The sequence below is a fragment of the Yersinia alsatica genome (assembly GCF_025133195.1).
In the GTDB taxonomy this organism is placed as follows: Bacteria; Pseudomonadota; Gammaproteobacteria; order Enterobacterales; family Enterobacteriaceae; genus Yersinia; species Yersinia alsatica.
In genome coordinates this window covers 2,249,187-2,306,857 of the sequence record NZ_CP104006.1, presented here as the reverse complement: position 1 = coordinate 2,306,857, position 57,671 = coordinate 2,249,187, and the positions used below count along the sequence as shown (strand labels likewise).

The window sequence follows — 57,671 nt, the reverse complement described above, 5'->3', positions numbered from 1 at the left end:
CAAGGCGGCAAAACCGGCCAATACCAAGGTGACTGCCCCGATAATCCCCACCAGATGCAGAACTTCCGGTGCCATCAGGAACAGACCGTGAGTACGGGCAATCAGATAGACCCCAGCGGTAACCATGGTTGCCGCATGGATCAGAGCGGAAACCGGTGTCGGGCCCGCCATCGCATCAGCCAACCACGTTTGTAACGGCAACTGCGCCGATTTACCGACCGCGCCACCCAACAGCATCAGCGTCGCCCAAGTAATGGCGGTGGAGCCCATTTCCAGTTTCTGCGGTGCCAATACCATCAGCTCGCGAATGTTCAGTGTGCCCAGTTCTTGATAGAGAATGAACAAAGCGATGGCCAGGAACACGTCACCCACACGGGTCACGATAAAGGCTTTCATCGCCGCAGCGCCATTGGCAGGATTGGTGTAGTAGAAACCAATCAGCAAGTAGCTGCACAGGCCCACGCCTTCCCAACCCAGATACATCAGCATCAGGTTATCCGCCAGCACCAAGGTCACCATACTGGCGATAAACAGGTTGGTGTAAGCGAAGAAGCGGGAGTAGCCCTCTTCCCCACGCATATACCAAGAGGCATACATGTGGATCAGGAAGCCCACCCCGGTGACCACAGACAACATGGTCAGCGACAGGCCGTCCAGTGTCAGAGTCAGCGGAATGTTGAACGCGCCGACAGACATCCAGTTCCACAGGGTTTGGTTAAACACCTGTACCCCGGTGGCTTTTTGACTGAGGAAATCCACTGCAACATACAGTGTTACCAGCGCAGTTAGGCCAATAGAGCCAACCCCGACAGTGGCGGAGGTGTTTTCAGACCAACGCCCACGGGAGAATGCCAACAGCAAGAAGCCCAGCAGTGGCAGCAGAATTGTTAAATATAATAGGTTCATCCGCGCATCTCACTGACTGTATCGATATTCAGAGTATGACGGCGACGATACAGCTGTAGCAGCAATGCCAGGCCAATACTGGCCTCCGCTGCCGCTAGCGTAATCGCCAGGATATACATCACCTGACCGTCAGCCTGACCCCAATAACTGCCCGCCACCACAAAGGCGAGCGCCGCTGCGTTGATCATCACTTCAAGGCTTATCAGCATAAACAGCAGGTTGCGACGAATCAGCAACCCCGTCAGCCCCAGCACAAACAGAATGGCCGCCAGAATCAGGCCATGTTGTAGAGGGATCATGCTTGTTCCTCCGTTTTTCTTTTCGCTGAATCGCTGGCGCCCAGCACTTCACCCGGCTTATGTTCACGCCCGATATGGAAGGCAACCACCAGACCTGCCAGCAGTAGCATTGAAGCCAGTTCAACTGCCAGCACATAAGGGCCGAACAAGCTAATACCGACGGCTTTGGCATCCACCATTTCACCGCTGATACCTGAATCGGTGACTGAGCTAATGGCATAGATCAGTACCGACAACAGCACCAGTGCCAATAAGCCGGGGCCAATCCACAAACTTGGTTTCAGCCAGTCGCGCTCTTGTTGTTCAACATTGCCAAGGTTCAGCATCATCACCACGAACACGAACAGCACCATAATGGCACCGGCGTATACGATGATTTCCAACGCACCGGCAAAGTAAGCCCCCAGCGAGAAGAACACGGCTGAAATAGCCAGCAAAGAGATAATCAGGTACAGCAACGCATGTACCGGGTTGGTATGAGTGATAACGCGAATAGTCGCCACCACTGCCACCAATGCTGCAATATAAAATGCAAATTCCATGGAAGCTGGCTCCTAAGGCATCAGACCTTTAACGTCGATCGGTTTGGCTTCATTTTCGGCTTCGCCTTTCTGCTTGCCGTCAATTGCCATACCGGACATCCGGTAGAAGTTATATTCCGGATATTTACCCGGCCCCGAGATCAACAGATCTTCTTTCTCATACACCAGATCCTGGCGTTTGAATTCACCCATTTCGAAATCCGGCGTCAGCTGGATAGCGGTGGTCGGGCAAGCTTCTTCACACAGACCACAGAAAATGCAGCGCGAGAAGTTGATACGGAAGAACTCCGGATACCAGCGACCATCTTTCTGCTCAGCTTTCTGCAATGAGATACAGCCAACCGGGCAAGCAACGGCACATAAGTTACAGGCAACGCAGCGCTCTTCACCGTCGGGATCGCGCGTCAGCACAATCCGGCCACGGTAGCGCGGCGGCAGGTAAACCGGCTCTTCCGGATACATTTGGGTTTCGCGCTTGTGGAAGGCATGAAGGCCTATCATCCACAGGCTGCGCACTTGGGTGCCGAAACCAACCACTAACTCTTTCAACGTCATGGTTCATTCACCCCTTATTGAGCGTTGTACAAAATGACCGCGGCAGTCGCCAGCAGATTCAGCAGGGTCAACGGCAGGCAAACTTTCCAGCCGAATGACATCACTTGGTCATAACGTGGGCGCGGCAAGGATGCACGGATCAGAATGAACATCACCATGAAGAAAGCCGTTTTCAGCGCAAACCAGATAAATGGCGGCAAGAACGGACCTTGCCAACCTCCGAAGAACAAGGTGACTATCAGTGCAGAGACGGTCACGATACCGATGTATTCACCGACGAAGAACAAACCGAATTTCATGCCGGAATATTCAATGTGGTAACCATCGGCCAGTTCTTGTTCAGCTTCTGGCTGGTCAAAGGGATGACGGTGACAGACTGCAACACCCGCAATAGCAAAGGTCACAAAACCAAAGAATTGCGGGATGACATTCCAGACGTGCTCCTGAGAGTTAACAATATCCTGCATGTTGAACGAGCCTGCCTGTGCTACCACGCCCATCAGCGACAAGCCGAGGAACACTTCGTAGCTCAGGGTTTGCGCAGATGCACGCATCGCCCCTAACAGAGAATATTTGTTATTACTGGACCAACCGGCGAACAGCACGGCGTACACCGCCAGCCCCGCCATCATCAGGAAGAACAAAATACCGATATTGAGGTCTGCAACCGCCCAGGTCGGGCTGACCGGGACAATGGCAAAAGAGAGCAACAGTGAGGTAAAGGCGATAACCGGTGCCAGAGTAAAGATAGCCCGGTCGGAGAAGCGCGGTACCCAGTCCTCTTTGAAGAACATTTTGATCATGTCAGCAACCAGCTGCAATGATCCGCCCCAACCGACACGGTTTGGTCCGTAACGGTTTTGGAACAGACCCAGCAGGCGGCGCTCACCAAAGCTCATAAATGCGCCGCAGGTCACGACCACCAACAGAATCACTACCGCTTTCAGGACAGAGATTAAAATCTCAATCAATTCAGGGGTAAACCAGCTCATAGTACTGCCTCCCGCAGATTCTCAACACGCGCACCCACCATAATCGGTGGAATGCCCGGTAAGCCAAGCGGCAAGCCGACCTGACCCTGAGCCAAGGTTTCACTCAAACGTACTGGCAGGCGCAAAGTCTGACCCGCGCAGTTGAACTCCACCAGCGTACCGAGGTTGACCCCAAGCGTGGCGGCATCAGCCGGGTTGACCATCACGTAAGGTGCAGGCATCCGTTGCTGAATCACATCTGAGCGCTGAGACATCTCTTCACTACCAAACAGGTGATAGTAAGGTGCGATCTGCCAGCTGTCGGTGTTAGCGGTAAAGGCTGCAGGTACCGAATCAAAGTAACCGAGAGTTCCCTCCCCTGCTTCAATCAGACGGACACCCGGATCGCCGAAGCGCAAATTGCCACCCACTTCTGCCTGGAATTTGTTCCATGCTTGCGGTGAGTTCCAGCCTGGTGCCCAGGCAAATGGAATCTGCTGACGATCAGCCAGTGGGCTGTTGTTCCCTTCCATTGAGAAGGCAAACGGCGTGTCGATATCTTGCGGCTGACGCGGTTCATGCACACTAATATCTGCGCGCATGGCAGTACGGCCACTGTAACGAATCGGCGAACGCGCCAGTTTCTGACCACGGATACGGAATGTCGCATCCGGCGCGGCTTCAACAATGCCTTCTAACTGCGGCAATGCAGCCACACAAGCTTGAATCACGTGATCAAGCTGAGTCCAGTCAACGTGGCGGCTGGTGTAAGTTGAGTGCAGGGAATGCAACCAACGCCAGCTCTCCAGCATAATGCTGCGGCTTTCAGGTTTTTTCGGATCATCGTAGTAAGTCGGGTCATACACTTGGAAGAAGCGCTGAGCGCGGCCTTCCTGATTGACCAAGGTACCGTCGCTTTCCGCGAAACTGGCAGCAGACAGAATCAAATCCGCTTTATCCATAATCGCTGTGCGCTGGTGATCGACCACGATCAGATTTGCTGTTTTCTCCAATGCGGCATCGACTTTGTCTTTTGCAGCATGGCGATACAGGTCGTTTTCCATCACGATAACACTATCCGCGTCACCTTGGGTCAACAACTCCAGTGCTTGATCCAGTGAACCACCGCCGATCATTGACAGACCAATACTGTTGGCGGCACTGGCAACAAAGGTAATGCCGACATCAGAGCCACGGCCTTTCAACGCTTTTGCTACGTTGGCTGCCGCTTCAATGATGGCGTCGCTGCCCGCACTGCTGCCGGTAATAATCAGTGGTTTTTTCGCACCGGCCAGCGCCTGTACGATGATATCCACTTTACCTTTCAGTTTACTGTCCAGATCAGAGACTGCCGGGGCCGACTCATCCAACGCGTGAGCAATGGCGAAACCTAAACGAGCCTGATCATCCACCGGAGCACGGTAATTCCATGCCGCGATATCATCCATGCGGGTGTTATCAACGTTAGTGATAAACAGCGGATGTTTGGCATGTTGACCAATGTTCATAATGGCGGCAATTTGCCAGTCAGCCACTTTTTGTGCGGCGGCCATTTCGCGGGCTTTACCTTTCACTGCCTGACGAACTGACAGCGCAATACGTGCGCCAGTCTGAGTCAAATCTTCACCCAGAATCAGCACGGCGTCGTAGCTTTCAATTTCGCGTAATGCTGGCGTGTAAATACCGCCCTCACGCAGCACTTTCAGCATCAATTGCAAGCGTTGTTGCTCACTTGCGGCGATACCGGTGTAGAAGTTTTCAGCACCAACCAACTCACGCAGCGCGAAGTTACTTTCCAGGCTGGCACGCGGTGAACCGATACCGATGGTTTTCTTCGCCTGACGCAGAATATCCGCCGCACCTTGCATCGCTTGTTCAGCGTTCAGGTGGATCCAGTCATTACCACGCAGTTGCTGTGGTTGACGTGGGCGATCTTTGCGGTTGACGTAGCCATAACCAAAGCGGCCACGGTCACACATAAAGTAGTGGTTTACCGTGCCGTTGTAGCGGTTTTCGATGCGACGCAATTCACCATAACGTTCGCCCGGGCTGGTATTACAGCCCACGCTGCACTGCTGGCAGATACTTGGCGCGAACTGCATATCCCATTTACGGTTATAACGCTCGGAATGGGTTTTGTCGGTGAATACACCGGTCGGGCACACTTCTACTAGGTTACCGGAGAACTCGCTTTCCAGCGTGCCGCTCTCAGTACGACCAAAGTAGACGTTATCGTGCGCGCCGTAGACACCAAAGTCAGTGCCATCCGCGTAATCTTTGTAGTAACGCACACAGCGGTAACAGGCGATACAGCGGTTCATTTCATGGGAGATGAACGGGCCGAGGTCCTGATTTTGGTGAGTCCGTTTGCTGAAGCGATAGCGGCGGAAACTGTGACCGGTCATCACTGTCATATCTTGCAGATGACAGTTACCCCCCTCTTCACAGACCGGGCAATCGTGTGGGTGGTTAGTCATCAACCATTCAACCACACTCTCACGGAACGCTTTGGCTTCGCCGTCATCAATGGAAATAAAGGTTCCATCAGTGGCCGGGGTCATACAGGACATCACCAAACGCCCACGAGTGTCGTCCGCGTTTTGGTATTGCTTTACCGCACATTGGCGGCAAGCGCCGACGCTTCCCAGCGCCGGATGCCAGCAAAAATAAGGAATATCGAGTCCCAGGGAGAGACAAGCTTGTAACAGGTTGTCGGCCCCGTTTACGTCGTATTCTTTGCCGTCTACATGAATCGTAGCCATATGCATGCTTCCAAGTGACCTGTGCGTGAACACATTTAATGTCTGTTGCGCTCGGTGATACTTCGTCAAAAATCAGCCCAAAATGCTCATTCTGATTTTTTCCTCGTCTGACCGTCGCTCACGACGACTTTAAACGGTTCGTTTACAAGCGTTAATCAAAAAATCTGACCCTTGCTGAAAATAGCAAGGGCGTCAATACTGCTACCAACGCGCTTTTAATAGGTTCGGTTGAATACCGGCTATGGCTCGGGTATTGCCATAATCCTTAGCTGCGATCCCGGCTTCGAATTCTTCCCGGAAATATTTGATCGCGCTTTGTAGTGGTTCAACCGCGCCCGGCGCGTGAGCACAGAAGGTTTTGCCCGGCCCCAAGAAGCGGCACAGTTGCTCCAGCGTCTCGATGTCGCCCGGCTGACCTTCGCCGCGCTCCAGTGCACGCAGGATCTTCACGCTCCATGGCAAACCATCGCGGCAAGGTGTACACCAGCCACAAGATTCACGGGCAAAAAACTCTTCCAGATTACGCACCAGCGGAACCATACCAATCTCATGGTCTACCGCCATGGCCAGTGCAGTCCCTAAACGGCTGCCTGCTTTGGCGATATTCTCGAAGTCCATCGGCAAATCCAAATGGTCGGCGGTCAGGAAGTCAGTACCCGCCCCACCCGGCTGCCACGCTTTGAATTTCAAGCCATCGCGCATGCCACCGGCATAATCTTCCAGAATTTCACGGGCGGTGATACCAAACGGCAGTTCCCACAGACCCGGATTTTTCACCCGACCAGAGAAGCCCATTAACTTGGTACCGGCATCGTTACTTTTACCGGCAGTGATCCCCTGATACCACTCCACACCATGCTCAAGAATGGCTGGAACGTTACACAGCGTCTCAACGTTATTCACGCAAGTCGGCTTGCCCCAAACACCTGAAGATGCAGGGAAAGGTGGCTTGGAACGCGGGTTGGCACGGCGGCCTTCGAGCGAGTTAATCAATGCGGTTTCTTCACCGCAGATATAACGGCCAGCACCGGTATGCACAATCAGCTCAAAATCAAAGCCGCTGCCCATGATATTCTTGCCCAGCAAACCGGCTTCGTTAGCCTCGGCAATCGCACGGCGCAAGTTAGCGGCAGCTTCGATATATTCGCCACGTAAGAAGATATAACCACGGTAGGCTTTCAACGCGAAGGCACTGATCAGCATCCCTTCCACCAGCAAATGAGGCAATTGCTCCATCAGCAAACGGTCTTTATAGGTGCCCGGTTCCATCTCATCGGCATTACACAGCAAATACCGGATATTCATGCTTTCGTCTTTTGGCATCAGACTCCACTTCAAACCGGTGGAGAAGCCAGCGCCGCCACGCCCTTTCAGGCCCGCGTCTTTGACCAAGCTAACAACATCAGGTGGTGCCATGCCTTTTAACGCTTTTTCAGCACCTTGGTACCCGGTTTTGCTGCGATATTCATCCAGCCATACCGGCTGTTTGTCATCACGCAAACGCCAGGTCAGCGGGTGCATTTCCGGTGTACGGACGATCTCTTTGGTAAAACCTGAAGTTGTTGTCATGGATATTGCTCCAGTAACTTCTCAATATCTTCAGGTTTCAGATAGCTGTGAGTATCGTCGTCGATCATCATGGTCGGGCCACGATCACAGTTACCCAAACAGCAGGTTGGCAGCAGTGTAAAGCGGCCATCAAAAGTCGTCTGACCTGGCTGAATACTGAGTTTTTTCGAAATCGCAGCCTGGATCCCCTGATAACCGGTGATGTGGCACACCACACTGTCACAGTAACGGATCACATGACGCCCGACAGGTTGGCGGAAGATCTGGCTGTAGAATGTCGCCACACCTTCAACGTCGGAAGCTGGAATGCCCAGCACATCAGCAATGGCATGAATCGCGCCATCCGGTACCCAGCCCCGTTTCTTCTGCACGATTTTCAGTGCTTCGATTGACGCGGCGCGAGCATCTTCGTAATGGTGTTTCTCATGTTCGATAGCATCACGTTCTTCAGCACTCAATTCGAAAACGTCGGTCGTGGTCGCCGGTTCAGCCGCATTGACTGCCAGGTTCGCCACATCTTGGCTTTCGTTACTTACCTGAGTCTCTTTTTGATCACTCATAATTAGCGGTCCACATCAGACATTACAAAATCGATACTGCCCAGATAGACGATCAAGTCAGATACCAGGCTGCCACGGATAACCGATGGGATCTGCTGCAAATGGGCATAGCTTGGAGTACGTATCCGGGTGCGATAGCTCATAGTGCTGGCGTCACTGGTCAGATAGTAGCTGTTGATCCCTTTGGTCGCTTCAACCATCTGGAATGATTCGTTAGCTGGCATCACTGGGCCCCATGAAACTTGCAGGAAGTGAGTAATCAGCGTTTCGATATGTTGCAGCGTACGTTCTTTCGGTGGCGGTGTAGTCAGTGGATGGTCAGCCTTGAATGGCCCTTCTGGCATGTTTTTATAACATTGCTCCAGAATGCGCAGGCTTTGACGCAACTCTTCCACTTTCAGCATCACACGGTCATAGCAGTCGCCGTTGTTACCGATTGGCACTTCGAATTCAAAGTTTTCATAACCGGAATAAGGGCGCCATTTCCGCACATCAAACTCAACGCCTGTAGCACGCAGACCTGCACCGGTCACCCCCCACTCCAATGCTTCTTTGGAGTTATAGGCGGCCACACCGACCGAACGTCCTTTCAGGATACTGTTCTGTAACGCCGCTTTGACGTAGGAATCCAGACGTTTTGGCATCCAGTCAAGGAAGTCGCGCAGCAGACGTTCCCAGCCGCGTGGCAAGTCGTGCGCCACACCACCAATACGGAACCAGGCCGGGTGCATACGGAAACCGGTGATAGCTTCAACCAAATCGTATACTTTTTGCCGGTCGGTAAAGGCGAAGAACACCGGTGTCATGGCACCAACGTCTTGGATGAAAGTACTGATGTACAGCAAGTGGCTGTTGATACGGAACAGCTCAGACAGCATCACACGAATGGTTTTAACGCGATCCGGTACCTCAATACCGGCCAGTTTTTCAACTGCCAGCACGTAAGGCATTTCATTCACGCAACCACCGAGGTACTCAATACGGTCGGTATAAGGAATGTAGCTATGCCAAGACTGGCGTTCGCCCATTTTCTCCGCACCACGGTGGTGGTAACCCACATCTGGCACACAGTCGACAATCTCTTCACCATCAAGCTGCAACACGATACGGAACGCACCGTGTGAAGAGGGGTGGTTCGGGCCGAGGTTCAAGAACATAAAGTCCTCGTTTTCGGTCCCGCGCTTCATTCCCCAATCTTCTGGTTTGAAGGTCAGTGATTCCATTTCCAGATCCTCTTTCTGCTTGGTCAGCACAAAGGGATCGAACTCGGTGGCACGCGCTGGGTAATCTTTACGCAGTGGGTGACCTTCCCAACTCTGCGGCATCATAATGCGCGTCAGATGCGGGTGGCCATCGAAGGTGATACCGAACATTTCCCAAGTTTCACGTTCATACCAGTTGGCATTAGGGAAAATCTTGGTGGCTGTGGACACGTGCATGTCTTTTTCAGACAGTGCCACTTTCAGCATAATGTCGCGGTTGCGTTCGATGGAAAGCAGATGATAGAAAACAGAAAAATCCGCAGCAGGGAGACCCTGGCGGTGAGTTCGAAGGCGTTCATCTACACCATGCAAGTCAAACAGCATGACATACGGCTTCGGTTGTTTTCTCAGGAACGTCATTACTTCCAGTAATTGTTCACGCTTGATCCATACCACGGGCATTCCGGTACGGGTAGCCTGAACAACAAAGGCCTCAGGCCCAAAACGGTTCGACAGTTCACCAATCACCGGATCATCGAGATGATCCCGGGTCTGCCATGCAGGCTGGGTGCCGTCGGACGTCGTTAAATCGGTCATTATTTATTCACCACACTGTTTTTTCACCACACTGAATGTGTCATTTTGTGGTCATTTGCCGCACACATGTTTTGGAAGAAAAACGGTTCCCTCCAAAAACAAATCACTTACGCACCAAGGTCTTAGCTGCTATTTTTACAAAAATAGCAAACTTAGATCTCGTCAGGTGTACGCAGGTTAGTTACTGCAATTCGTTCAGCATGCTTACGTTCTCTTTCTGGTTGCATGTTGGCGCGGTAAACACCTTGATCACCAACAACCCAAGAGAGAGGACGGCGCTCTTTACCGATAGATTCCTGAAGCAGTAGCAGTGCTTGCATATAAGCTTCTGGGCGCGGTGGGCAGCCAGGAATATACACATCTACTGGCAAGAATTTATCCACGCCTTGTACTACAGAATAGATATCGTACATGCCGCCAGAGTTGGCGCAGGCACCCATGGAAATAACCCATTTAGGTTCCAGCATTTGTTCATACAAACGCTGAATAACCGGGGCCATTTTGGTAAAGCAGGTACCGGCTACGACCATGAAATCGGCCTGACGTGGGGAAGCACGCAATACTTCTGCACCAAAGCGTGCCACGTCATGTACGGCGGTGAATGAGGTCACCATCTCCACATAACAGCAGGAAAGGCCGAAGTTATACGGCCAAAGAGAGTTCTTACGCCCCCAGTTCACCATGTCATGCATGGCGTTCTCAAGTTTACCCATGTAAACACTACGGTGGACATGTTGCTCGAGAGGATCGCCGCTGACGGTTTCCTGAGTTTGCAGGGGGTAACGGTCGTTCTCACCGTTAGGGTCTATGCGGGTGAGCGTATAGTCCATGTTAATGCCTCGCTATATTATTGGCGATTATCTTGTGCTTGCGGATGACTGCTGGCGTATTTGACTATGCTCGGTTTGCTCACGCGACGATTAGAACGCGCAGGAGTCCAATCCAGAGCGCCGATGCGCACCAGATAAACCAAACCAGCCAAGAGCACCAAAATGAAAATGGTTGCTTCGATAAAGCCTACCCAGCCACTCTCACGGATAGAGATTGACCACGCGTACAGGTACAGGGCTTCAACATCGAAAATAACGAAGAACATGGCGACCAGGTAGAACTTAGCAGACAGGCGCATACGCGCGGAGCCTACTGAGTCAATACCAGACTCATAGGGGACGTTTTTGGCACGGGCCCGAGCTCTCCCGCCCAGAAAGAACGCACCTAGCAGCATCAAACCGCACAGCCCGATAGCGCCGATCAGGAATACAGCGAACGCCCAATGATGAGCGATAACTTCAGTGGTTGTTGACATACTCATTGCTTACTCATCAAAAGTGGCGTCGGACATCCTGCTCTTGTGTTGGCAGTTAGTGCACCACATCGATTCAAAGGGAAGGATAAAAACCACACAAAACACACTGTCTTTACAACTGTTTAGCCAGTGTTTTACTGTGGGATTTTTACTCCTTTCAGTAACCTTTTGTCAACTTTGACAAAAGTAACTACAGATTAATTTACAAACGCACGATCATACTTAACATTTGGTGCGACTTGATAAGCTAAATCGAGTCAGTAATTTGTTAAGTCAGAACATACACATATAAACCAACATGGATAGTTCTCTTTAACTATACCATTGTCTCAGGAATAACCTGTTCTTCCACTCACTAGCTAGGGGTATTTTTTTGATCCAGAACACGTTTTGAGTGTTATTTCATAAATATTCGGCATGAAAAGTTGCTATTAAATATTTAAAAATAATGAAACGTCGTTTTGATAAAAAATAAATAGCTAATAATAAAAACAGATATTAACCATTACATTATCAGGCTTATTCGTCATCATCTGATACGGATAAAGGGCAATAAGTGAAATAAAACGACAGTTTTCAGCAGAAATTAATCTGAAGCGAGTGAAAAAGAGTATTTAGAAAAAAATGATAAAAAAAAAGCCCCTAGAATAAGGGGCTTATGATGATTACTTAGAGTAAATGCTTAATTTTGATCATCGATTAAATAATCAGAATCCAGCATCAAATCCGATCCAGACTGTAGGCCGTGTTGATGGCCGGTCTGCATAGCATCGAAGATAGCTAATGCCAGCTCGTTGCCACACTGACTGTCTTTACATAGTGAGTAATTGGTCTCAGGCAGGCGAGGTAGCCCTTCTGTTTCACCCAATACACGTAAATCAGGACTCATCATCTCTATTGGCCTGGCGGTCACACCTAACCCTGCCCTCACCGCCGCTCGAATGGCAGAAAGAGAAGAGGCTACATAGGCGATACGCCAGGCTATACCCGCTCGAGTCAGATGCTCTATTGCCATATCACGAAATGGACTTGGCTCATCCATCACCACTAAAGGTACTGATTCGCCGGGCTGGAACTGATAATCGGCGGAGCAATACCACAGTGTCGGTGATGTTCTTAAGATCACATGAGGATGAGTGTCAATCTTGGCGGTAGTAATAGCCAGATCCACTTCGCCTTGACTCAGCATGTCAACGATGAGTGGGCTACGTTTCACCCGCACATCGATTGCCAGCCGAGGATACAGCGTTGCCACTCGGTTTAATAAGAAAGGCAGCAGCGTATCGGCAGTATCATCAGATGCGCCGATAATGAGTGACCCTTCTATATTACTGTACATAAGTGACGTACAAGCTTCATCGTTGAAACGCAAAATTTTTCTGGCATAGCCAAGTAACTGGAGACCATGTTCAGTGAGTAATTTGTTACGCCCATGACGGGCAAATAACTCCTTACCTACCAACTGTTCTAACCGTTGCATTTGTTGGCTAACTGCTGACTGAGTTCGACAAACCGCTGCCGCGGCAGAGGCGAAAGTATTCAAGTCAGCAACAGCTACAAAGGTTCTAAGCAGATCGAGGTCGAGATTAATTATCGGACGATTTGCATTTGTCATAGTGTATTCTTCACTTTTTTGAATTCTAATTACAAACTACCCTGGTGTTTAAGTATTAGCGCTATCAATAAGGAACAACGCTAAGTATGACAGTACCCCACTCATTAGAGTAGGGCAAAAAATTTACTTATATTTCGTTACCGCTATCTCTTTTTAAAAAAAACTATTGGCACAACTCTGTATTTGTTTGTGAATTCGGTCATAAAAAACCGCTAAATCTTCGATAAATGAAGATTTTTTCCTTTAGCAACTCTGAATTTTTGTGATGCTTATATGGCAACTCATCTCTATTTTAATTAAATCATCAGAGCTAACCAGTTAAGAAATATTAAAAAATATCAATGTATCTTTGTGTGGTTTTTTTATTGAATTGAGTAAATTCAACTATTAAGATTTGATAGCCAGTGAGATCTCGCAACGATAACATTAATCATTCTTAATAGTTTTCCTATTTACAATTACGTCTTTTTTTGCATTTTTAAATATGTATGATGATATAAACTGTTGAATTGAGATCTTTATAGCGACAGCAGCACACAATGGAGGGCGAGGGTTGTTTTACCACGCGGCCTTTATGTAAACGAAAATGAGCCTTATCTTGGCGAAAACATTTTTTTTGTTAACGATTGTGAATCTCAAGATCCGTCAGGATAAAACTTCAGACAAACTCATCAATCGGACATAACCAAGAGGGTTAAACAGCAAAAAGCCCCGCGCAATCCCCTACTTTTTTCACTCAACAGGCATTTGCACTAAAGATATGCATATAACTTCAAAAATCGGCGGCGGCGGAGTACATTGGATGCCTTGCAGTGTTCCACGCTGAGGACACGCTTTTACCAGCAAAAGGCTCAATTTTTTATGTCCCCCATTGAGAAATCCAGCAAACTGGACAACGTCTGTTATGACATTCGTGGCCCAGTGCTAAAAGAAGCTAAGCGTCTTGAAGAAGAAGGTAACAAGGTCCTGAAACTGAATATCGGCAACCCTGCGCCGTTTGGTTTCGATGCACCGGATGAAATTCTGGTGGATGTGATCCGTAATTTGCCGACTGCACAGGGCTATTGCGACTCCAAAGGCCTGTTTTCGGCGCGCAAAGCCATTATGCAGCACTATCAGGCACGCGAGATGCGCGACCTGACGGTAGAGGATATCTACATTGGGAATGGCGTTTCCGAGTTGATCGTGCAATCCATGCAAGCATTGCTCAATCTTGGCGATGAAATGCTGGTACCCGCTCCCGACTACCCGTTATGGACGGCAGCAGTGTCGCTTTCAAGCGGTAAAGCCGTGCACTATATGTGTGATGAAGAGTCCGGTTGGTTCCCTGATTTGGATGATATCCGCAGTAAAATCACTCCACGGACTCGCGGGATAGTCATTATCAACCCAAATAACCCGACTGGCGCGGTATACAGCAAAGAGCTGTTGCTGGAAATTGTCGAAATCGCCCGTCAGAATGACCTGATTATTTTCGCCGATGAGATCTACGATAAGATTTTGTATGACGAAGCCCAGCATCATTCTATTGCCGCTCTGGCGCCTGACTTGCTGACAGTGACGTTCAATGGTTTGTCCAAGACTTATCGCGTTGCCGGTTTCCGTCAGGGCTGGATGGTACTGAATGGGCCGAAAAAACACGCCAAAGGTTATATCGAAGGCTTGGAAATGCTGGCATCCATGCGATTGTGCGCCAACGTGCCAATGCAGCATGCGATTCAAACAGCACTGGGTGGCTATCAGAGCATCAGTGAATTTATCCAACCCGGTGGGCGTTTATACGAACAACGTGACCGTGCCTGGGAACTCATCAACCAAATCCCGGGGGTTTCTTGTGTGAAACCTCAAGGCGCGCTGTATATGTTCCCGCGTATTGATGCCAAGAAATTTAATCTGCATGACGACCAGAAGCTGGTGCTGGACTTGCTGTTGCAAGAGAAAGTATTGCTGGTGCAAGGCAGTGCATTTAACTGGCCGTATCCGGATCATGTGCGGATTGTGACATTGCCGCGTGTCGATGAGTTAGAGATGGCCGTTAGGAAGTTGGGGCGTTTCTTAGAGACATACCACCAATAGTGAAACAGGGCTTGTTTGACAAGCCCTGTTTTTCATACCGCGATTATCCTGCACAGCCTAGTATTTCTTTTTCTTGGCGATCCACTAAAATCTTTGCCGCATCATTAAGACTAAGTGATCGCGCTGAGCGTTGTTTTGCTTTCAACTTATTACATCGCTGCTTTTGTTCGGCTGCGATATGCCGGGCACAAAACTCCTTCCCGAACGGCTCCACATTTCCCCCCTCACAAATCTTAACTTGAGCTGGCGCGGCGACGCTGAATAATAAAATGGATACGGACATAAATAATAATTTCATCTGAACATCCCTAGTTTTATAATATAAATAAATTCATATACTTATTTAATTCCCAGTCAGATGGGCAAAAGAACAATAATTGCTTCGCGTATCATACTCAATAGAGTTAATGTTAAATAATTTATATTATAATTAATGAGATAGATGAATATAATAAGGATGAAATACCAGGTAAAAATGAGGGTTTAATAAGAGTTTGAAGCATTGTGAGAGTATTTAATTAACTCATTGTCTAATCGAGAGAATCGATTTGGTGTTATCCTCGTTGCCTGAAGGTTGTTTCCATCATTTGCATGGTTCTGATATTAAAAAGAGAGAACACTATGAGTCACTTCTTCGCTCACCTATCCCGCCTGAAACTGATCAACCGCTGGCCGCTGATGCGCAATGTCCGCACTGAGAATGTTTCGGAGCACAGTCTGCAGGTGGCGTTTGTCGCTCATGCATTGGCTATCATTAAAAACCGTAAATTTAATGGCAATCTTAATGCCGACCGTATCGCACTGCTGGCGATGTATCACGATGCCAGTGAAGTCATAACCGGTGATTTACCCACCCCTATCAAGTATTACAATCCTCAGATTGCTCATGAATATAAAAAGATAGAAAAAGTCGCACAGCAAAAGCTCATCGAAATGTTGCCGAAAGAGTTGCAGCACGATTTTCGTTGTCTGCTGGATGAGCATTATTACAGTGAAGAGGAAAAAGCACTGGTTAAACAGGCGGATGCCCTGTGCGCTTATCTAAAATGTCTGGAGGAGTTATCTGCGGGGAATAATGAATTTATCCAAGCTAAGGCTCGATTAGAGAAAACCCTCGCCATGCGCCAAAGCCCGGAGATGGATTACTTTATGGAAGTATTTGTTCCCAGTTTCAGCCTGTCTCTGGATGAAATCAGCCTCGATTCACTGGATTGATCACCATAAGAAAAAATCTATAAAATAGTGGATTATCCAAAGTCATTGGCGCTACAAGTAGGCGGCCAATGAATGAATCCCGATGAGCTGGCTCACGCCAGTGATTCGGGTAAGTGAATGCAGCCAACACCCTTGTAGCCCCAAGGACACGGGATAATTAGAATGGGAATAGTAGCGGCACCACCATCACACTCACAATCATCACCAGAAAAGTAAATGGCACCCCCATTCGGACAAAATCACCAAACTTATAGCCCCCGGGGCCTAACACCAGCGTATTGACTGGGGATGACACCGGCGTCATAAAGGCCGCTGAGGCTGCAATACCAATGATCATCGCGAAGGGATAGGGGGAAACTGACATTTCACGGGCAGCCGCAATTGCAATCGGCGCCATCAAGACCGCCGTGGCCGTATTAGAAATAAACAGCCCAATAGTGGCGCACAGGATAAATAAGCACAGCAACATCACCCGTGGCCCCATCCCGCCAGCGACATCCATTAACCCACGGACGATTAAATCAACCCCACCGGTTTTCTGTAATGCTTGGGCAAAGGGCATCATCCCGATAATCAAAATCAAACTTGGCCAATGGATTGAGCGATAAGCACTTTCCATATCAATACAACGGAACTGCCCCATCAACAAACAAGCCACCAATGCCGCAATCACATTTGGCACCTCATCGGTCAACATCATTGCCACCATCAGCGCCAAACAGAATAAAGCGTGAGGCGCTTGGGAGATAGCCGGGGCCACTTCGTCAACTTCAGCAGGTAGATTCAGCACGATAAAGTCGCGAGTTTTTTGCTGTAATTGACGGATCAATTTCCAGTCGCCGATCACCAGCAAGATATCGCCAAACTGTAATTTGTCATCGACCAGTTTGCCTTCCAACACCTTACCGTTGCGGCGGATACCGACTACATTTAAGCCATAGCGGGTGCGGAAAGTAGCTTCACGCAAACTCTTCCCCAGCAAAGCAGAGTCAGGAATCAGAGAAACTTCGGCCATCCCGACGTTGCGCGCCTGTTCAGAGAAATATTCACCGCGCAGCACCATCGGTTCTAACTTTTGCTCGGTGCAGAATTCGCGTAAATCCATGTCACAATCAGACATGTCAATCAGCAACACGTCATTCTCATGCAGTTCAGAGGAACCCGTCGCGCTCACCATCACTCGCCGAAAACGCTTCCAGCGCTCAATCCCCACCACATTCGCACCATAGCGGACACGCAGATGCAGTTCATCAAGAGAACGGCCAATTAGCGGAGAATCATGGCGGATAGCCAAACGACGAGCGCGGCCAGTCAGTTTGTAATCGCGGATAAGATCACGAAAAGTACGGCGTTTCCACTGCTGTTCTTTCTCTGAGCTTTCCTGTTTACCCCCCAGCCAGCGCCGGGCAACTAACATGTAACCCACACCCATCAGCAAAATAATAAGGCCAATTGGCGTCACACCGAAGAAACCAAATCCTTTGATGCCTTCACGTAATAATTCACTGTTAACCACCATGTTGGGTGGGGTCGCGACCAGTGTCATCATGCCGCTGATAAGCCCGGCAAAACTCAGGGGCATCATCAAGCGCCCAGGGGAGATTTTCATTCGGCTGGCCACACTCAGTACCACCGGGATAAAAATCGCCACCACACCGGTTGAGCTCATAAAGGCCCCTAGCCCCGCCACAGTCACCATCAGCAGTGCCAGCATTTTGGTTTCACTGTGACCGGCCACTTTTACCAGCCAGTCCCCGACCTGATAGGCCACGCCGGTTCTCACTAACCCTTCACCAATCACAAACAGTGCCGCGATCAAAATCACATTGGGATCGCTAAATCCGCTGGTGGCCTCGCCTAATGACAGCGTGCCACTCATCACAAAGGCAATAATCACCAACAATGCCACGACATCCATCCGCAGTTTATTGGTAGTAAACAGCACAATAGCTATCAGAAGTAGCGTCAACACCCACAATAGTTCGCTGTTCAAAATGGCCTCGTTGGCAAAAAGTGAAAGGGAATATCCGGCTATGGTAGTAAAACATCAAATTAAATCGATACCGCTGTTTGAGATCAATAATGACTGTAAATTTATGTGCTTACCATCCCACCACAGCATTAATTGCATTTTTTTTCTGAAAAAAAATTCGTCAATATGTGATGAAGGATTCGTCAGTTGAAAAAACATTGCTCAAATATTCGGATATTCACGCGTATTTAACCATCTGACTATACTGGTAATAGTGGACAGCAGGCACTCATTAGAATTATCTGGATTGGAGCACTGAATGAGCAATATTACGGATTATCCGATTGTCCTTTTTCTGCTGTCCTTGGCCCTGCTATATAGCTCAGCTTATGTGGGTCAGGCCTTTTTCCGCCGAGGACGAGATCTGGATGACAATATTCGTGAGAATTTCACCGTTATCCAAGGGGCGACACTGACCTTACTCGGCCTGATTATTGGTTTTAGTTTTTCAATGGCTATCAATCGCTATGACCTCCGTAAAAATTACGAAGAGGCAGAAGCCAATGCCATTGGTACTGAATATCTGCGCACTGATTATCTGCCAACTGCCTCCAGCACCGCCACCAAAGCGCTGTTAATACAGTATCTTAATCAACGAGTCCTTTTTTATACTACCCGCGATGAAGACCACCTAATTGAAATTAATAACCGGACCAATCAACTGGAAAATGCACTTTGGCTCGCGTTGCAAGAACCGGTAAATCAGCACCCTGACCCGATAAGAGCATTGGTCGTTGCCGGGATGAATGATGTTTTAAACTCTGCGAGTTACACACAAGCGGCGTGGTGGAACAGAATCCCGCATGCCGCTTGGTTATTGATGCTGATTATCGCGGTTTGCAGTTGTACTTTGGTAGGTTATGGTTCGAAACAGGGTAGAAATGGCAAGATTATGACATTGATATTGCCATTGGTGATTTCATTCTCTTTTATGCTCATCGCCGACATTGATAGCCCGCGAGGTGGGATTATTCGGGTCGTACCGCAAAACTTGCATAGTCTGGAAGATAGTTTGCTCCCTGCCCCCACACAATCCAACGCGGCTCAGCACTGAGTCGCCAGCCCCCGATAACAAAAGAGCGCCATCAGGCGCTCTTCTTCAATAGATTCACATAATTAGCCGACAACACGAACCACTGCACCCTGTGCAGTGGCTTCGACTGCAATGTGCTCAAGTGAACTGAGAACCAAGTCCACTTGGTCTAACTTTGGCGTGTCAGCAGGGGCGTTCACAGCAATCACTTGGCAACCGGCGGCCAGACCGGACAAAATCCCAGCCGGAGCATCTTCCACCACAATGCAATCAGCCGGTGCCAACCCTAAACGCTCAGCCCCCAGCAAATAAGCATCTGGCTTAGGTTTGCCATGCTTGACCTGTTCGGCGGTCACGAACACTTTAGGCTCCGGTAAATGACCCGCAGCACGGCGAGCTGAAGCCACAGGAACAGAACCGGATGTGACGATGGCCCACGGAATAGACAGGCTGTTGAGCCGCTCCAGCAGCGATACCGCTCCCGGCAATGCCGTCACGCCATCGGTATCATTGGCTTCAATGTGCTCCAATGCCAAAAACTCGGCCTGGAGTTCCGCATCACTGGCACCTGGCATAAAATGACGAAGAGAGGTAATTGCTTGTTTGCCATGGATAAATTCGAGTACTTCCGATGGATCAATGCCGCGACCTTGCGCCCAGCCAATCCAAGCTCGTTCAACAGCAGGTAATGAATCAACCAGAGTCCCGTCCAAATCAAAAAGAAAACCTTTACACTCCACAAGCACATCCTCATCAATAAACCAATATATTCAATAGCCTAACTAGCTCATTAGGCATTGATAATTTGCGAAATTTCTACGGCACTCAAGTGATATTGGCGCGGGCATGATTGCCAGATAGCCAACATACGTTGGTATTTGTCCCACATTGGCGTTTGGGAATTAAAACCATGAGTCCCAGAGTCAAAATGGGTATAGCGCCCTTCGGTATTCACCATAAAGCGCACATAACTCAGGTAACGGGATTCAGTGGCAGCATCAAAACCGAGGAATGCAATGCGACGTTCATCCAAGTCTTGCTTGTCTTTAAGATTGCCGCAGGAGACTTGCAGAGCATGATGCATCTCCATGATATTAATGATGGTACGGCAAGTCTCTTCGCTCATCTCACCAAAGTCGCGGTCCAGTTCACGCATCTGCAAACCAAAGCCACGTTCGACAATAGTTTGCTGGCGACGATAGCGCTCAGCGTTTTCCGGGTCCAGCATGGTCATCATTTTGTACTGATTCGAGAGAATCAGTCGTTGGGCGTTTGTCATATCCATCACTAAACTCCTAAGACATAAATAATGAGGAAATCATCGCATACAGAGTTGGGTCATACTTTGATTTGACAGGGGATTTTGCGCTGCTGTTAACAGATGCATAAAAAACCCCGGTGGCATACTAAGCCCCGGTATCTGTTCTTCTACCATGCCACTGCGGTCAATCAAAAACAGCTGTAACCCTCAACGAGGGCTACAGGTCATCAAGAAACGTTTTATCCAACTGTTTAAAGGCGCGTTTTAGCACATCGGCCAGCGACTGGTAAGTTGGCGTCTGTTCAATTGGAGCAACCGCCTGCCCGGCTTCCGCCAGCTTGTTACGCACCTCGTGGAACCACTGTAATAATGTTGGCGGTAACGGCGTAATTGCGCGCTTACCCAACCACCATAATCCTTGCAGTGGCAAGCCGCAGGCGAACAGTGCAGTGGCTATCGCTGGGCCTAATTGACCACCCAGTGCTATCTGCCAAGTCAGCGTAAAAATGGCCAACGGGGGCATAAAGCGAATACCAAAACGAGTGGCTGTTGACACGCGATTCTCCGGAAACACCGGTGCCAGGCGTTTATCAGCAGGCCAGGTCTTCATATAGTGCTGACCGCGCTGGAGTACCTGAAACCAGCTTACGGTGTCAGAAGGTTTTGTTGTCATGGCTCACCTCAACTTCACAAGCAAAAATTAAAATTATTTTTGTAATTCACAAACTAAAAATTAGTCTGTTAAATATATTTTGTTTTTAGCCGGCGCTATCGGTATCCTAGTCCGGCCTTTAGGCCGCTAGAAGATGACGCTAAATATGTCAACTTTTCGCAGCATTTAAATCATTTTTGTTAAATCGCGCAGGTTTTTACCACCAGGCATTAACGTTTTATCAGCGATTTTTTCATCATCATGCCTTTTTCGCTATCGCATGATGTTAATCATTAATGTCGACGCCAATATGCGCTACGCTTTTGGACAGATTGACGTTTTATTAACCACGTGTTTTTCGCTGTTTTTGTACTCCCGATGCACTGTTTGTATCGTTGATGCCAAAACAAATGTCGAACACGATTATAAATAGGTACTTCCATGTCGAGTAAGCTAGTACTGGTTCTTAACTGCGGTAGCTCTTCCCTGAAATTCGCAATCATCGACGCAACCAACGGTGAAGAACACCTCTCTGGTTTAGCCGAATGCTTCCACCTGCCAGAGGCACGCCTCAAATGGAAAATGGAGGGTGGTAAACACGAAGCCGCATTGGGTGCTGGTGCAGCACACAGCGAAGCACTAAATTTCATTGTTAATACTATTCTGGCACAAAAACCAGAGCTTTCCGCTCAACTGACTGCCATCGGTCACCGCATTGTTCATGGCGGCGAGAAATTCACTGCATCAGCTATCGTTACCGAAGAAGTTATTCAGGGTATCAAAGATTCCATCCCGTTTGCACCACTGCATAACCCTGCTCACCTGATCGGTATCGCTGAAGCATTGAAATCCTTCCCAAATCTGGCTGATAAAAATGTTGCAGTTTTTGATACTGCCTTCCATCAGACCATGCCGGAAGAGTCTTATCTCTACGCCCTGCCGTACAGCTTATACAAAGATCACGGTATCCGTCGCTATGGCGCACACGGCACCAGCCACTTCTATGTGAGCCAGGAAGCCGCTAAGACCCTGAACAAACCACTGGAAGAACTGAACGTAATCACTTGCCATTTGGGCAATGGTGGCTCAGTCACTGCGGTTCGTAACGGTAAATGTGTTGATACTTCTATGGGCCTGACGCCACTGGAAGGTTTGGTCATGGGTACCCGTAGTGGTGATATTGACCCGGCAATCATTTTCCACCTGCATGATTCAATGGGGATGAGCGTTGATCAAATCAACAAGCTGCTGACCAAAGAATCTGGCTTGCTGGGCCTGACTGAAGTGACCAGTGACTGCCGCTATGTTGAAGATAACTATGAAACCAAAGCAGATGCACGCCGCGCAATGGATGTGTTCTGCCACCGTCTGGCTAAATATATCGGTGCCTACACTGCACTGATGGATGGCCGTCTGGATGCTGTCGTCTTCACTGGCGGTATCGGTGAAAATGCCGCGATGGTGCGTGAACTGACGTTGGACAAACTGGCTCTGCTGGGCTTTGAGATTGACCACGAACGCAATATGGCAGCTCGCTTCGGCAAGTCTGGCACCATCACCAAAGATGGCAGCCGTCTGGCTCTGGTTATCCCAACCAACGAAGAGCTGGTTATCGCGCAAGACGCCTCTCGTCTGACCGCGTAAGTATTCTTTATACTTATATATATCCAAAGAATTTGGTGTTGCAGGCAGGTAGCAAACGAACTTATCCCGATGAGCTTACTCTAGTAAGTGATTCGGGTTATTGAGCGTAGCCAACCCACATGCAGCTTGAAGTATGACTGGTATATATACCCAATAGATTTCGAGTTACAGGTAGGCGGCAACTGAATGAGCTCAATTAGTTGAGATAACTCAATGACTTGGGTGAATTATGGTAGCCAACAACTCTGCAGTTTGGAAGATGACGGGTATAAAACCGTAAAGAGGTTTAGCCGTGTCCCGTACAATAATGTTGATCCCTACCGGCACCAGCGTTGGTTTAACCAGCGTCAGCTTGGGTGTCATCCGCTCCATGGAACAAAAAGGTGTGCGCCTGAGCGTATTCAAGCCAATCGCACAGCCACGTGCTGGTAACGATGCACCTGACCAAACCACCACCATCATTCGTGCGAACTCCAGCATTACTGCTGCTGAGCCGCTGAATATGAACCATGTGGAAACCTTGCTGAGTTCTAACCAGCAAGACGTGTTGATGGAAGAAATTGTTGCCCGTTATCATGAAAACACCAAAGACGCCGAAGTGGTTCTGGTTGAAGGTTTAGTGCCAACCCGCAAACATCAGTTTGCCAATGCACTGAACTATGAAATCGCTAAAACCCTGAATGCTGAAATCGTGTTTGTGATTTCACTGGGTAATGATTCACCGGATCAATTGAAAGAGCGTATCGAACTGGCTCGTTCCAGCTTCGGTGGCAGCAAAAACAAAAACATCACCGGCGTTATCATTAACAAACTGAATGCCCCGGTTGATGAGCAAGGCCGTACCCGCCCTGACCTGTCTGAAATCTTTGATGATTCAACCAAGGCCAGCGTTGCTAAAATCGATCCAAAACAGCTGTTTGCCAACAGCCCGCTGCCGGTTCTGGGCTGTGTGCCTTGGAGCTTCGAGCTGATTGCCACCCGTGCAATCGACATGTGTAAGCACCTGAATGCGCGCATTATTAACGAAGGTGACATCAACACTCGCCGCGTTAAATCGGTGACTTTCTGTGCCCGTAGTATCCCACACATGCTGGAACACTTCCGTCCGGGTTCTCTGTTAGTGACTTCTGCTGACCGCCCAGATGTGTTGGTTTCTGCTTGTCTGGCAGCCATGAATGGTGTTGAAATCGGCGCTATCCTGCTGACCGGCGGCTATGCCATCGATGAGCCAATCAAACGTCTGTGTGAACGCGCCTTCCAAACTGGCCTGCCCGTCTTTATGGTTGATACCAACACTTGGCAGACCTCTCTGAGCCTGCAAAGCTTCAACCTGGAAGTCCCGGCAGATGACCACGAACGTGTTGAGAAGCTGCAAAACTACGTTGCCAGCCATATCAGCAGCGAGTGGATTGATTCTCTGACTGCAACATCTGAGCGCTCACGCCGCCTGTCTCCACCAGCATTCCGTTATGAGCTGACTGAGCTGGCACGTAAAGCGGGCAAACGTATCGTGCTGCCAGAAGGCGACGAGCCACGTACCGTGAAAGCCGCCTCTATCTGTGCTGAACGCGGCATCGCGACTTGTGTGCTGTTAGGTAACCCAGAAGAGATCCAACGTGTTGCTGCGGCTCAAGGTGTTGAGCTGGGTAAAGGCGTTGAAATCATTGACCCGGTTGCTGTGCGCGAACAATATGTTCCGCGTCTGGTTGAGCTGCGTAAGAGCAAAGGCATGACCGAAGTGGTTGCGCGTGAGCAGTTGGAAGATAACGTGGTTCTCGGCACTTTGATGCTGGAGAAAGGCGAAGTTGACGGTCTGGTCTCTGGTGCCGTTCATACCACCGCCAACACTATCCGCCCACCGTTGCAGTTGATCAAAACCGCACCGGGCAGTTCACTGGTTTCTTCGGTGTTCTTCATGCTGCTGCCTGACCAGGTTCTGGTTTATGGTGACTGCGCGATTAACCCAGATCCAACGGCTGAACAACTGTCAGAAATTGCTATCCAGTCTGCTGATTCTGCTGCGGCATTCGGTATTGAACCGCGTGTGGCGATGATCTCTTACTCCACCGGTAATTCTGGTGCTGGTAGCGATGTAGAAAAAGTTCGCGAAGCAACTCGTTTGGCTCAGGAAAAACGCCCAGATCTGATCATCGATGGTCCATTGCAGTATGATGCGGCAATCATGGCTGATGTAGCGAAATCCAAAGCGCCTAACTCGCCAGTGGCCGGTAAAGCGACCGTGTTCATCTTCCCTGACTTGAACACCGGTAACACCACCTATAAAGCGGTACAGCGTTCTGCCGACCTGATCTCTATCGGGCCGATGCTGCAAGGCATGCGCAAGCCAGTTAACGACTTGTCCCGTGGTGCGCTGGTTGACGATATCGTCTATACCGTAGCACTGACAGCAATTCAGTCAGCACAAGCTGACGCGTCTTAATCTTCCGGTTAAGCCGTATACAAACGCCAGCCTCGTGCTGGCGTTTTTGTTGGGTTATTTATACCCTTGACTGATGCTGTCAGGTACTTTGTCTTGGTTCGAACTTATAGCTAAAACTCTGACTAAGAGGTTCATCTTCCTCGTCGTCGTCATTATCTAGCATATTAATCAGCATCTTACCGGCTTCTTTCCCCATTTTTTTATAATCAATGCGCATTGATGTCAGGGTGGGATAGGTTTGGTCGCAACTGTCAGAACCGTCTAAACAGGCCACTGCAATTCCGCCAGGTATTTTCAACAGCCGCCGTTGGCACTCAAATAACACACCAAGAGCAATATCTTCATGGCTACATATCACTGCATCCAATTCAGGTTGGCGCTGGAGTATTTCTGTCAGGGCATAACGACCAAACTGTAAACTGGCACTCTCCGGCGTAGTGACGGTTTGATCGCCATTCTTGTAATGCTCTAACATCGCTTTATGCCAGCCATTCAGTTGCTGGCGCTGCAAGCGGTTATCCATATGAGCGCCGATAAAGCCAATATTATGGTAACCCCGCTCCAACAAATGACGGCTCAATTCATAGGCTGACTCAAAGAAAGCCGCCTCAAGGGTAATCTTCGCCGCTTTGAAATAAGACCCAACCACGTTAACTGTTGGAATATTCGCCCGCTCAAGCAGCTGATAAGTTTTATCCGCTAATTGTGAGCCAAATATCACCACGGCGGCCGGATTGCTCTGTAACAAGGTCATCAGTATTTCAGCTTCTTTGCGCTGATTATATTCATGGCAACCAAGTAATAACTGAAACTCATTTTTATTCAGAATCTGTTGCAGCGCCTGCATAAATCGGGAGCTGGCTTTATCCGTCAATGACGGTATTAAAACGGCGATGGTATCACTGTGGCCGGATGCTAATGCCCCAGCCGCACGGTTAGGAATATAGCCCAGTGTTTCAACCGCTTGTTCTATTTTCTCACGTAACTTATCTGAAACCTGCTCCGGCGTTCGCAGCGCTCTGGAAACAGTCATCGACCCTACCCCGGCGTAATTCGCCACATCCGATAGAGTGACCCGCCCGGTATTACGGCGCTTGCGCGTTTTTTCCATGCTGATTTCCTGCCTGATTAAAATTTCTTGCCTTATAGCAACCAGCCATTCCGCATTGGCCCCGACAATACATTGCATTGTATATGGCTTATTCCTAGATAGCCAAAGCCCAGGGCGCGGCAAATGATAGCGCTATCACAAATTTTGATAGCGCTATCAGGTAGCGCTATCATTTGAGATATTCATCACATTAATAGCAGTGATAACTATCTACTCTCCTGTTAACAGTCATTGGGAGTCATAAATATCATGTTAAAAACACTGTTAACGCCAGACGTCATTCAGGTGGTCAGCCACGCAAAAGATTGGCGCGATGCCATCGCGATTTCATGCCAGCCATTAATTGATAATGGCTCAATTGAACCTCGTTATGTCGAGGCGATTTATCGCTCCCATGAGGCCATTGGCCCTTACTACGTGGTCGGACCGGGGATTGCTATGCCGCATGCCCGCCCGGAAGAAGGGGCGAATAAACTCTCTTTGGCATTAACCGTCATCACCGAGGGCGTCACTTTCAATGCTGAAGGTAATGACCCGGTAAAACTGCTCATAGTGTTAAGCGCGACAGACAGCACTAGCCATATCGAGGCTATTTCTCAACTCGCTCAGTTGTTCGATAACGATAACGATGTGACCACCTTACTTAATGCCAAAACGCAGCAGGATATTTTGTCAGTCATTGCGCGTTATTAAGCACCACATTAGGTTCGGATAATAATTCTATACCCAAAATAATTCGAGTTGCAGGAAGGCGGCAAACGAGATAATCCCGATGAGCTTACTGTGGTAAGTGATTCGGGTTATTGAGCATAGCCAACGCACGTGCAGCTTGAAAGATGGCGGGAATAAGGGGAAAGAAAATGAAAATTACAGTGGTTTGCGGTAACGGTTTAGGTACCAGCCTGATGATGGAAATCAGCATCAAAAACATTCTGAAAGAATTGGCGGTCAGCGCTGAAGTTGATCATGTTGACTTGGGCTCTGCCAAAGGGACACCCAGTGACATTTTCATCGGCACCAAAGACATTGCCGAGCAGTTAGTTGCTCAAGCTGTCGGCGGTAAGATCGTTGCTCTGGATAACATGATCGATAAGAAAGCCATGAAAGAACGTTTGTCTGTGGCTTTAACCGAATTAGGCGCTTTGTAACCGGAGGCTGGCATGGATTTCTTTCGCTTTTTAATGAGTGATGTTCTCTCCGAACCGGCGGTGTTGGTAGGTCTGATTGCTTTAATCGGCCTGATTGCACAGAAAAAACCGGTCACGGAATGTATCAAAGGCACCGTCAAAACCATCATGGGTTTTGTGATTTTGGGTGCCGGTGCTGGCTTGGTAGTGTCATCTCTGGGTGATTTCGCCAATATTTTCCAACATGCTTTCGGTATTCAGGGCGTCGTGCCCAATAACGAAGCCATTGTGTCAGTAGCACAAAAGAGTTTTGGTAAAGAAATGGCGATGATTATGTTCTTCGCGATGGTTATCAATATTCTGATTGCTCGCTTTACACCTTGGAAGTTTATCTTCCTGACCGGGCACCACACGCTGTTTATGTCGATGATGGTGGCCGTTATTCTGGCAACTGCCGGGATCAGTGGGGTAACACTGATTGTTATCGGTTCGCTGGTAGTTGGGGTTGCCATGGTCTTCTTCCCCGCTATCGCTCACCCTTACATGAAAAAGGTGACGGGCTCTGATGACGTGGCAATTGGCCACTTCTCTACTCTGTCTTATGTCTTAGCTGGTTTTATCGGCAGCAAATTTGGTAATAAAGAACATTCGACTGAAGACATGAATGTGCCAAAAAGCCTGCTGTTCTTGCGTGATACACCGGTCGCTATCTCCTTTACCATGTGTATTATTTTCATCGTCACCTGCCTGTTTGCCGGGCCGGAAGTGGTGAAAAGCCTGAGTGGCGGCAAAAACTGGTTCATGTTCTCACTGATGCAATCCATTACTTTCGCCGCAGGTGTGTACATCATCTTGCAAGGTGTGCGTATGGTTATTGCTGAGATAGTGCCCGCGTTTAAAGGGATTTCAGACAAGTTAGTCCCTAATGCTAAACCTGCGCTGGATTGCCCGGTCGTCTTCCCTTACGCGCCAAATGCCGTATTGGTTGGCTTCTTGAGCAGCTTTGCTGCAGGTCTTATCGGGATGTTCGCGCTGTATTTGATGAACATGACGGTAATTATCCCAGGTGTCGTGCCTCACTTCTTCGTCGGTGCTGCTGCCGGGGTGTTTGGTAATGCAACTGGCGGACGCCGCGGTGCCATTCTGGGGGCATTCGCACAAGGCTTATTAATTACCTTCCTGCCAGTGTTCTTGCTGCCAGTGTTGGGCGATATCGGTTTTGCCAACACCACATTCAGCGATGCTGACTTCGGTGCTCTGGGTATTTTGCTGGGTATTATTGTTCGATAATCAGTAAGAGAAAGGCAATATAACGCGAAAAGCCCCTGCTAAGGGGCTTTTTTATGGCTGATGTAGATTAATCTTCTCGCGGGGTGATTTTTCCGTAATCCTGTTCATTATTGCGTGTTAGCCACAGCGACAGGGCTTTTAGGGAGTCTGGCGTGAACTCGTCGCAGCGGGCGGTAATTTCTTCCGGCAGCATCCAACGAACTTCATCTATCTCTTCTGCCTGCAATGCAAATGGCCCATGGGAGACACAGCTGAACAAGGCCCCCCACACGCGGCAGCACTCTTCTTCAAAGTAAAACTGACCATGCTCAGCGAAAGGCACCCCTGCAATCCCTAACTCTTCTTCCGCTTCGCGACGGGCTGATTCAAGGTAGTTTTCACCACTTTGCACCACTCCACCGGCGGTTGCGTCCAGTTTTCCGGGATAGAAATCTTTGTTCTCAGTACGACGTTGTACCAGAATTTTGCCCATTCCATCGTGCACCACAATATAGGTAGCACGGTGGCGTAGTCGTTGAGCTCGCATTTGTTGACGACTGGATTGAGCAATAACTTCATTTTGCTCATCAACAATATCAACCCACTCGATGACTGCTGCTGGATTTTGCTCCACCATCCTCTGAAACCTTCTATCTGGGCGCGTATCCGCGCAATTGTTAATCAAGAGGTATATATATTTATTTAGTTTTTAATGCCAACTGGGCGACAGGTTCATCATTTTGTAGGGTCAGAACCTGTAAAACACCGCCATCCAACATGCCATAACTCGCCGGGTATCCTCCTTTTGGGATACTGACCGAGCCAGGATTAAAGCATATCACCTCATCCTGCCACTGTGCCTGAGGCAGATGAGTATGACCATAAACTAAGACGTCCCCATGACGCAACGGAGGAAGAGCAGCGGGATGATAAAGGTGACCATGCGTCAAAAATAGGCGCGTTTCTGGCATAATAATCTGCTGCCAACCTGCCATCATCGGGAACTGCAATAACATTTGATCGACTTCACTGTCGCAGTTGCCACGCACCGCGATAATGTTGTTTTTATAGGGATTAAGGCATTCTGCTACCGCCGCTGGCTGATAGCCTGCCGGTAATGCATTGCGAGGTCCATGATTGAGCAAGTCACCCAATAGCACCAACCATTGCGCCTGACTACGTTCAAAAATTTCCAGAACTTTTTCTGTAGCCGGTAGCGACCCATGCAAATCAGAAGCAAACATTAACTTCATGGTGTCGTCGTCTCTTAGGTTTAATCTCATTAAATCAGGCTATGCATACAACCAAGGTAGATAATGAGAACTCAATGTGGCTTTATTCTATCATCCAATCCGTCGGATTAATCCGATAAAAGCCATTATCCGCCATAAGAAAATTTTATCGTAAAAGACACCGCCGACATTACAGAATAATGTCAGCATTGTGTGAAGAGAAATCGTTATAGTGAAGGTTGCGATACCAGTTCATCCAGTGTGAGCTGATTGAATAAATACCCTTGCATAGCATCAATATTACTGCCCTTGAGCTGTTCTGACTCATCCTGATTTTCTACGCCAACGACAATAACCCCGAGACAATATTTCTTAATATTATTTATTAAGATAGGGAAAGTGTGCTTGTTATGCTGCCAGAAGAAATGCTTATCAATTTTTACATACTCAAAAATATTGGCAGTGACTGCATTCAAAGTGGAATCACCTCTACCCAAATCATCGAGCCATAGTGGATACAACTCAGCCAATTCACGTAGCAATGGATTATTCATTCCATCGGATAAATTGGAAAATGTCTCCATGATTTCCAGCCTTAAGAAAGGCATTTGATCTAGCATTTGGCGAGTCGAATCATCAGTAACAATCACACTGGCCAAGTCAAAATCGATATTAATCGAAAGCAAAACATTGTTAGTGATAAACCAATCGCTATGGGCTTTCACCGCACGTAATTGGTCTTGGAATAAATCAGTCTTTCCACCCACATCCAATTCTTTAATAAAATGTTCGACATCAATGGGGGTATCGACCGATTTAGCTGAAAATCGGCTTAATAGCTCAACCGCTAATAAGCTACCGTCTTGCTTATGTATAGGCTCACACACATAAGAACAATTAACTTCGATGTTTAGCTTCATGCGCACCTGAAAAAGTGTATGAACAACAATGAGATCACAACCAGATCTCAGCCGGAGGATTTATAAGCCACCGTGAGTTTTTATAAAACACCCAACATTTTTTATAAAACATCCAACTTCACTAGGGGAAAGGGCTGGCAGCCTCTTTTCTATTCAAATTAGTATGTTTACTCTAGCAGAAAATCACCAATTCAGTGTTTTAAAAGTCGTCGCGTATGCCTTAAAACCATTGTCAGCGCTCAGAAGTAATAAAGTACTTAGGCCACAACTGCACCTGCAAACTGGTAATACCTGAACGCACAATACTGTATTAATCGGACAGAATGCGGGATTTATTTAGTTATTATTTTTTTATTTTCTCAAATGATGCCGCTGACAACATATGGACATTCTTCTTACCCGCGATTGGCCTGCTAGCGACATACTCTCTGGATGAAAAAATTAATCCAGGATGTGCTCAGCATCGTAGGAGAAGCACCCAGAATCACCTATGCTAAAAGAGAAGCCGATAAGCAGACATTACCGCTACCACACAAAAGCAATAAGGGATAAACGGAGATTGGCTATGCGTATTTTAATCACTGGAGCTACAGGACTGATCGGGCGTAGTCTGAGTGCTTTTCTTTTGTCGCAAGCCCATCAAATAACGGCCTTAACCCGTGACCCACAGCGAGCAAATAAGGTACTCGGTTCGCAAGTCACCTGTTGGTCAACCTTGAATGATAAGCATGACCTCAACGATTTTGATGCGGTGATTAATCTGGCGGGTGAGCCTATTGCTGAGAAACGTTGGACTTCACAGCAGAAAGAAATTTTATGCCAAAGCCGCTGGCAGATAACCGAGAAACTGACAGCATTAATTAAAGCCAGCAGTCAGCCGCCGGCAGTGTTTATTTCAGGGTCTGCGGTTGGGTTTTATGGCGATCAGGGGCAAGCATTGGTCACCGAAGATGAGGCGCCACATGATGAGTTTACTCATCAGTTATGCGCACGCTGGGAAAGCCTGGCATTGGCAGCCCACAGCAACCATACCCGGGTTTGCTTGCTACGTACCGGTATTGTATTAGCGCCTCATGGTGGTGCATTAGCCAAAATGGTACCGCTGTTGCGCCTTGGTCTGGGTGGCCCAATCGGCGATGGCCGCCAATACCTGCCGTGGATACATATTGATGATATGGTTCATGGTATCCATTATTTACTGACCACCGATGGATTGAATGGCCCATTCAATATGGTTTCCCCTTATCCGGTCCATAACGAACAATTTATTGCCACACTGGCAGAAGTACTTGATCGCCCAGCCGTAATTCGCACCCCCGCAGCAGCCATTCGCTTATTACTGGGGGAGTCGGCGGCATTAGTATTGGGGGGACAGCGGGCAGTACCCAAACGGCTGGAAGAAGCTGGCTTCGCATTCCGCTATTTCGAACTGGAAGAAGCTTTGCGCAATGTGCTGAGAAAGCCAGCGGAATAGATTTGTAAGCTATCCCCCCCTTCCTGATAGATTTTGAGTTGCAGCTAGGTGGCAATAGAATGCACCCAAGGAGTTGAGATAACTCAATGACTTGGGTGTATGATGGCGGCCAACACCACTGCAGCTTGCAAGATGATGGGTATAAATTGTTACTTCAGTGCGCCAGACAGGAACTGCTGCAGGCGGGTACTCTTGGGGTTGCCAAAAAGCTCGGCGGGCGGCCCCTCTTCTTCAATAACGCCTTTATGCAAGAAGATGACGTGGCTGGAGACATGGCGCGCGAACTCCATTTCATGGGTGACAACCACCATGGTTTTCCCCTCTTCTGCCAGCTTTTGCATAATGCGCAATACTTCCCCCACCAGCTCAGGGTCCAGAGCCGAAGTCGGTTCATCAAACAGTAATACATCTGGCTCCATAGCCAGTGCCCGGGCAATAGAAACACGCTGCTGTTGACCACCAGAAAGATGTACTGGATATTTAGCCCGCGCACGCTCATCAATCCCAACTTTATCCAAATAACGAATAGCACGCTCTTTGGCCACCGCCTTACTCAATCCCAATACTTGAACCGGTGCTTCCATGACATTTTCCAGCACAGTCATGTGGCTCCACAAGTTGAAATGCTGGAATACCATCGTTAGCCGGGTACGCAGTAATTGCAGCTCTTTTTTATCAAAAACTTTTAATTGCCCGTCTTTATCACGAACCAGGCGGATATCTTGATTATTGACGCTAATCGACCCTTCGCTGGGTTTTTCAAGGAAATTGATGCAACGTAAGAAGGTACTTTTCCCTGAGCCAGAAGAGCCAATAATAGAAATCACATCCCCTGCTTTGGCGGAAAGTGAAACGCCTTTTAAAACCTCATGCTCACCATAGTGTTTATGCAGCTCCGTCACAGACAGTTTGGTTTCAGCTATTTTAGTTTCTAATGTGTCAGTCATAGTTTTTAATGTATCAGTCATGGTCTCTCCGTACTTAATGCGATGCCTGAGGTTTTATATGTGCCAGCCAACGTTTCTCTGCCTGGCGGAACAGGCTAATTAGCGTAAAGGAGATAATCAGATAAAGTACGGCAGCAATACCAAATGCATAAAACGGCTGATAAGTCGCAGCGTTAATATCACGAGCTATCTTCAGAATATCTGGCACCGTGGCCGTAAAGGCCAACGCGGTGGAATGCAGCATTAAAATAACTTCATTACTGTAGGCCGGTAAAGCAATACGCAGTGCAGAAGGCAAAATAATGCAGCGATACATTTTAAAACGTGAGAAACCATAAGCGCGAGCTGCCTCTATTTCACCATGAGGAACCGAACGAATAGCACCGGCGAAAATCTCGGTGGTATAAGCACAAGTATTCAGTGTCAGCGCTAAAATAGTGCAATTTAATCCGCTACGGAAAAATGCATTCAGCAGATCGTTACCTCGGATAATCTCCAAACTGTACACGCCGGAATAGAACACCAATAATTGCACATAGAGCGGCGTACCACGGAAAATATAGGTAAAGACCCAGACGGGTAAACGAATCCAGCGCTTTTCAGCCACTCGTGCCACGGCCAGAGGAATAGCTAACAATCCGCCCATCACCACGGAGGATATTAATAGCCACAGCGTAACGGACAGCCCGGTAAACCGGTAGCCATCACTCCAAAGCAGGGCTTGCCAATATTGATGCAGAATATCAATCATAGTTCAGCCCTCTTCACCCCATGGGAATAGCGCCGTTCCAACCAGAGCAAAACACCATTCGAGACCGTGGTGAAGACCAGATAAACCACACCGGCCACCAATGCAAAGAAGAAGGGTTGATAAGTGCCCTTTCCCGCCAATTGTGTGGCTTTGACCACATCATTCAGTCCCAAAATAGAGACCAATGCCGTTGCTTTGAGGATGACTTGCCAGTTATTACCAATACCCGGCAAGGCATAGCGCATCATGGCAGGGAACATGATTCTGCGGAAAATCTGGCTGGAATTAAAACCAAATGCCCTTGCGGCTTCAATTTGTCCAGCCGGAACGGCCATATAAGCACCACGGAAAGTTTCGGTGAAATAGGCACCATAGATAAAACCGAGGGTGATAATCCCAGCAGAGAGAGGGTCAATATTAATTTGTTCAAAGCCAAGTGATTCAGTAATGGTGTTTAAGGTGATCTGCAAACCGTAAAAAATAAGCAGCATCAAAACTAAATCAGGTACACCGCGAATCAGCGTGGTGTAGCACTCAAACAAGCCAGATAACAACCGGTTTGATGATAACTTTCCACCGGCACCAATCAAGCCGATAATCACTGATAGCAACACTGAGCACAGTGCCAACTCCAGCGTCACCAGCGCACCTTCAAATATCAGTTTCGAATATCCATCCAGCATCTGGGTTATCCTGTTTTACTGAGTAAGGAGTCTGGTTAATTGCTCTGTGTTGGCCCCAGCCGGAATAGGCTGAGGCCATAGCGGCAAATAGGATTAACCGCCGTAAACATCAAAGTCGAAATATTTTTTCGCGAGCTTGTCGTAAGTGCCATCTTTGCGTATTTCAGCAAAGGCTTTATCCAGCGCGGCTTTCAGTTCGACATCATCTTTACGCAAGCCCATACCGGTACCTACACCAAAGAATTGATCATTTTTCACTGATGGACCGGCGAAGGCATAACCTTTACCTACTTCTTGTTTCAAGAAACCTTCACTACCGGCAACTTCATCCTGGAAAGCCGCATCAATGCGACCAGAGGCTAAGTCGGCATAGATTAAATCCTGATTTTGGTAAGCAACGACATCAATACCTTTTGGTTGCCACTCAGCATTGGCAAAAGCTTCCTGAGTCGAGCCTTGCAATACCCCGACACGTTTGCCTTTCAAGGCGACTAAAGTCGGCTCAATGGTACTGCCTTTAGTGGCGATTAAACGGGCATTGGCGGCGTAGAGTTTGTCGGTGAAGGCAATCTCTTTTTGGCGTTTTTCAGTAATTGAGAGCGAGGAGATAATGGCATCAATTTTCTTAGCTTTCAGCGACGGGATTAATGCATCAAAGTCACTCTCAACAAAAGTGCACTTGGTATCAATCCGATTGCATAATTCTTTTGCTATATCGATATCAAAACCGACCAACTCACCACTGGCATTTTTTGATTCGAAAGGAGCATAAGTTGGATCTGTACCAATTTTGATATCTTTAGGAATGGCGGCAAAAGCACTGCTGGCAGCAGCCAATGCTAATACTAAAGGCAGAACCAAAATCTTCTTATTCATACATAACCCTCAAATTGATTTTCGATGCCACAAAGCGCGTTAGTTTTCTGTACAGCCCAGAGCGTTCATAAATCAATTTGCAGTAATCGTGCCAGTAATCATTGGGAGGGAAAGCAAATTCCATCACCGATTTCTTAGCATAATCACTACTAAATGCGGGCATCGGGCCATGAACAGAAACTGAATGCGAATGCCATGCACCAGCATGCGTCCTAACACAGCATCATTGTGGTGCATAATTCGCCCTATTTCAGTGCGATGTTGCACAAATGTATCAATTAAGGGAAATAATGTTAATTTGAACCTTGCCAGCGAATAAACAGATCTTTAGGCAGCTCAATATCAAATTGATCGATAATTCGGTTAACCGTCTGATCGACAATATCTTGAATACTTTGTGGCCGATGATAAAACGCTGGCATTGGCGGCATAATGACCGCTCCCAGCTCGGCAGCTTGCACCATCAGGCGTAAGTGACCTAAATGCAGCGGAGTTTCGCGCACACATAACACCAAGGGGCGGCGCTCTTTCAATATCACATCCGCCGCACGGGTCAGTAAGCCATCGGTATAGCTATGGACAATGCCAGATAATGTTTTGATTGAACAAGGTAAAATGACCATGCCGCTGGTTTTGAATGAGCCAGATGATATGCAAGCGGCGATGTCACGAGAATCGTGCACAACATCCGCTAACGCCTGCACATCTTTCACACTGAACTCGGTTTCAAGTGCTAAGGTCTGACGGGCCGCATTACTGAGAATAAGATGGGTTTCCACGCCCTCGACATGTTGCAGCACCTGTAACAGCCGAACACCATAAATGGCACCGCTGGCACCACTGATGCCGATAATAAGTCGTTTCATGGGAACTGCCTCAAGCAAATGATGGATAAAGAATTATCCACAGTATAACCAGAAATCAGGCCGATTTACTGTCTTAGGTGGTGAGCAATCCAGAATAGCGACCCGAGTCAATAACAAAAAAGGTGCACCGCGTCTGAACGTCGGTTGCACCTTTTTGATTCATTGATACTCTTCGGGCTTCACGCGGCAAGGTTGTTAGCAACGAGGACGCAGCCAACACACCTGCAGCTTGAGAGATGAAGGAGATATTAACCCTCGTTATGCATCTCTAAATTTTCTGCTTCGTTATGATTACGTAATGCTTGAGCATCATCGTTACGTAACGACTCCAGATACTCCAGATAGCTCTGATCTACATCTTTAGTGACGTAAACGCCGTTAAAGACGGAGCACTCAAACTGAGTGATATCAGGGTTATCTTCACGTACAGCCTCAATCAAATCAGTCAGATCTTGGAAAATCAGCGCATCTGCACCGATCAACTGACGAATCTCATCGACTTCACGACCATGAGCAATCAATTCATTGACGCTTGGCATATCAATACCGTACACATTCGGGAAGCGAATTTCAGGAGCAGCTGACGCGAAATAGACTTTCTTCGCCCCTGCATCACGCGCCATCTCAACGATCTGTTCCGACGTCGTGCCTCGCACAATAGAGTCATCCACCAATAACACATTCTTATCGCGGAATTCTGCACGGTTGGCATTGAGTTTACGGCGTACTGATTTACGGCGTTCCTGCTGGCCCGGCATGATGAAAGTACGGCCAACATAGCGGTTTTTCACAAACCCTTGGCGATAGGGTTTATCCAGAATTCGGGCGATTTCCAGTGCGATATCGCAAGAGGTTTCCGGGATAGGAATAACCACATCAATATCCATGTCTTCCCACTGTTTGGCAATTTTTGCCCCTAATTTCTGGCCCATACGCACGCGCGCACTGTAAACCGAAATTTTGTCCATAAAGGAGTCTGGACGAGCAAAGTAAACATACTCAAACAAGCACGGATTGTATTTCGGATTTTCAGCACACTGCCGAGTGAACAACTGGCCTTTTTCGGTGATGTACACCGCTTCACCCGGCGCTACATCGCGCAGGAATTCGAAGCCAAGGGTATCCAATGCCACACTTTCAGACGCCACCATGTATTCATTGCGACCATCAGCTAAAGTGCGTTTACCAATCACCAGCGGACGAATACCGTTAGGGTCACGGAATGCGACCATACCGTGGCCAATAATCATCGCGACGCAAGCATATGCCCCACGGATTAACTGATGAGTAGCGGCAACAGCGGCAAAAATGTTGTCAGATTCCAACGGGTAATGCTGGAAACGGTCCAATTCACTGGCAAAAATATTCAGCAGAATTTCTGAGTCAGAAGTGGTGTTCACATGACGGCGAGAAACTTCGAATAATTTCTTTCTCAGCTGGTGAGCGTTAGTCAGATTACCGTTATGAGCCAGAGTGATGCCAAACGGTGAGTTAACGTAGAAAGGCTGAGCCTCGGAAGCGCTGGAGCTGCCTGCTGTCGGGTAACGAACATGGCCAATCCCCATATTCCCCTGTAAGCGCAGCATATGCCGGGTTTCAAATACATCCTTCACCAAGCCGTTTGCTTTACGCAGCCGGAACCCATTATGGGCATCAATGGTAACGATGCCCGCAGCATCCTGGCCTCGGTGCTGAAGCACCATCAACGCATCATAAATCGACTGGTTTACCGGTGCAAAACCGGCGATACCGACAATACCGCACATGTTGTCTTTTCCTCATAAGCCGCTCCGAATCGGTAATTGATTCGGTAAGAAACTCGACGTGCTCTGCAGGTAGTCAAAGAACCACCTGATGATATAACTGAACTGCGGGATTAATTGTGACTGCTTCCAGTCAACACTCTGTGAGAAACCGGTAAATGTATCCAGAAAGAACAACATGGCAGAGACAATCAGCACACCTCGCAGCGCCCCAAAACAGATCCCCAGCACCCTGTCAGTCCCTGATAACCCAGTACGTTCAACCAGTGAACCAATCACATAGTTAACAATAGCCCCGACGATCAATGTCGCGATGAACAAAATGCCGATAGCAATTCCGTTGCGCACCACTTCATCCTCGAAACGAGTGAAGTAGACAGCAAGATAAGCGTAAAAATGGCTGGCAACAAAAAACGCACATCCCCATGTTACAAGTGACAATGCTTCACGGACAAAACCCCGGATTAAGCTGACTAAAGCAGAAAATCCGATAATCCCTATAATGACGTAATCAATCCAGACCATGACTATTCCAATGACGAAATCGCCGCTGCATCCTGTTCGCGGCGAATTCTAACAGAAAAAGAAAACGTTTGCGTAGGGGAATTCTTACCCGCGACAAATTAAAGTGCGGCGATTTTAAAAACAACAATCGCCGCACCAACGAAGCCGCTAGAACCCCGTACACCCTGATATCTTAACCCTTGGTCAAACTTTAACGCCCGGTACTATAAGGCCGAACCTGCCCACTCAAGCCACTCAATGAGTTAAGTTCTGGCAAAGCCGATTGCAGTTTCTGTTTTGACGCATCCGGCCCGACATACAACCGGGTAATTTGGCCCTGAACCGGCGTCGCTGGCACCGTAAATGCCCGGTGACCTGACAGACGCAACGTTGCAACAATTTCATTCACTTTAGCTGCATTTTTCAGCGCCCCCAGTTGGACGACATAAGCCTGCCCTACCGGTGCTTTTTCTTCAGTGGCCGGTTTGCTCTCCGGCTGAACGTCTGGTTTCACCTCAGGTTTTGGTTTAACTTCCTGCGGTTTTTTCTCGACCGGAATCGGTTTTGGTTCAATTGGCCGACTTTCTACCGGCTTAACTTCGACCGGTTTCTTCTCCACAGGTTTCACCTCAACCGGCTTACTTTGCATGGCTGGCGGTGCCACAATCGTCGGCTCAGATGGCAGATTACCGGCATCATTAGCAGCCTGAGAAACGGAATCATCTTTGGGGACATCCACGGCTTGCGCAGCACCTTCCGGCGGCGCAATAGGCAAAGGCTGACTGACCGGCGGAACCGCATCAATTTCTTGGCTATCACCGGGTTTTGGCACTAGTGGGATGGCAGCAAACTCATCCTCATAATGCTTCTTTTTACCATCTAATAGCCCCGGCAGCACAATCACCCCCAAGGCCACCAGAATAATGGTCCCGACTAAACGGTTCTGGAACTTACTTGCCACTCGAACTCCTTCAATTCCTTTACAGACCCCGGTACCTTTACCAATCCGGCCGTTACAAACTTAATGCTGTCACAGATTCAATGCAGCCATCACATGAGCAACCGTATGGAAAGATCCACAGACAATGACCACATCCCGTGATCCTGCATCTTGCATCGCCTGACGCCAGGCGGTTGCTACATCACTGAACTGGCGTGCTGATGCGAGATGCTCGGCTAGCTGCTCCGCACTGGCCCCACGCGGCCCTTCCAGCGGCGCACAGTACCATTCATCAACTTGCTCAGATAAGCACGCCAGCGTACCGCCAATATCTTTATCTGATAGCATCCCCACTACCGCCCGAACTTTGCCCTGCTTCGGCAATTGCGCGAGTTTGTCAGTCAAATAACGTGCAGCATGAGGATTATGAGCAACATCCAGAATTAACAAAGGCTGTTCGCTGACTATCTGAAAACGCCCGGGTAAACTGGCGGCTTGTAAGCCCTGCCGTATAACGTCTTCGCTCAAGGGCAATCCAGAATAATGCAGCACCGCCAGTGCCGTCGCCGCATTTGCTACCGGGACATTCGGTAGCGGCAAATTGTGCCATTGGCGGCCGTCACATTGCCAGTCCCAGCTTTGGTCGTGTTGACTGAACTGCCAGGCTTTATCACGCTGGTACAGCTGCGCCCCTAACTGCGTGGCGACATCAGCAATGGACTGTGGCATATCGGGCTCACCCACTATGGCAGGTTTTCCACCCCGGAATACCCCGGCTTTTTCACGGCCAATACTCTCGCGATCAAACCCCAGCCAGTCAGTATGATCTATGGCGATGCTGGTGATAGCCGCAACATCAGAATCGACAATATTGGTCGCATCCAAGCGCCCACCCAGCCCCACTTCGAGGATCACCACATCAAGCTTAGCCTGCTTAAACAATTGCAGTGCCGATAAGGTACCAAATTCGAAGTAAGTCAGTGAGATACCTTCACGCCCGGCTTCAATTTGAGCAAAAGAGTGGCTGTGTTCTGCTTCAGAGAGCTCTTTCCCCTGAATACGGACACGCTCGGTATAACGCAAAAGATGAGGTGAGCTGTAGACCCCGACTCGCAGCCCCGCCGCCAGTAAAATTGATTCCAGGGTACAACAAGTGGTGCCTTTGCCATTGGTGCCGGCAACGGTGAATACTTTAGGGGCAGGTTTAAGCAAATCCAGACGCTCAGCAACCTGTTTAACACGTTCCAGACCCAACTCGATTGGTTGAGAGTGCAAACGTTCAAGATAATAAAGCCACGCGGCCAAAGGCGACGTGGCTTGGGGAATGAGATGATTGTTCATGAGTCCCGTCACTGGCCTTTTCTAATTTCTGACTTAAAGCTCGAGAGCTTAAGCTACGATAATGCACAATAACCGGGCACCACCTTATCAGGGAAGTGCCCGTTGGGTTAATCAGGCATCAGTCTGATTATCAGTCGTAGCAGCATCGGCCTTAGCCTCAACCACACTTGGTTGCGGTTGATGTGTCAATTTAGACAAGATACTGGCCAGCGTCTGACGCATAACCGGGCGGCGAACTATCATGTCGATAGCGCCTTTTTCAATCAAGAACTCACTGCGCTGGAAGCCCGGCGGCAGTTTCTCACGCACGGTTTGTTCGATAACCCGCGGGCCAGCAAAGCCAATCAATGCTTTTGGTTCAGCAATATTAATATCGCCCAACATCGCCAAACTGGCAGAAACTCCCCCCATGGTTGGGTCAGTCAGCACCGAGATATACGGCAAACCACGCTCTTGCATTTTTGCCAAAGCCGCACTGGTTTTTGCCATCTGCATCAAAGACATCAATGCTTCCTGCATACGAGCACCGCCACTGGAAGAGAAACACACCAATGGGCAATTATCTTCCAGAGCCTGTTCTACCGCACGAACAAAGCGAGCACCAACTACTGACGCCATTGAACCGCCCATAAAGGCAAATTCAAATGAAGCGGCAACAATCGGCATACCCTGCAAGGTGCCTTTCATGGCAACCAGAGCATCTTTCTCGCCGGTATCTTTTTGTGCGGCAGAAATGCGGTCTTTATACTTTTTGGAATCCCTGAACTTCAGGATATCCTTTGGCTCCAGCTCGCTACCCAATTCAACTTCACTGCCTGCATCCAGCACCATATGCAACCGTGCACGGGCTGACATACGCATGTGGTGATCACACTTAGGACAAACCTCCAGATTGCGCTCTAATTCGGCACGATAAAGTACCTGACCGCAACTGTCGCATTTCGTCCACACCCCTTCAGGAATACTCGCTTTACGGGTTTGTGTGATATTGCTTTTGTTAAGAATTCGTTCAATCCAGCTCATCGATGACCTTTCTGTTTGAACCTGGCTGTTGCCAGTCCGCTGTTCATGCTTTAACCATCTCCCTGAAAACGACCCAATAAAAAATGCCTAAGATATACGCTGGTACAGCGTAACTAAGGCACTGATACTCGGGTTGTCCGCAGGAACAGACCATAAATGTCACTCATTAAACCATATTGGCTCGACAGTGTAGATAAAAAACTGGTCGAACCCTCGGCTTAGGTAACGTTTTTACTGATTTTTCTGTCGTGCCGCGGCACGCCGATGCCGCCAAACCTCGAATACACCTGGCAAAATTGATACTACAATAATGACGACAATCAGCAATTTCAGATTGTTCTGTACGATAGGCACATTACCAAACAGGTAACCAGCATAGGTGAATAACAATACCCATACCAATGCCCCAATCACGTTATACGCGGCAAAATGACGGTAGGACATTTTTCCCATACCGGCGACAAACGGTGCAAAAGTACGAATGATCGGTACAAATCGCGCCAAGATAATCGCTTTACCGCCATGTTTTTCATAAAACTGGTGGGTTTTATCCAGATAACTGCGGCGAAAAATTTTGGAATCCGGGTTACTGAATAGTTTTTCACCGAACACCCTGCCAATGGTGTAGTTAATGGCATCCCCCAGAATGGCCGCCGTCACCATCAGAGCCACCATAATGTGAACATTAAGATCATTGGAAGGCAATGAGGCCAGTGCGCCGGCCACAAATAGCAAAGAATCTCCCGGCAGGAATGGCGTAACCACCAAGCCGGTTTCACAGAATAAAATCAGGAATAAAATGCCATAAACCCAAACCCCATACTGCGCAACCAGCTCCGCCAGATGAACATCAATATGCAAAATAAAATCAATAACGAAATGTATAAATTCCATAAATACTCTCGAGAGGTAAACGAGCCTAATCTTTAATTGAGCGAGCTTAGCTGAACTTCCTTAGGTATTCCTTAACCCCATGTAATCTGTCGGCCAAACTCACAAACTATTGGATAAAAGTGAGGCTATAAATCAATCATCCGCTAAAAAAAGTGGCCCCATCGGCGCTTTTGGCAACGCAAAATGTTCAGGATAGTCAACCGCAACTAAATATAACCCTTCGGCTTTCGCGGTCGCCGCAGCACGTGTTCGGTCTTTCAGTGCCAACAGCTCAGCCATCCAGGTAACGTCCTGATTACCGCAACCCACCTCGATCAGGCTACCGACAATATTACGCACCATATGATGAACAAAAGCGTTGGCCTTGATATCTACCACGATATACGCGCCATGTCGGGTAACTTTGACATGTTTTACATTTCGCCAGGGTGTGCGGGACTGACACTGCACAGCACGAAACGAGGTAAAATCATTCTCACCGAGTAAACATTGGGCTGCTTGTTCCATTTTTTCGGCATCCAGCGGCATATAGCAATGGGTTACCCCTTGCGCCAAAACCGCCGGGCGATAGCGATGGTTAAAAATAATGTAGCGGTAACGGCGAGCTGTCGCGCTAAAGCGGGCATGAAAGTCATCAGCAACTGTTTTCACCCAACGCACGGCAATATCTGGCGGCAAATGGCTATTGACCCCCATAGTCCACGCCGCATCTTTGCGCTCCGCCGTGGTGATAAAATGAACCACCTGCCCGGTGGCATGTACACCAGCATCCGTGCGCCCAGCACAAAATACGCCGATAGGTTCATTAGCCACTTTTGATAACGCGGCTTCAAGACAAGCTTGCACACTGGCCACTTCTTGCTGGCGCTGCCAACCAAAGTAGCGACTGCCATTGTATTCGATGCCCAGCGCGATTTTTATACCCGCAGCTTCAGCCGCAGGATGTTCTGGCTGAGCCAACTCAAGTTCGGACATCAGTATAGTTGCTCCTGCAACAGGCGCTCCGCCGTTTCAATCGCCATCAATGCACCACCAAAACGAATGTTGTCGGCAACCGACCAGAACTGCAACACTTCAGGAATACCATAATCATTGCGCACGCAACCAATGCTCAGCACATCGCTGCCAGAAGCATCACTGACCTGGGTAGGATAGTCATCTTCCTCAGATAGTTGGATATCTTCACAACTTTCCAATTCGCTACGCGCTTCATCGGCAGAGATTGGACGTAAAGCTTCCAGATGAACCACCTGCGCCTGACCATAGAATACCGGTGACTGAATGCAGCTCACTGAGATTGGCAAACCTTCGTCTTGCAACACTTTACGCACTTGATCCACCAGACGGCGCTCTTCACGCACACTGCCTTCTTCATCAGCCAGCAGCGGCAGCACGTTAAAGGCCAATTGCTTAGCGAAGATACCCGGCTCGGCAGGGATACCATTGAGCAGCTTGGCACTTTGCCCAGCGAGATCATCCACCGCCGCTTTGCCATGGGCAGAAGCAGAAATCAGCGCCGTAACATGCAGGCGAGATAAACCAGCCTGTTCTGTCAATGGCTTAATGGCCGTCAGTAACTGGCTAGTCAGGCTATCGGCTACAGCAACAATATTACGATTGCGATAATCTGCCAGAACTTGCGGGTTCACACTCGGCACCACCAGCGGAACGTCTGGTTCCATGGCGAAGAAGCCGCTGCTGTCGATAACTAAACAGCCCGCATTTCCTGCCTCTTCAGCATATTGTTCGGAGGCTTCACGGCCGGCGACAAAGAAAGCCAACTGTGCTTGAGACCAGTCAAATTCAGCGACATTTTCGACCAGCAAACTTTTACCATTGAAGCGCACGGTCGCACCGGCGCTACGCTCGCTAGCCAGAGGATACAATTCACCAACCGGGAACTGGCGCTCACTTAATAGCTCCAGCAAAGCTTCACCTACTGCGCCCGTTGCTCCTAACAGAGCAATATTCCAGCCGTCAGACATGTTGGTTTTCTCCACTAATGATTGATAAGACAAAGGCGGTAAAATACCGCCTGATATTCAGTAATGATTAATTTATATAGCGCGTTAGCGTAACTGAGCGGTAAACCCTAATTTCTGTAACAGCTCGGCGCTGGCAGCATTGTCGCACTGCACGCAAAGTGATGACCACTCGCGGCGTTCCTGGTAGTGCTTGCGTAGACGATCGAATTCGCCCGGCAGGCCAGCAACACGCCGCAGCGGCGCATCATCGCGGCGCACATCATACACTAAGTGCATCAATCGTTTTAATTTGCCTTCATCCAGCTCGCCGTTGAATTGCAATTGGCTGAATTCTGGCGCTGGCAAGAGTGTGGCAAGCTCTACCGATTGCGGCTGCCCCAGATGCTGACTAAAAGCTTCAAATACCTGAGTGGTGCCACGCGCCTTGCCTTCTAGCGTGTATCCGGCGATATGCGGGGTGCCGATATCAACACGGGCCAACAGCGGCAGAGATAGCTCCGGCTCTGGCTCCCACACATCTAACACCACATTGAGTTTTTTGCCTTTTTCCAGCGCACGGAGCAAGGCAGCGTTATCTACCACGGCACCACGGCAAGCATTAATCAAAATACGGCCATCTGGCAGAGCAGCCAGCAGCTCATCATCAGCCATATGCAGGCTTTGATAGGCTCCGGTTTTATTCAGTGGCGTATGGAAGGTGAGAACATCCGCCTCGCGCACCAGTTTTTCCAGTGGCCAGAAAGTCTCATTGTCACCACGATCCGCACGTGGAGGATCACACAATAAGGTGCGAACCCCCAGAGCTTGCAAGCGGGCATTCAGCCGTGAACCCACATTACCGACACCGATAATACCGACGGTTTTATCGCGCAGTTGGAAACCATCACGTTCAGCCATCATCATCAGGGCGGAAAAGACGTACTCCACCACCGCAATAGCATTGCAACCCGGTGCGGCAGAGAAGCCAATACCCTGTTGCCGTAACCAGTTATCATCGACATGGTCGGTACCGGCGGTCGCCGTCCCCACAAAGCCAATTGAGGTGCCTTGCAGCAATGCCTCATTCACTTTGGTTACCGAGCGCACCATCAGCGCATCTGCACCAGCCAATGCATCAAGGGGGATAGGTCGCCCCGGCACTGCCTGTACATCGCCTAACCGCTGGAATAGTGTTTCCGCGTACGGCATATTCTCATCAACCAGAATCTTCACGTTGTTCTCCGGCAGCTTACTGCCCTACCAAACAGGGGGCTTAGTATATACCCAAAAAATGTGGCGTTGCAGCTAACTCCCCGGCCTCAAGCTCGACGAAAACGTTCGGGAGTGGTGCCAGAAATCTGCTGAAACATAGCAATAAACGCAGAGGCCGAGCTATAACCCACATCCAGCGCTACACTTTGTACGGTTTTTCCTTGTTCCAACAATGAAATAGCATGTAAAAAACGTAACCGTTGCCGCCATTCACTAAACGCCATACCTAACTCTTGCTGACAGCGGCGTGATAGCGTTCGTTCGGTGGTATAGACCCGTTTGGCCCACAGCGCCAATGAGGTATTATCCGCTGGACAGCGCTCCAGTGCCGTTAATACCGGTGACAGCAGCTTGTCTTGTGAAGTCGGCAGATAGGTGCGCTGAACGGGCGATTTATTGAGTTGATCAATCAGTACGCGAGCTAAACGCATATCTTGTTCGCTTTCCGGCATCAATAAACCCCGCGAGAAGCAATCCTCGACGATGGCATTAAAAATCGGGCTGATATGCATTAGGCAAGCAGAATCCGGTAGCTCATCGCAAAGCGCCTGCGCGATATCAATGGCACGAAAATGCATCGGTTTGCGGTTATAACTGGAATGTTCCACTCCAGCCGGTACCCAGACACTGAACTCTGGGGGTGCCAAAAAACGCTGGCCGCCGATATTCATTGCCAGCACACCTGATTTAACGCATATCAATTGCCCGTAGGCATGGGTGTGCAGCAGAAATTCGGTATTGGCATTATAAATCTCGCAGCGGAAGGATAAATTCTGCGGCGCAGTGGCGGCAACCACCGGAAAATCGGGATTTTTCATCGTCAACACTCTTCTGTGGCAACACATCCACCAGCTGAAATTGTCCTAATCGCAGCAATTATTGTCTGATTATCAGTATATAGAATAAATCAGACAACTGTAGACTACATCGCATAAGTTTATGGATGAGAATTTTTCGCATGAATGTGTTGTTCCCCTTATTCGCAGTGATTATTTGGTCAATCAATGCCGTTGTCAGCAAGATATCCGCCACAGCTATTGATCCGGCGGCGATCTCTTTCTATCGCTGGGTCTTGGCGTTCCTAACGTTGACGCCATTTTTACTGCTGGGTGTCATCCGCAACTGGCAAGCAATACGGGTCTATTGGTGGAAGCTGATGATTCTGGGGCTGTTGGGCATGGTGCTGTACCAAAGTCTGGCTTACTACGCAGCCCACAGTGTTAGCGCCCTATTTATGGGCATCCTTAGCTCATTGATTCCGCTGCTAACCGTGCTGATCAGTATTGTCCTGTTACGCGTCGCCCCTACCGTTGGCATTGCGCTGGGCAGTGTGTTGTCACTCGGGGGATTAATATGGCTGGTCAGTGCAGGCAACCCGGCACAACTGTTGCAACAGGGAATTGGTAAGGGTGAATTGATGATGTTTGGTGCCTCGGCATCCTATGCCCTGTATGGCGTATTAACCAAACGTTGGGCGATTCAATTACCCAACTGGCAATCTCTTTATATGCAAATCGCCTTTGGTGTAGTGCTGTTGTTGCCTAACTTCTTATTGGCTCCAGATGTGCAACTGACCGCGCAAAATATCCCATTGGTCTTATTCGCCGGTATTCCCGCCTCCATTATTGCACCTTATTTATGGATTCATGGCGTGATGCGGTTAGGGGCGAATACTGCGTCGATATTTATGAACCTAACCCCGGTGTTTACCGCAATTATTGCCGTGAGCTTCCTGCATGAGCAATTGCACAGTTACCATCTGATTGGCGGCGGCATTACCCTGGCTGGGGTGATATTAGCTCAGCGCCTGCGCACCCCACTACGACGAAAAGTAACCCAATAAATATCAAGATGAGATAGTGGCGTTATTATCTGCCACTATCTCGCCCCCTAATTGCGCATTATCTTTCCTGTGCAACATTAAGACCCCCAATAATACCAATGCACTGCCAAGCAATTGTGATGCGGATAAAACTTCCCCCAGCAGAAAATAAGCAATTACTGCGGTGAACACCAATTCCAGGGTTAACAATAGACTGGCAACCGCCAGCGGCAATGTTTTCAAACTAAGATTAAACAGGCCAAACCCCAGTAATGTGGGGCCTGCGGCCAAAATCAGTAATAGCCACCACCCCGACCATTGGATGCCCTCGGCCCCCATGGATAAGAAAAATAAATTCCCCACCATTTGCTGTAACCCCTGTACCGGGAACCACAGCAGCAGCTGATTAAATATCAATTGATAACCAGCAGAAAAACCAAACACGTATAAAATCGTATTCCACACCGGATAACGACGGTCGGTGGCAATTCGCCCGGCTAAGGTATAAAAGCTATAACCCACTCCCGATGCCAGTCCAATAAATAGGCCGATAAAATTAAAGTCTGTCGCCGTGATATTTACTCCATCACTGACTAAAAAGCAGCCCAGCAGACTGATAATAATCACCAGCAGCTCACGCCAGCCCATATATTCGTGATAAAAAATCCAGCCAAGAAAAACCGTAAAACCCACAGAGCAATAAACCAGAATCGTGGAGATTGATGCGCCATTTAAGGCAACAGATTCTGTCCATAAGCCATTAAATACTGCCAGCAATAGCCCATACGAGAGATAGAATTTCACTTGGTCGCGGCGTAATTTAGCCCACTGCGGCTTGGTCACTAATAGAATCGGCAATAACACCGCCGCCACTAATGCTGCGCGCCAAAAAGCCAAAACTGATGTTGGCAAATGATAATGTGCCGTCAGAATGCGAATAATAATGCCAGTAAACCCTAATAACATGGCACTGATAATCGCCAAGATATAGCCTTGCCGTCTACCGGTAAAAAAAACACCGCCGGTCAGCGGCGTAGCCATCGTTGATGGGGGTAATCCCGCCGGTATTGCCATAACAGCCTCATTAGATTTACAACATCAATTAATGGGATGCAATTTTACGCTGACGTTTTTGGGCGACCAGAGCCACTTCCCCACTGATTAATACAGGCCACTTTTTCTTGCTTGAAGCCTTGTTAACATTGGGTATAGTGAAAGTCTCTTTTCTAAAGTGAGCCACTTTAGGCGCAATCACATGCACATTCCATTAGACCGGCAACAAGACATTCCACTGTATTTGCAAATTGAAGAGGCGCTACGCCGGGCTATTCTCAGTGGTGTATTTGCCGACGGCGATAAATTGCCCTCTACCCGCACTTTGGCGGCAGAATTATCGGTGAGTCGCCTAACCGTGGATAATGCCTATGCCGAGTTGGCGGCGAAAGGTTTGTTACAGCAACGCCGTGGCAGCGGGGCTTATGTGCGCTATCTCCCGCCACCGCTCAGCCAGCCACAGCCACTATTACAAGGCGAATTTCCACTCGACCGTTTTACTACCGTAACCTCGCGACTCGACGGTTATGCTGATATTCCCTTACCTGCGGACACCATCAATTTCGCCGCCGGGATTGGCAGCCCGAAGATTTTCCCGCTGGATGAATTTCGCAAAATTCTGCAATCCATATTGCGCCGTCATGCCGAAGAGGCCTTCAGCTATGGCGATTACTGCGGTTACTATCCACTGCGCGATACACTCAATCGGATTCTTTCTGCTCAAGGTATCCCGACGCGACCAGAGCAATTGCTGATAACCAATGGTTCGCAACACGCCATCAGTTTGGTTAGCCAATCACTGCTGGCACCCGGCGATACCGTTTTGGTCGAAGAGCCTACCTATGCCGAAGCCTTAGCCCTGTTCCACCTGCATAAAGTGAATATCGTGGCACTTCCCAGTGACCAACAGGGTATGAAGCTGGATACCCTGCCCGCGCTATTGGTTAAACATCAGCCCAAACTTATCTATTGCATCCCCAACTTTAATAACCCGACCGGCCGCTGTATGAGTGAAAGCCGCCGCCACCAGCTATTGCAGATGACCCGAGCGGCGGGAGTGGTGATTTTGGAAGATGACTATGTCGGTGACCTGCGTTATAGCGGTAAAAAGTTGCCGTCACTGCGTTCGCTTGCCGCTCCGGGCGAAGTTATCTATGTCAGCACCTTTTCCAAAATGTTGTTGCCAAGCATGCGGATTGGCTATCTGGTGGCGGACCAACCCCACTACACACAATTGGCACGTTTGAAGCATGTCGATAGTTTTACCAGTTCGAACCTGATCCAGCGGGCGCTGGATGCCTTTGTCACGGTCGGGCGTTATGACAAGCAGTTGCGCCGGGCCTGTCGTTTGTATCGTCAGCATTTGGATGCGATGACTGCCGCACTCACACAAACCTTACCACCCGATTGCCAGTTTGAAATACCGGATGGCGGGCTATTTATCTGGCTACAACTCCCTGAAAATGCGCCAGTTTCGCGCCTAATGCCACTGGCTTGGCAGGCGGGAGTGACTTTTGCAAAGGGAGGCGGATTTTACACACAAGAGTCCTGCGGCGAATTTACCCTACGCCTAAATTTTGCGGCTAATTCGCCAGAGCTGATAACCCAAGGGATAGCGCGCTTGAGTAGCGCAATTCGCCAGTGTCAGGCACAAAAAAGCCCGGTATAACTACACCGGGCATATAAAATGAAATAGCTTTATATTACAAGGATGCTAGCCACAAACGCAGCTTCATGCCCCAATAACTGGTCCAGCCGCTCGTGTGTTGCACCATCTTTCCTTGATAGAGAATCACCACCGTCGGGGTGACATTGACTTGCCATTGCGCCGATAATTGGCCTTGCGGATCATTAATCACCGGCAATTGATAGCCTTTCTTACTTAACCAGCGATCCACTTGAGCAGCATCGCCAGAACGCAAGGCGACAGTCAGAACATTTTCACCCTGTTGTACCAACTGATTGACACTGGGTGTGGTGAATTTGCACACGCCACACCATGTCGCCCAGAAATAGATAAGCAAAGGTTTTTCCTGACTCATCTCCTGCAAGGACACCGTCGTCCCTGCCAACGTCGGCAATGCCGTATCCGGCCAGTCTGCCGGTGCCTGTGGGCTACGTAACCAATCCATGCCCAGTGAAACCACCGCCACTACGAGCAATAAAATGGCTAACTCTTTACCCCAGCGTTTTAGGCGACTCATTTACCCGCCTGCGCCAGTTGCTGTTTTACTATCTCCTCCAATTGTTGGTAAGAAATCGCGCCCGGTATCATTTGGTCGCCAATCAAGGTGGCGGGAGTGCCCTGAACCCCCAGTTGGTCAGCCAGTTTCAGGTTAGTGCGCAATACATTCAGGCTTTGCTCACTGGGCTCCACCGGCGTCACCCCGGTTTTCTTCTGCGCTGCCGCAATACTGCTGGCATCGTGGAACCCTTTTTTCGCCATTAAGCGCTGATGGAAGGCCAAGAACTGGTCTGGATGCTGTTGCCACAATGTCAGTGCCAGTCGGGCGCTGGTGACTGAACTTTCACCTTTAAATGGCAAAGGTTTTATTACCACCGCCACTTGCGGGTACTCTTTCACTAACTTTTCCAGCAGCGGATCAAATGTTTTACAGAATGGGCAGTTGTAATCGGTAAAAGACACCAGCGTCAGTTGCGGGGCTGTAGCACCAAACCGTGGGCTACCGGGGTCCTGATACAGAGCTTGCTTATTGGCGGCGATAAACTGGCTCAGTTGTTGCCCTTGCGCTTCATTGGCTTGCTGTTGCCAGGCATTGACTGACTGCTCCAAAATATCAGGGTTCGCTATTAGCGTTTCACGGATCAGTTCTTTGATACGTACCTCTTGTTCTGGCGTAAAAGGAGCCGCGGCCCACAATGGCGTCGAAAACAACAGGAACAACCACACAGTTAAGATTCTCATTTTTCATTTCCTTTAGCGTCGGCCAACACTTTTAATAAAACATCACGATCCAGCAGAGGAGAAAGTACCTTTCCCTGCGGCTGTTGTGGCCCATAAATTTGATTGAACGGGATGGCGACACTGCCGCGTTCGCGTAGAAACTCAGTGATATCCGCCGAGGGACGAGTCCAATCTCCGCGCAACGCCACCACATCCGGTGCTTGCAGGGCTTGCTGCACATCATCACGCATCAGCACGTGTATCTTGTTAACTTTGCAGGTCACACACCAATCAGCAGTGACATCAACAAACACCCTTTTATGCTCAGCCAGCGCCTTTTTAATGGCTGACTCGCTTAATGGTTGCCACGGAATATTGTCATGCAGCGGCTTGCGCCATAAATCAGCCGTCAACGACCCTACCAACAGCAACCCGCCCACCAGCAAGATACCTATTAGGCTGACGATAGCGGCGATGCGAATGCCATAACGCCAGCCAATAGCCAGCAACAGCGCCAGTAATAATATTCCGGCAATCAACATTACGGTTTGCAGGCCAACATGGCTGATCATCAAGCTCAACAACCACAGACTGGACACCAACATCAGCACGCCCATCGCAATTCGTAGATGGTTCATCCAGCGACCGGGACGCGGCAGACACAGAGCCAGTTTTGGCCATGCGGCAACCGCCAGCCAAGGCAGGCTCATACCCACGCCGAGGGCAGTAAAAATACCCCACAGTGCTGGCAACGGCGCCGCCAAGGCAAAAGCCACCGCAGTACCGAGAAATGGTGCGGAGCAAGGTGTGGCCAATAAAGTGGCCAGTGCGCCCTGCCCAAAGTGACCCGCCATGCCGCGCAAGCCCGGTTTTTCAACCCGTGGCGCGGCAATACGCGAATTTAGCGATGAAGATAGCTGGATTTCGAATAGACCAAATAGGTTGGCGGTGAAGAGTGCGGTGACCAACACCATAAAGCCGATAAACCACGGGTTTTGGAACTGAATCCCCCAGCCAAGTGCATGGTTACCTAAACGCAAGGCGGTCATCAACAAGGCCAGTAACCAGAATGAGGTGACTATTCCGGCACTTGAGGCGAGAAACTGCCAGCGTACCTGACGGCGTGTTTGATGTTCAGTTTGCAGAATCGAACTTAGCTTCATCGCTAATACTGGCAGCACACAAGGCATCAAGTTAAGAATTAACCCGCCAGCTAGCGCCATTAATACCCAAGACCAAAAAGTCGTCGTGGATTGCGGCAAAGTCAGTGCTTGCCCGATAGTCACGGTGGCCTCTTGCGCCAGCCCGCCATCAGTAATCACCATGGTAAGTTGCTTGCCGCGCAGGTCTGCAGTGCCCTCTCCCCAACCATCGGTTGCGGGCACTCGTACCGATAACTGATTGCCATGTACGGCAACCACCGGCTTGCCGAGATCAACATCCTCGAGCGTATCGAAGAACAGCTCTGGCCGCTGCCAGCCCTCATCACGTTGGGCGAGAATTTGCACTTCACTCTGATTAAAACCGGCCTGAATCTGCTTAGTCAGAGCATTGGCAATGGGCACCTGCCCCATCGCCTGCGCAAAATCATGTTCGAACTGCTGTTGATTTTCCGCACTGACTGGCGAGGAAAGGTCGAGGCTAAACGGGTAGTCAGTCAAAATGCAGACATTGCTGCAAGTCGAGAGGGTCAGTATTCCGCTCAATGTATTGGGGACTTTGCCGGAGATCACTATCGGTATCATCGCCTGCTCATGATATCCCTGAGTCGAAATCCCAGAGACATCAAAGCGCTGCGGAACTGGCCAATACCACTTAACCGCCTCAAGAGGTGGCGCCCAGGTTATGGTGGGAGCAATCCCGCCTTCACCCGGCGAACGCCAATACGTTTTCCACCCCTTTTCCAGTTGGACGGTCAGTAACATTCGGGTTTCATTGCCAACCGAAGGCTCGGCATGAATCCGAACTTTGGCATGGTCATTTTGCGGACTGACCAACCAGCCGCTGTCTGCCGCCCAAAGGGTTGGCATCCACAACAGCAACAGACAGAGCAAAGCTGTCTTGCTTAAATTGCGCATTAATCTCTCCATGAATAAATTAAGCACAGCAACAATGATGTCGCTATGGTTATTCGCAACACGCAGTTTTATGAAAAACAGCGAGTTATGAAATACAGTTATTCAAAGGGTCTGGCTATTCTCGGAAAATGCACAATCTTAGATGCACCCGTAAACCGCTGGGTGAGATGGCTCTGGGTGGCGGGAACCGCATACTGGTCGGCGCTATCGGCACCAACAACAGCAACAGTAGACCCAGAGAGAAAATCGCTAATTCGAACAGCACGGGCGGTGACGCCAGTAGGGATTTGGCGCTCAGTTCACAAGGTGTCGGTGCTTCTTCCCCATCGGCCACAATCTGTGATGATGATGTTAATAGAAGAGTTTTTTCCAACGCGTGCAAGCTGGCGATGCGTTGAGTCATACAAACCAGTATGACCAGGCAAGCCAGACAGAGGAACCACTTTGCGGCGCGTTGTCGTTTAAACATGCTTGTTACTTAATAATCCCATTCAGTTATAGCGCTTCATCTTAACGATATAATTATCATTATCAATGCTTGGTTGGTAAACAATGGTCAATTTGGATGATGTTCTATGCAATAGATCGATGAGTGACTGCCACCCACGACGTGGGCTAGCGATACGTGCGCAAGCGCGGAGAGTTCCACAAAGGGTCACACGCTGCCCCGAACCCGATACATTTTTGGCCAAGCATTCATCCAAACCCAATAAGAATATATTGGTTACTCACATTTACAGGTATCATACCGGCAGCCTACGTCTCGCGCCGGGCCACCGATAAATCTCCTCCACTGCGAAGGACAGGTTATATGCAACCTTTGAACGGCCCAGGTGTCCCCATTGCGACTGATCGCAATGTTGCACCCACTAAATTGCCCTCACCGGGCCAAGTGGAAGATCAAGCGCTTACCCCTGCGCAACGCACCACGCTAGAAAAGCTGATTGTGCGGATTATGGCTCTTAGTCCGATAAAATCGGCCGAGATTTGGGCTGGCCTGCGCCATGACCTATCCCTTGGCAGCACCAGTGATTTATTGGCTCGCCACTTCCAACCGGCTGAGCAACTGCTGCAAGGCCGGTTAACACAAGCGCAAGAAAATCATGCCAATCACCAATTGCGTCAGCAACTGACCGAACTACTGCCCCAAGGCAATAATCGACAAGCTGTCAGTGATTTTATTCGCCAGCAATTTGGTCATACGGTATTAAGTCAGTTAACCCATGCTGAGTTGCAACAAGTATTAATCTTGCTGCAATCCGGTACCTTGAATATTCCGCAGCCACAATTGACGACGATTACGGACAGGCCATTACTTCCTGCAGAACATCAAAATATTCAATCTTTGGTGGCGAAACTCAGCGCCGCCACCGGTGAGCAACCGGCTAAAATCTGGCAAGCCCTGTTTGATCTGGTGGGAGTGAAAAGTAATGACCCACTGCCCGCACGCCATTTCCAGATACTCAGTCAGTTTTTGCAGACTAAAGTGGCACTCAGCCAGCAAACTTCCCCCACGTTGGTCAATCTGCAAACCGCACTGAAGCAACCTGCCGATGCGCAGGAACAGCAGCTATTAATTGATTACAGTCAGAATCGTTTTCACGCCAGCCCGACCACACCACTGACTCAAGCGCAGCTAAATGACATTATTAATGTTCTCTTTGCCGCCCGATTAGACCGCGCCAATGCAGCACAGCGCTTAGCGGAAGATCAGCAAACCCTTCAACCACTGATAAACCCACTCATTGCTGCATTACCACAGTCGTTACAATCTTTATTGCAAAAGCCATCATTGGTATTTGTTACGCTGATTATTGTTATGGCTTTTTTATTGGCGATTTTTCTTTAATCAACAGCGCGCAATAATCTGTTGGCTTAGGTTTTTTTGCCTGAGCCAACACACTGACGGCAACAATATCAAAGTGCTAATAATCCCCAACCTACCCCGGCACTCCAGAATAAAAATGGCAAAGAGTAAGCATGAAACTTCAACCAAATCGCCGGTTCACCGGACATTCTGAGCGCAATTAAATTCGCCATAGACCCCAAGGCAAAACCAAAGCCACCAATATTGACGGCATAAGCGACCAGTGCACTGGAGGGGAGATAATTAAGCAATAAAATCGTGGCAGGAACATTGCTTATCATTTGGGATAAACCGATCCCCAACATATAAGCTGCTGCCGCAGACAAGGTTTTAATTTCACCAAACAATGACTGTAAACCGGGTAATTCCGTCAGTAAGCGCACATCAATAAACATCGCTATAAAGACCACGATCAGGCTCCAATCTATCGCCAGTAAAACCCGCCGCGCCAACAATAATAATCCTGCAAAAACAATCAGTAAGCCATAATTCGCCAAACCTAGATCTACGCAGATAATAAAAATCACATACAGCGTCAGGCAACTGAGTAACAGGCGAAACTGATAGGGATAAATGGGGCTGGAGGTATGCTTATTAATTTTGCGTGCGGGGAAACGCCACCAAGTCACCGCTAATAATGTGAATAGAATAATCGCGGCCAAGGGGGCCATCTGACGGGTAAAACCAATAAAAGAGAGCTCAGAACGGCTCCATAACAGAATATTTTGTGGGTTACCGATTGGCGTTAATAATGAACCCGCATTCACCGCCAGGGCAGAGAAAATAATCAGGCGGGAAACCGGTAAAGAAGATATTTTCTTCAGTGTCAGGATCAGTGGAACAATGATAAACAGCGCCACATCATTCGTCAGAAAAGAGGATAATACCGCCGCTGACAAGACAAGAAACAACGCCAGATGCCGCTCGGTATGCAATGTGTTTATGATCTTACGGCCAATAAAATCGAAGTAGCCGCTAACCTCAACCCCTTTCGTTAGTAGCATTAATCCCAATAAAGTGACAATGGTAGTCCAGTCAATAAACTGAGGGAACTCAGCTACTTTTGCTGGCATCAATGCAGTTAAGCCGATCCCCAGAATCAATAAAATATGTAGCAGGCGGTCTTTCAGAAAAGGGCTAAAAAGCGTTTTTATTGCGCGCTGAGTGGTAGCAAGTAATGTCATCAGAGAATCTACAAATAATCGGGGCTGACCAAGAAAGGTCACGTTAGCGCAGCCAATCGTTTTATGCCAGCCCCTATTATCTGTTAGCTGCTAAACCCGCAGGTCAGCAGCGCCGAACTAGATCTGAGTATTTTGTTTTACTGCTTTTCTAAAGTCATCCATTGAACAGAATCCTTTAGCATCAATCGGGCAACCTTCTATTTCCAACGTGACACGTTTTGGCGGAGCCTGAAGTGACAACGGTGTTTTATTACGAATTTGCTCGGTCGACAGATAGATATATTCAATCTTCATCAGATCTTTGTTTTGTTTAATATCTTTCCAGCGTTCAAATACCACTTTGCCACTGATCGGCGTTCTCTCAAATTGATCTGGCAGTTGGTACTCTTTGGTTTTGAGCGCAGCTAACAAGGACGCAATATTAGAATCATGGCCAACCAATACCGCCAACTTGGCTTTTTGTGCCGCTGACTCATTGGGTGTTTTATCACCTTTGGGATCAAGAGCAGAACTGATAAAGCCCACTAGCTTCTCGGCGGCATTATCTGCAATAGCCGGGGAGCCAAAG

The 57,671-nt window shown here is 48.8% G+C and carries 55 protein-coding genes (2 of these 55 cut by a window edge); 12 read left to right on the top strand and 43 right to left on the bottom strand.

What is annotated here, in order from left to right; all coding sequences use genetic code 11:
• The 12 genes from nuoL to rovM form a co-directional block, all read right to left on the bottom strand.
• A protein-coding gene (nuoL, locus tag N0H69_RS10270) for an NADH-quinone oxidoreductase subunit L (protein WP_050106103.1) crosses the window boundary here: on the bottom strand, positions 1–906 show its start. It extends 939 nt beyond the left edge of the window; 906 of the gene's 1,845 nt are visible here — the first part of the coding sequence; it begins with the start codon at positions 904–906; its stop codon lies off the left edge, out of view.
• Positions 903–1,205: an NADH-quinone oxidoreductase subunit NuoK gene (nuoK, locus tag N0H69_RS10265; RefSeq protein WP_032815102.1), complete on the bottom strand. Its 303-nt coding sequence runs from the start codon at positions 1,203–1,205 to the stop codon at positions 903–905. Before nuoK ends, nuoL begins: the two co-directional genes overlap by 4 nt.
• A complete protein-coding gene (nuoJ, locus tag N0H69_RS10260) occupies positions 1,202–1,747 on the bottom strand; it encodes an NADH-quinone oxidoreductase subunit J (RefSeq protein WP_004708772.1) in 546 nt (181 codons plus the stop codon). Before nuoJ ends, nuoK begins: the two co-directional genes overlap by 4 nt.
• A 12-nt stretch (positions 1,748–1,759) precedes the next feature.
• The gene (gene nuoI, locus N0H69_RS10255; protein ID WP_050106102.1) at positions 1,760–2,302 is read right to left on the bottom strand and encodes an NADH-quinone oxidoreductase subunit NuoI; all 543 of its coding nucleotides are present in this window, start codon (positions 2,300–2,302) and stop codon (positions 1,760–1,762) included.
• 14 nt (positions 2,303–2,316) lie between these two features.
• The gene (nuoH, locus tag N0H69_RS10250) at positions 2,317–3,294 is read right to left on the bottom strand and encodes an NADH-quinone oxidoreductase subunit NuoH (protein ID WP_005159221.1); all 978 of its coding nucleotides are present in this window, start codon (positions 3,292–3,294) and stop codon (positions 2,317–2,319) included.
• Positions 3,291–6,035 (bottom strand): NADH-quinone oxidoreductase subunit NuoG, encoded by a 2,745-nt coding sequence (nuoG, locus tag N0H69_RS10245; protein WP_050106100.1) that lies wholly within the window; start codon positions 6,033–6,035, stop codon positions 3,291–3,293. The genes nuoH and nuoG overlap by 4 nt, the downstream gene beginning before the upstream one ends.
• A 201-nt stretch (positions 6,036–6,236) precedes the next feature.
• Positions 6,237–7,604, bottom strand: coding sequence for an NADH-quinone oxidoreductase subunit NuoF (gene nuoF, locus N0H69_RS10240; protein ID WP_050106099.1), 1,368 nt, complete (start codon positions 7,602–7,604; stop codon positions 6,237–6,239).
• Positions 7,601–8,164, bottom strand: coding sequence for an NADH-quinone oxidoreductase subunit NuoE (gene nuoE / locus N0H69_RS10235; protein ID WP_050120843.1), 564 nt, complete (start codon positions 8,162–8,164; stop codon positions 7,601–7,603). The genes nuoF and nuoE overlap by 4 nt, the downstream gene beginning before the upstream one ends.
• Positions 8,165–8,166: 2 nt before the next feature.
• Complete coding sequence (nuoC, locus tag N0H69_RS10230) at positions 8,167–9,963, bottom strand: NADH-quinone oxidoreductase subunit C/D (RefSeq protein WP_050106097.1); 1,797 nt, start codon at positions 9,961–9,963, stop codon at positions 8,167–8,169.
• Positions 9,964–10,115: 152 nt separating this feature from the next.
• The gene (locus N0H69_RS10225) at positions 10,116–10,793 is read right to left on the bottom strand and encodes a NuoB/complex I 20 kDa subunit family protein (protein WP_002210278.1); all 678 of its coding nucleotides are present in this window, start codon (positions 10,791–10,793) and stop codon (positions 10,116–10,118) included.
• Positions 10,794–10,810: 17 nt separating this feature from the next.
• Complete coding sequence (nuoA, locus tag N0H69_RS10220) at positions 10,811–11,275, bottom strand: NADH-quinone oxidoreductase subunit NuoA (RefSeq protein ID WP_050106096.1); 465 nt, start codon at positions 11,273–11,275, stop codon at positions 10,811–10,813.
• A 676-nt stretch (positions 11,276–11,951) separates the two neighbouring features.
• The gene (rovM, locus tag N0H69_RS10215; protein WP_050106095.1) at positions 11,952–12,884 is read right to left on the bottom strand and encodes a virulence transcriptional regulator RovM; all 933 of its coding nucleotides are present in this window, start codon (positions 12,882–12,884) and stop codon (positions 11,952–11,954) included.
• Between the two features lie 861 nt (positions 12,885–13,745).
• Here rovM and N0H69_RS10210 point away from each other — a divergent pair.
• On the top strand, positions 13,746–14,960 hold the full coding sequence (locus tag N0H69_RS10210) for a pyridoxal phosphate-dependent aminotransferase (RefSeq protein ID WP_050106094.1): 1,215 nt from the start codon (positions 13,746–13,748) through the stop codon (positions 14,958–14,960).
• A 43-nt stretch (positions 14,961–15,003) separates the two neighbouring features.
• On the opposite strand, the gene N0H69_RS10205 is transcribed toward N0H69_RS10210, so the two are convergent.
• Positions 15,004–15,258 carry a hypothetical protein gene (locus N0H69_RS10205; RefSeq protein WP_050106093.1) on the bottom strand — a complete coding sequence of 85 codons (255 nt, stop codon included), beginning with the start codon at positions 15,256–15,258 and terminating at the stop codon, positions 15,004–15,006.
• Positions 15,259–15,581: 323 nt separating this feature from the next.
• On the opposite strand from N0H69_RS10205, the gene yfbR reads away from it, so the two are divergent.
• On the top strand, positions 15,582–16,175 hold the full coding sequence (gene yfbR / locus N0H69_RS10200) for a 5'-deoxynucleotidase (protein ID WP_050096896.1): 594 nt from the start codon (positions 15,582–15,584) through the stop codon (positions 16,173–16,175).
• A gap of 157 nt (positions 16,176–16,332) precedes the next feature.
• Here the strand turns inward: yfbR and N0H69_RS10195 are convergent, their stop codons facing one another.
• Complete coding sequence (locus N0H69_RS10195; RefSeq protein ID WP_050106092.1) at positions 16,333–18,168, bottom strand: SLC13 family permease; 1,836 nt, start codon at positions 18,166–18,168, stop codon at positions 16,333–16,335.
• A 298-nt stretch (positions 18,169–18,466) separates the two neighbouring features.
• Here N0H69_RS10195 and N0H69_RS10190 point away from each other — a divergent pair, with 298 nt between their 5' ends.
• Positions 18,467–19,261 carry a bestrophin-like domain gene (locus N0H69_RS10190; RefSeq protein WP_050145451.1) on the top strand — a complete coding sequence of 265 codons (795 nt, stop codon included), beginning with the start codon at positions 18,467–18,469 and terminating at the stop codon, positions 19,259–19,261.
• 62 nt (positions 19,262–19,323) lie between these two features.
• Here N0H69_RS10190 and N0H69_RS10185 read toward each other — a convergent pair whose 3' ends face one another.
• From N0H69_RS10185 to yfbV, 3 genes are all read right to left on the bottom strand, one after another.
• Positions 19,324–19,980: a sugar phosphatase gene (locus N0H69_RS10185; RefSeq protein WP_050106090.1), complete on the bottom strand. Its 657-nt coding sequence runs from the start codon at positions 19,978–19,980 to the stop codon at positions 19,324–19,326.
• A gap of 50 nt (positions 19,981–20,030) precedes the next feature.
• Positions 20,031–20,525: a YfbU family protein gene (locus N0H69_RS10180; RefSeq protein ID WP_004708806.1), complete on the bottom strand. Its 495-nt coding sequence runs from the start codon at positions 20,523–20,525 to the stop codon at positions 20,031–20,033.
• A gap of 193 nt (positions 20,526–20,718) precedes the next feature.
• The gene (yfbV, locus tag N0H69_RS10175) at positions 20,719–21,174 is read right to left on the bottom strand and encodes a terminus macrodomain insulation protein YfbV (RefSeq protein WP_050106089.1); all 456 of its coding nucleotides are present in this window, start codon (positions 21,172–21,174) and stop codon (positions 20,719–20,721) included.
• A gap of 420 nt (positions 21,175–21,594) precedes the next feature.
• On the opposite strand from yfbV, the gene ackA reads away from it, so the two are divergent.
• The gene (ackA, locus tag N0H69_RS10170; protein WP_050106088.1) at positions 21,595–22,797 is read left to right on the top strand and encodes an acetate kinase; all 1,203 of its coding nucleotides are present in this window, start codon (positions 21,595–21,597) and stop codon (positions 22,795–22,797) included.
• A 307-nt stretch (positions 22,798–23,104) separates the two neighbouring features.
• On the top strand, positions 23,105–25,237 hold the full coding sequence (gene pta / locus N0H69_RS10165) for a phosphate acetyltransferase (protein ID WP_050106087.1): 2,133 nt from the start codon (positions 23,105–23,107) through the stop codon (positions 25,235–25,237).
• 79 nt (positions 25,238–25,316) lie between these two features.
• On the opposite strand, the gene N0H69_RS10160 is transcribed toward pta, so the two are convergent.
• Positions 25,317–26,348 (bottom strand): LacI family DNA-binding transcriptional regulator, encoded by a 1,032-nt coding sequence (locus N0H69_RS10160; RefSeq protein WP_050151095.1) that lies wholly within the window; start codon positions 26,346–26,348, stop codon positions 25,317–25,319.
• Between the two features lie 249 nt (positions 26,349–26,597).
• Here N0H69_RS10160 and N0H69_RS10155 point away from each other — a divergent pair, with 249 nt between their 5' ends.
• The 3 genes from N0H69_RS10155 to ulaA all read left to right on the top strand — a co-directional run bounded on the left by N0H69_RS10155 (position 26,598) and on the right by ulaA (position 28,765).
• Positions 26,598–27,041, top strand: a complete 444-nt coding sequence (locus N0H69_RS10155; RefSeq protein WP_050106086.1) for a PTS sugar transporter subunit IIA — start codon at positions 26,598–26,600, stop codon at positions 27,039–27,041.
• Between the two features lie 167 nt (positions 27,042–27,208).
• Positions 27,209–27,496 (top strand): PTS sugar transporter subunit IIB, encoded by a 288-nt coding sequence (locus N0H69_RS10150; RefSeq protein ID WP_004714840.1) that lies wholly within the window; start codon positions 27,209–27,211, stop codon positions 27,494–27,496.
• A 12-nt stretch (positions 27,497–27,508) separates the two neighbouring features.
• Positions 27,509–28,765 carry a PTS ascorbate transporter subunit IIC gene (gene ulaA / locus N0H69_RS10145; protein ID WP_005277900.1) on the top strand — a complete coding sequence of 419 codons (1,257 nt, stop codon included), beginning with the start codon at positions 27,509–27,511 and terminating at the stop codon, positions 28,763–28,765.
• Between the two features lie 67 nt (positions 28,766–28,832).
• On the opposite strand, the gene yfcD is transcribed toward ulaA, so the two are convergent.
• From yfcD to N0H69_RS10130, 3 genes are all read right to left on the bottom strand, one after another.
• Positions 28,833–29,381: an NUDIX hydrolase YfcD gene (gene yfcD, locus N0H69_RS10140; RefSeq protein ID WP_004708824.1), complete on the bottom strand. Its 549-nt coding sequence runs from the start codon at positions 29,379–29,381 to the stop codon at positions 28,833–28,835.
• Between the two features lie 61 nt (positions 29,382–29,442).
• Positions 29,443–29,997, bottom strand: coding sequence for a phosphodiesterase (gene yfcE, locus N0H69_RS10135; RefSeq protein WP_050106085.1), 555 nt, complete (start codon positions 29,995–29,997; stop codon positions 29,443–29,445).
• Positions 29,998–30,203: 206 nt separating this feature from the next.
• Complete coding sequence (locus tag N0H69_RS10130) at positions 30,204–30,896, bottom strand: EAL domain-containing protein (RefSeq protein ID WP_050150984.1); 693 nt, start codon at positions 30,894–30,896, stop codon at positions 30,204–30,206.
• A gap of 565 nt (positions 30,897–31,461) precedes the next feature.
• Between N0H69_RS10130 and N0H69_RS10125 the strand changes: the two genes are divergently transcribed.
• Positions 31,462–32,370, top strand: a complete 909-nt coding sequence (locus tag N0H69_RS10125; protein ID WP_050106083.1) for a TIGR01777 family oxidoreductase — start codon at positions 31,462–31,464, stop codon at positions 32,368–32,370.
• Between the two features lie 149 nt (positions 32,371–32,519).
• On the opposite strand, the gene hisP is transcribed toward N0H69_RS10125, so the two are convergent.
• The 15 genes from hisP to N0H69_RS10050 all read right to left on the bottom strand — a co-directional run bounded on the left by hisP (position 32,520) and on the right by N0H69_RS10050 (position 47,012).
• Complete coding sequence (hisP, locus tag N0H69_RS10120) at positions 32,520–33,317, bottom strand: histidine ABC transporter ATP-binding protein HisP (protein WP_072077482.1); 798 nt, start codon at positions 33,315–33,317, stop codon at positions 32,520–32,522.
• Positions 33,318–33,351: 34 nt separating this feature from the next.
• On the bottom strand, positions 33,352–34,068 hold the full coding sequence (locus N0H69_RS10115) for an ABC transporter permease (protein ID WP_050120836.1): 717 nt from the start codon (positions 34,066–34,068) through the stop codon (positions 33,352–33,354).
• Positions 34,065–34,751 (bottom strand): histidine ABC transporter permease HisQ, encoded by a 687-nt coding sequence (locus N0H69_RS10110; RefSeq protein WP_004708838.1) that lies wholly within the window; start codon positions 34,749–34,751, stop codon positions 34,065–34,067. The genes N0H69_RS10115 and N0H69_RS10110 overlap by 4 nt, the downstream gene beginning before the upstream one ends.
• A gap of 93 nt (positions 34,752–34,844) precedes the next feature.
• Positions 34,845–35,627 (bottom strand): histidine ABC transporter substrate-binding protein HisJ, encoded by a 783-nt coding sequence (gene hisJ / locus N0H69_RS10105; protein WP_004708840.1) that lies wholly within the window; start codon positions 35,625–35,627, stop codon positions 34,845–34,847.
• A gap of 293 nt (positions 35,628–35,920) precedes the next feature.
• Entirely contained in the window at positions 35,921–36,493 is a 573-nt protein-coding gene (locus N0H69_RS10100) for a UbiX family flavin prenyltransferase (protein WP_050106081.1), read from the bottom strand.
• Between the two features lie 248 nt (positions 36,494–36,741).
• Entirely contained in the window at positions 36,742–38,259 is a 1,518-nt protein-coding gene (purF, locus tag N0H69_RS10095; protein ID WP_050106080.1) for an amidophosphoribosyltransferase, read from the bottom strand.
• Between the two features lie 12 nt (positions 38,260–38,271).
• A complete protein-coding gene (cvpA, locus tag N0H69_RS10090; RefSeq protein WP_050106079.1) occupies positions 38,272–38,781 on the bottom strand; it encodes a colicin V production protein in 510 nt (169 codons plus the stop codon).
• 190 nt (positions 38,782–38,971) lie between these two features.
• Positions 38,972–39,721, bottom strand: a complete 750-nt coding sequence (gene dedD, locus N0H69_RS10085) for a cell division protein DedD (protein WP_050106078.1) — start codon at positions 39,719–39,721, stop codon at positions 38,972–38,974.
• Positions 39,722–39,790: 69 nt separating this feature from the next.
• Entirely contained in the window at positions 39,791–41,041 is a 1,251-nt protein-coding gene (gene folC, locus N0H69_RS10080; protein WP_050150982.1) for a bifunctional tetrahydrofolate synthase/dihydrofolate synthase, read from the bottom strand.
• A gap of 111 nt (positions 41,042–41,152) precedes the next feature.
• The gene (accD, locus tag N0H69_RS10075) at positions 41,153–42,064 is read right to left on the bottom strand and encodes an acetyl-CoA carboxylase, carboxyltransferase subunit beta (protein WP_050150981.1); all 912 of its coding nucleotides are present in this window, start codon (positions 42,062–42,064) and stop codon (positions 41,153–41,155) included.
• A gap of 231 nt (positions 42,065–42,295) precedes the next feature.
• Complete coding sequence (locus tag N0H69_RS10070; protein ID WP_050106075.1) at positions 42,296–42,958, bottom strand: DedA family protein; 663 nt, start codon at positions 42,956–42,958, stop codon at positions 42,296–42,298.
• A 132-nt stretch (positions 42,959–43,090) separates the two neighbouring features.
• The gene (truA, locus tag N0H69_RS10065; protein ID WP_050150979.1) at positions 43,091–43,933 is read right to left on the bottom strand and encodes a tRNA pseudouridine(38-40) synthase TruA; all 843 of its coding nucleotides are present in this window, start codon (positions 43,931–43,933) and stop codon (positions 43,091–43,093) included.
• On the bottom strand, positions 43,933–44,943 hold the full coding sequence (locus N0H69_RS10060; RefSeq protein ID WP_050106074.1) for an aspartate-semialdehyde dehydrogenase: 1,011 nt from the start codon (positions 44,941–44,943) through the stop codon (positions 43,933–43,935). The genes truA and N0H69_RS10060 overlap by 1 nt, the downstream gene beginning before the upstream one ends.
• An 84-nt stretch (positions 44,944–45,027) precedes the next feature.
• Positions 45,028–46,155: a 4-phosphoerythronate dehydrogenase PdxB gene (gene pdxB / locus N0H69_RS10055; protein ID WP_050150977.1), complete on the bottom strand. Its 1,128-nt coding sequence runs from the start codon at positions 46,153–46,155 to the stop codon at positions 45,028–45,030.
• An 86-nt stretch (positions 46,156–46,241) separates the two neighbouring features.
• Positions 46,242–47,012 carry an AraC family transcriptional regulator gene (locus tag N0H69_RS10050; RefSeq protein ID WP_050150975.1) on the bottom strand — a complete coding sequence of 257 codons (771 nt, stop codon included), beginning with the start codon at positions 47,010–47,012 and terminating at the stop codon, positions 46,242–46,244.
• 140 nt (positions 47,013–47,152) lie between these two features.
• Between N0H69_RS10050 and N0H69_RS10045 the strand changes: the two genes are divergently transcribed.
• Positions 47,153–48,037, top strand: a complete 885-nt coding sequence (locus N0H69_RS10045; protein ID WP_050120828.1) for a DMT family transporter — start codon at positions 47,153–47,155, stop codon at positions 48,035–48,037.
• 3 nt (positions 48,038–48,040) lie between these two features.
• Here N0H69_RS10045 and N0H69_RS10040 read toward each other — a convergent pair whose 3' ends face one another.
• Positions 48,041–49,090: a DMT family transporter gene (locus N0H69_RS10040; RefSeq protein ID WP_050150973.1), complete on the bottom strand. Its 1,050-nt coding sequence runs from the start codon at positions 49,088–49,090 to the stop codon at positions 48,041–48,043.
• Between the two features lie 181 nt (positions 49,091–49,271).
• Between N0H69_RS10040 and pdxR the strand changes: the two genes are divergently transcribed.
• Positions 49,272–50,738, top strand: coding sequence for a MocR-like pyridoxine biosynthesis transcription factor PdxR (gene pdxR, locus N0H69_RS10035; protein WP_050150971.1), 1,467 nt, complete (start codon positions 49,272–49,274; stop codon positions 50,736–50,738).
• 34 nt (positions 50,739–50,772) lie between these two features.
• Here the strand turns inward: pdxR and N0H69_RS10030 are convergent, their stop codons facing one another.
• From N0H69_RS10030 to N0H69_RS10015, 4 genes are all read right to left on the bottom strand, one after another.
• Positions 50,773–51,273, bottom strand: a complete 501-nt coding sequence (locus tag N0H69_RS10030; protein ID WP_050106068.1) for a protein disulfide oxidoreductase — start codon at positions 51,271–51,273, stop codon at positions 50,773–50,775.
• Positions 51,270–51,995: a DsbA family protein gene (locus tag N0H69_RS10025; RefSeq protein ID WP_050150969.1), complete on the bottom strand. Its 726-nt coding sequence runs from the start codon at positions 51,993–51,995 to the stop codon at positions 51,270–51,272. Before N0H69_RS10025 ends, N0H69_RS10030 begins: the two co-directional genes overlap by 4 nt.
• Positions 51,992–54,052 (bottom strand): protein-disulfide reductase DsbD family protein, encoded by a 2,061-nt coding sequence (locus N0H69_RS10020; protein ID WP_050150966.1) that lies wholly within the window; start codon positions 54,050–54,052, stop codon positions 51,992–51,994. The genes N0H69_RS10025 and N0H69_RS10020 overlap by 4 nt, the downstream gene beginning before the upstream one ends.
• Positions 54,053–54,167: 115 nt before the next feature.
• Complete coding sequence (locus tag N0H69_RS10015) at positions 54,168–54,521, bottom strand: hypothetical protein (RefSeq protein WP_050106065.1); 354 nt, start codon at positions 54,519–54,521, stop codon at positions 54,168–54,170.
• Between the two features lie 342 nt (positions 54,522–54,863).
• Here N0H69_RS10015 and flk point away from each other — a divergent pair, with 342 nt between their 5' ends.
• The gene (gene flk, locus N0H69_RS10010; protein ID WP_050106064.1) at positions 54,864–55,901 is read left to right on the top strand and encodes a flagella biosynthesis regulator Flk; all 1,038 of its coding nucleotides are present in this window, start codon (positions 54,864–54,866) and stop codon (positions 55,899–55,901) included.
• Positions 55,902–55,969: 68 nt separating this feature from the next.
• On the opposite strand, the gene N0H69_RS10005 is transcribed toward flk, so the two are convergent.
• Both N0H69_RS10005 and agp read right to left on the bottom strand, forming a co-directional pair.
• Entirely contained in the window at positions 55,970–57,103 is a 1,134-nt protein-coding gene (locus N0H69_RS10005) for an SLC13 family permease (protein WP_050150963.1), read from the bottom strand.
• A gap of 117 nt (positions 57,104–57,220) precedes the next feature.
• On the bottom strand, positions 57,221–57,671 hold the 3' end of the coding sequence (gene agp / locus N0H69_RS10000) for a bifunctional glucose-1-phosphatase/inositol phosphatase (protein WP_050106062.1). 869 nt of this gene lie beyond the right edge of the window; 451 of the gene's 1,320 nt are visible here — the last part of the coding sequence; its start codon lies off the right edge, out of view; it ends in the stop codon at positions 57,221–57,223.

What these genes read in the sequence shown, in the direction of transcription:
- nuoC (WP_050106097.1), bottom strand. Translation starts at nt 9,963, where the DNA reads ATGACCGATTTAACGACGTCCGACGGCACCCAGCCTGCATGGCAGACC.
- N0H69_RS10040 (WP_050150973.1), bottom strand. Translation starts at nt 49,090, where the DNA reads ATGGCAATACCGGCGGGATTACCCCCATCAACGATGGCTACGCCGCTG.
- N0H69_RS10030 (WP_050106068.1), bottom strand. Translation starts at nt 51,273, where the DNA reads ATGAGTCGCCTAAAACGCTGGGGTAAAGAGTTAGCCATTTTATTGCTC.
- N0H69_RS10210 (WP_050106094.1), top strand. Translation starts at nt 13,746, where the DNA reads ATGTCCCCCATTGAGAAATCCAGCAAACTGGACAACGTCTGTTATGAC.
- nuoJ (WP_004708772.1), bottom strand. Translation starts at nt 1,747, where the DNA reads ATGGAATTTGCATTTTATATTGCAGCATTGGTGGCAGTGGTGGCGACT.
- N0H69_RS10125 (WP_050106083.1), top strand. Translation starts at nt 31,462, where the DNA reads ATGCGTATTTTAATCACTGGAGCTACAGGACTGATCGGGCGTAGTCTG.
- N0H69_RS10050 (WP_050150975.1), bottom strand. Translation starts at nt 47,012, where the DNA reads ATGAAAAATCCCGATTTTCCGGTGGTTGCCGCCACTGCGCCGCAGAAT.
- pta (WP_050106087.1), top strand. Translation starts at nt 23,105, where the DNA reads ATGTTGATCCCTACCGGCACCAGCGTTGGTTTAACCAGCGTCAGCTTG.
- N0H69_RS10020 (WP_050150966.1), bottom strand. Translation starts at nt 54,052, where the DNA reads ATGCGCAATTTAAGCAAGACAGCTTTGCTCTGTCTGTTGCTGTTGTGG.
- folC (WP_050150982.1), bottom strand. Translation starts at nt 41,041, where the DNA reads ATGAACAATCATCTCATTCCCCAAGCCACGTCGCCTTTGGCCGCGTGG.
- N0H69_RS10190 (WP_050145451.1), top strand. Translation starts at nt 18,467, where the DNA reads ATGAGCAATATTACGGATTATCCGATTGTCCTTTTTCTGCTGTCCTTG.
- N0H69_RS10045 (WP_050120828.1), top strand. Translation starts at nt 47,153, where the DNA reads ATGAATGTGTTGTTCCCCTTATTCGCAGTGATTATTTGGTCAATCAAT.
- rovM (WP_050106095.1), bottom strand. Translation starts at nt 12,884, where the DNA reads ATGACAAATGCAAATCGTCCGATAATTAATCTCGACCTCGATCTGCTT.
- N0H69_RS10130 (WP_050150984.1), bottom strand. Translation starts at nt 30,896, where the DNA reads ATGAAGCTAAACATCGAAGTTAATTGTTCTTATGTGTGTGAGCCTATA.
- yfcD (WP_004708824.1), bottom strand. Translation starts at nt 29,381, where the DNA reads ATGGTGGAGCAAAATCCAGCAGCAGTCATCGAGTGGGTTGATATTGTT.
- nuoH (WP_005159221.1), bottom strand. Translation starts at nt 3,294, where the DNA reads ATGAGCTGGTTTACCCCTGAATTGATTGAGATTTTAATCTCTGTCCTG.
- pdxR (WP_050150971.1), top strand. Translation starts at nt 49,272, where the DNA reads ATGCACATTCCATTAGACCGGCAACAAGACATTCCACTGTATTTGCAA.
- cvpA (WP_050106079.1), bottom strand. Translation starts at nt 38,781, where the DNA reads ATGGTCTGGATTGATTACGTCATTATAGGGATTATCGGATTTTCTGCT.
- truA (WP_050150979.1), bottom strand. Translation starts at nt 43,933, where the DNA reads ATGTCCGAACTTGAGTTGGCTCAGCCAGAACATCCTGCGGCTGAAGCT.
- ackA (WP_050106088.1), top strand. Translation starts at nt 21,595, where the DNA reads ATGTCGAGTAAGCTAGTACTGGTTCTTAACTGCGGTAGCTCTTCCCTG.
- N0H69_RS10180 (WP_004708806.1), bottom strand. Translation starts at nt 20,525, where the DNA reads ATGGATATGACAAACGCCCAACGACTGATTCTCTCGAATCAGTACAAA.
- yfbR (WP_050096896.1), top strand. Translation starts at nt 15,582, where the DNA reads ATGAGTCACTTCTTCGCTCACCTATCCCGCCTGAAACTGATCAACCGC.
- yfbV (WP_050106089.1), bottom strand. Translation starts at nt 21,174, where the DNA reads ATGACAACAAAACCTTCTGACACCGTAAGCTGGTTTCAGGTACTCCAG.
- N0H69_RS10155 (WP_050106086.1), top strand. Translation starts at nt 26,598, where the DNA reads ATGTTAAAAACACTGTTAACGCCAGACGTCATTCAGGTGGTCAGCCAC.
- N0H69_RS10110 (WP_004708838.1), bottom strand. Translation starts at nt 34,751, where the DNA reads ATGCTGGATGGATATTCGAAACTGATATTTGAAGGTGCGCTGGTGACG.
- nuoK (WP_032815102.1), bottom strand. Translation starts at nt 1,205, where the DNA reads ATGATCCCTCTACAACATGGCCTGATTCTGGCGGCCATTCTGTTTGTG.
- nuoI (WP_050106102.1), bottom strand. Translation starts at nt 2,302, where the DNA reads ATGACGTTGAAAGAGTTAGTGGTTGGTTTCGGCACCCAAGTGCGCAGC.
- N0H69_RS10060 (WP_050106074.1), bottom strand. Translation starts at nt 44,943, where the DNA reads ATGTCTGACGGCTGGAATATTGCTCTGTTAGGAGCAACGGGCGCAGTA.
- N0H69_RS10025 (WP_050150969.1), bottom strand. Translation starts at nt 51,995, where the DNA reads ATGAGAATCTTAACTGTGTGGTTGTTCCTGTTGTTTTCGACGCCATTG.
- N0H69_RS10005 (WP_050150963.1), bottom strand. Translation starts at nt 57,103, where the DNA reads ATGACATTACTTGCTACCACTCAGCGCGCAATAAAAACGCTTTTTAGC.
- hisJ (WP_004708840.1), bottom strand. Translation starts at nt 35,627, where the DNA reads ATGAATAAGAAGATTTTGGTTCTGCCTTTAGTATTAGCATTGGCTGCT.
- N0H69_RS10100 (WP_050106081.1), bottom strand. Translation starts at nt 36,493, where the DNA reads ATGAAACGACTTATTATCGGCATCAGTGGTGCCAGCGGTGCCATTTAT.
- nuoE (WP_050120843.1), bottom strand. Translation starts at nt 8,164, where the DNA reads ATGAGTGATCAAAAAGAGACTCAGGTAAGTAACGAAAGCCAAGATGTG.
- nuoG (WP_050106100.1), bottom strand. Translation starts at nt 6,035, where the DNA reads ATGGCTACGATTCATGTAGACGGCAAAGAATACGACGTAAACGGGGCC.
- yfcE (WP_050106085.1), bottom strand. Translation starts at nt 29,997, where the DNA reads ATGAAGTTAATGTTTGCTTCTGATTTGCATGGGTCGCTACCGGCTACA.
- N0H69_RS10015 (WP_050106065.1), bottom strand. Translation starts at nt 54,521, where the DNA reads ATGTTTAAACGACAACGCGCCGCAAAGTGGTTCCTCTGTCTGGCTTGC.
- N0H69_RS10115 (WP_050120836.1), bottom strand. Translation starts at nt 34,068, where the DNA reads ATGATTGATATTCTGCATCAATATTGGCAAGCCCTGCTTTGGAGTGAT.
- nuoA (WP_050106096.1), bottom strand. Translation starts at nt 11,275, where the DNA reads ATGAGTATGTCAACAACCACTGAAGTTATCGCTCATCATTGGGCGTTC.
- N0H69_RS10150 (WP_004714840.1), top strand. Translation starts at nt 27,209, where the DNA reads ATGAAAATTACAGTGGTTTGCGGTAACGGTTTAGGTACCAGCCTGATG.
- hisP (WP_072077482.1), bottom strand. Translation starts at nt 33,317, where the DNA reads ATGACTGACACATTAGAAACTAAAATAGCTGAAACCAAACTGTCTGTG.
- N0H69_RS10160 (WP_050151095.1), bottom strand. Translation starts at nt 26,348, where the DNA reads ATGGAAAAAACGCGCAAGCGCCGTAATACCGGGCGGGTCACTCTATCG.
- ulaA (WP_005277900.1), top strand. Translation starts at nt 27,509, where the DNA reads ATGGATTTCTTTCGCTTTTTAATGAGTGATGTTCTCTCCGAACCGGCG.
- purF (WP_050106080.1), bottom strand. Translation starts at nt 38,259, where the DNA reads ATGTGCGGTATTGTCGGTATCGCCGGTTTTGCACCGGTAAACCAGTCG.
- accD (WP_050150981.1), bottom strand. Translation starts at nt 42,064, where the DNA reads ATGAGCTGGATTGAACGAATTCTTAACAAAAGCAATATCACACAAACC.
- nuoF (WP_050106099.1), bottom strand. Translation starts at nt 7,604, where the DNA reads ATGACAACAACTTCAGGTTTTACCAAAGAGATCGTCCGTACACCGGAA.
- N0H69_RS10070 (WP_050106075.1), bottom strand. Translation starts at nt 42,958, where the DNA reads ATGGAATTTATACATTTCGTTATTGATTTTATTTTGCATATTGATGTT.
- flk (WP_050106064.1), top strand. Translation starts at nt 54,864, where the DNA reads ATGCAACCTTTGAACGGCCCAGGTGTCCCCATTGCGACTGATCGCAAT.
- N0H69_RS10225 (WP_002210278.1), bottom strand. Translation starts at nt 10,793, where the DNA reads ATGGACTATACGCTCACCCGCATAGACCCTAACGGTGAGAACGACCGT.
- N0H69_RS10205 (WP_050106093.1), bottom strand. Translation starts at nt 15,258, where the DNA reads ATGAAATTATTATTTATGTCCGTATCCATTTTATTATTCAGCGTCGCC.